This is a genomic window from Thalassospiraceae bacterium LMO-SO8 (assembly GCA_031655335.1).
Lineage (GTDB): Bacteria > Pseudomonadota > Alphaproteobacteria > Rhodospirillales > Casp-alpha2 > UBA1479.
The window spans coordinates 967343-1024444 of record CP134226.1; the positions used below are offsets into that span (position 1 = coordinate 967343).

Here is a 57102-nt window from a genome sequence, read left to right on the forward strand (position 1 = left end):
TTATCAGCAATGCCTTGTCCCCAAACAGCGTGCATTTCATTTGAGTCGCTTGACCCTAAACCAAGCACATCCCAATTACTCTCCACTGGCATCGACCTGTATAGGAGAGCGCTGTGAGCAATCCAAAACGCCCGAAAGGGTCCGGATTAACCTCTGAGGAGGCGAAGTACCTGGACCTCGTTGAGAAGGATATGAGGGACCATCCCGAACGGGTGCGGCCGGCAGATGACCTCCTTGCCGAAATGGAAGAAATCGTGGGTCATACCGAGGGCAAGCAATCCCAGGACAAGCGAAGCCCTGAGGCTTGAAAAGATTGAAAAATCAGCGCGGGAATAGTCAATTTAAGGTATGAGTTATCTAGCTTTGGACAAATTAAAGCATGTTTTTGGACAGCTTCAATTGGCGCAAATCAGGCTCATCACCCCCCATTTTGGACATTTAAAAAAGTTTCCGACATATGTCGGAAACATCTTAGTTTGTCCAATCACAGCTTAGATTGTCCAAATTACAATTTAACTTGTCCGCTTCCGCATCAAAATTCCTTCATATAGAACACGATAGAAATCGCCGGAGATGTCCGGATTTTCCGTCGAGTTTTTTTGTCTTCCGACCGATGCCCGGAAATTTAGAAACCGAGCAATGCTAAATCCGTTCCGGATTTGTACGCGCTTGAAATCGGGCGCCGCATCCAGTATCTAAGGCGCAAGCGACAACCATACCTCACATAGCCGCGGGCACCCGCGGACATCGAAGCGCGACAGCGAAGCTGGCCCGCGCTTTTCGTGTTTGTCGTTTGCTCTCAAAAACTCAAATCAATCGGGAGGCAGAAGTCATGCGTAATGACATTGCCAAAGTGATCGTCGAGCGCCCACGCCAGGGCGGTCACGGCGCGCGCAAAGGGCGCGCCTCGCGTGACCTTGAACTTGCGCGGCACGCGGTCGGCATGAAGCGTGCGGCGTCTGAGTCCGGCGACCGCAAGATGCTCAACGAAAATCTGGCACCGCTCCGGCGCTATTTCGGCCGCCAGATCGGGCGCCCCTGGAACAAGGTGTGGTCGGAGGTCTGCACTAACCTTCGTGTCACCTCGACCGTCCAGCAGCATGTCCGCGACCACATCGGCGACTTCGTCGCGTACGAAGGTGTCTCGCGGCGCGACGGCAAAGTGTACGTCCACTGGTACTGGGGCGGCACAAGACCACTGGAAAATTCCTTGTTTGAGTTCTGGGTCGACCCGGCAACCGGGATCCTTCGCCGTAACAAGAGACAGCAAACCTACCGCATGAAGCAGAAGGCGCGCCGAGCGGAATGGCTTGCGGAATTGCACAAACGAATGGTCGAACGCGACGCCTGGCATCAATTCCACCTTTTGGACGATGGAGCTTGGTGGGAAGTTTCACTGGAACAGGAACCGCCGAAACCGCCTATCGTCGACGTTGTCTTGAGCGCGGGATTGTCCGCCCTCTCGCCTGGGCGACTGTACGGCCGTTCAGGCGTCTACGCCGTCGGCAAACGGCAGCTTTCAAAGAAAGAGATCAAACGCCTGAAGCTACCTCGCTGGTCCAGAGCCTGAGGCGCGACAAGTCAGGCTTCAACAAGGTTCTGCATTTGGACGAATAGCGGACTAATGAACTTTGACCTGTCCCTGTCTGCAAATGACCCGTAGCGGACAAACTCAATCGCCGAAGCGTGCGGGTCATCACCAAGAGCGCCCGATCAAATTTGATTACCTTATGTACGTGGAAACGTGACACAAGCGCTCAAGCCACCTAGTGGAGACCGCGTAAGCAACAATGTACCACCAGTCACTTCCACCAGATCCGAGACGATGGAGAGACCGAGTCCCCATCCCGGCGCAATCTCATCGAAACGCTTGCCGCGTCTCGACGCTTCTGCCGCCTGCTCCTCAGACATGCCGGGACCATCGTCTTCGACCAGGAGTTTTACGTGTTCCGCTGTCTGCTCGGTTGAGAGCCGAACACGAGAAGATGCCCATTTGCAGGCGTTCTCCATCAGGTTTCCAAGAATCTCTTCCAGCTCCTCGCGGTGCCCCGGGAAAACGGCAGCGTCATCAATCTTGACTTCAATCGCTAGGTTCTTGTCCGCGAACACCTTAGCGAGAACGCCCGCGACATCACGCGCCGTCTCAGCGATCTTGGTCACAGCACCGATGCGTCCTCCAGCACTGGCAACCGCCGACGCCCGTCCAAGGTGATGTTCGATCAGACGCCGCATCACCTGAACCTGCTCGTGTAACACGCGCCTGTCCGGTTCTCCCTCCATCTCCGCTGAAATAACGGCGAGCGGCGTCTTCAGGCCGTGCGCCAGATTGCCGACATGCCTCCGAGCCCGCTCGATCAGTTCCGCGTCTTCATCGAGGACATCGTTCATCGCTTGCGCCAACGGCGCCACTTCTTTTGGATATTGATCGGCCAGTCGCGGATGTGCCCCCCGTCTGACCGCGTCGAGGTCTCCCACCAAGGCGCGTAACGGACGAAGGCCGAAACGGACCTGGATCATGACCGCCACAACGAGGCCAAGCCCCAACAAACCAAGGGCGATTGTGAGTAGTAGATTGAACCGGCGAACACCATCACTGACCTCGCGTAGGTCGCCGGCAACCATGACATGGACGAAACCATCGATGTCCGGAAATACTATGTCGCGCTCTGCGATTAAAAGCGGCTCGCCGTTCGGGCCTTGAGTCCTACTCAAATGCAGCTTTGTATCGCTGCCTGTGGCCTGAAGTGTGCTGTCCCACAACGAGCGAGAACGTAACAACCCGCCGGACGGTTCCGTGATCTGCCAATACCAGCCGGAATAGACCTGGTCGAAACGCGGGTCGCCGAGCGGGTGCGTCAATATTACGCCGCCCTCCGCGTTCGTCGCCATGGATGCGATCATGCCGTTCAGGACCGCATCGAGGCGACGGCCGAACTCGTTCTCGACCGTATCGCGGAAGGCCCAAGTCAGGACGCCGCCACCAAGGGCCAGGATCAGAACCAGCCAGACAGCTGCCCCCAATATCAATCGAGTTGAGAGAGCCGCCGCTGAACGCTTGCGGGTCTCGCGCACCGTCAAGCCTCCGGCTCCGTCAACTTGTATCCCTGACCACGAACCGTTTGTATATACGCAGCGCCAATCTTTTTGCGTATGCGGCCGACCAGGACCTCCAGCGAGTTGGAATCGAGATCGAAGTGACGGTCGTAGACATGCTCGGCGAGTTCCGTCCGACTGACGATCCGGTCCGCATGATGCATCAGGTACGACAGAATGCGGAACTCCTGCGCCGTTACCTGAACCGGTGCTCCGTCGACGCTGACCCGGCCTCCGTTGGTATCGAGCCTGAGCGCGCCGCAGGTCAGTTCCGGCTGCGCGTGACCGGATGCGCGCCGGATTAACGCCCGCAGCCGGTAGACGACTTCCTCCATCTCGAACGGTTTGACCAGATAGTCGTCGGCACCCGCGTTGAAGCCTGCCATCTTTTCGGACCAGCGGCTGCGCGCTGTCAGGATCAAAACCGGCATTGTGCGCCCAGCTTCGCGCCAACGGTTCAAAACCGTAACGCCGTCGATGCGAGGCAAGCCCAGATCAAGGACGACCGCGTCATACGGTTCAGTGTCGCCAAGGTGCCAGCCTTCTTCGCCGTCGTAAGCGACGTCGACGGTGAAACCGGCACCCTCCAACACTTGTTGCAGCCGAAAAGCCAGCGCAGGCTCGTCCTCGACGATCAGAACCCTCATTCGTGCCTGCCTCGCCCCTTCACCTTCAGTAACTCACCGGTGCGCGCATCGTAATACAGTTTATAGACGCGCCCCTCAGCCGAAATGATGACAAGTTCGTAGACCATGCCGCCGTGGTCGTCATCGAGTTCGGCCTCAATCAATTGCCCTGGGTATTCCTTGTTTGCCCGCTTGAGGATATCGGTCAGCGGAAGGATCTCTCCACGTTCCAGCGCGCGACGTGCGCGATCATGGTCATCGTCGCGTTTATAGCCGTCTCGATGTTCACCGCCTCCATCCGCCAGGGCGGGGACCGAAGCGGCACTCAGCAGAGCGGTCAGAACGAGAATCGTGAAGCGTCGCATGCGGCGAAAATAGCCGTTTTTGCATGAACCGTACATGAACGAGCCGCTCAGGCCTCGTTCAGATTGCTTCTGCTAGCGTCCCCTCAACGCAACACAGGAGCAATCACCATGCTTAAGAAAATGATCATTCACGGATTGATCGCCGCCGCCGTCATCGGTGGTGCTGCCGCAGTCTACGCCTCAGGCCCCGGCGACGGACACTCGGTTGATAACGCCGCCCAGGCCATGCGCGCCGAGGCTGGCAACGCTACCACTGGGAACAACGGTTATATCACCAACACATCGGGATACTCGGATCGTTACCGCAACTTCCGGCAAGAGCGAGAACATGAGCGCGATCATTACGGCGAAAGTTCTGAACACCGCCGCAAACACAGTAAGCGCGACGACGACTGACTCACTGACGGCGGATCAAGGAGCGGACGATGAAACCCAAGCACCAGCAGGCGCTTCTCCTCTTCTGGCACGCATGGCTCGGCGGCGCATATCTGGTTGCCTACCTGACGGCCGACGAGGATACCTACGGCATGCATTTGTTCGCAGGATACGCCGTACTCGCGGCCATCGTCGCCCGCCTCCTGGTCGGCCTGATGGCGCCGAACAGCAAACTTTTCAAGTTGCCTCGCCCTAAATTCGGCGACCTGCGAGATTGGTTTCGCAGCGGCAAAGGTCGCCACCCTTTCTTTGCCTGGTTTGCCTCGGTCCTTTTGATTGTCGTTGGCGCTTCTGCTGCGACTGGCGCCCTTTCGGACTCGCTGATGACCTGGCTGGAAGATCCGCACGAGGCGATCTCCGAAGCCTCCCTTTGGGTCATCTTTGGGCATATCGCGTTCGTCACGTTCATGTATGGCGGCAAAAAATTCATCAGAAGCGCCATCGTGAAACTCAACGAACGGTTGCCGTTCACTCACGCCTAGGAGTCAAACACATGCTACGCGCCTTCGTTCTGGCGTCGATGATCGCCGCCCCAACACTGGCCATGGCCGGTGACCCGGACCGCGATGCCATTGTCACCGAATATGCTGTACAGACCCGCGCTACCGATCCCGGATTTACCGCATTCTCCGCGAAGCGAGGCGAACAACTATTCCGTACTGTGTGGGCAGGCGGCGATCCGCGGACACCGTCTTGTACGGCCTGCCATACGGGCAACCCAAGGAATCCAGGCCGCAACGCTAAGACCGGGCGCCCAATTGATCCGGTTGCCGTCTCCGTGAATCCGAGCCGTTTCACCAATGCCGCCGACGTTGAAAAACAGTTCACGCGCGACTGCAAAAGCGTTCTCGGCCGCCTCTGTACGCCGCTCGAGAAGGGCGACTACATCACCTTCATGACGGGACAGTAGGTTATGCGCTATTCTCTGATTCTCGCGGCTCTATTGGCCTCGACAGCACAAGCCTCGGCCGACGATTGGGTCCCCCCAATCACGAACCAACTGGTTCAAAAAGAATGCGGCAGCTGCCACATGGCGTTTCAGCCGGCGTTTCTTCCGGCGCACTCCTGGGATCGCATCATGAATACACTCTCCGACCATTTCGGCGAGGATGCCTCGTTGCCTGACGCGCAGATTGTGGCGATCCGTGCCTACTTGACCAAGAACGCCGGCGATGTGAAACAGCTGGGGGTTGCCCAGAAATATATGCGATGGGTCGAGCCGGGCGGCGCTCCTCTAAAAATCACCGAGAACCCCGCGTTTCTGCGTGAGCACAACTTCCCCGACCGTGTGTGGAAAGACCCAAAGGTCGTCACCAAATCAAACTGCTTGGCGTGTCACGCGCAAGCAGATCGTGGCAATTATGACGATGACTGAACCCGATCAATTGCGCCACCTATCCTTTCATCCCGAAAGAGTCCGCTGATTGAGGCAGTGTCCGCTCCTGGCTAGAAGTGGACACTGCACCAAAACGGCTGCAATGGCTCTTATTCGAGGAAGCAGACGTCTGATTCTTCAGATAAGCCCGTTCTAAATTTCCCTTGCACACGAACCTTCGCATCACCAAATACCCGCCGCTTTAAATTGTCCTGACTTGGGCAAAGGCTGCCGCCCATGTTTGCGGCTTAACCACATTGGACGGCCCCTGGCCATTCCGACCGCGACCGGTCGATGATGAGACGTTCTCGTCTTGGTTCTCGCGCCTGGCTTGGGCCAACGGCTTGGAACCGGGAGAACTCTACCGTGTCGCCTTGCCCGGTGGACGAATGCATCGGGCCGACCTGGACAGGTTTGCTTGCGACGATTTGATCGCCGGATTGTCGACCCACACGGGCGTCCAACAAGACGACCTGCGGACACGAACGCTACGGCGTTGGGCTATCAATCTCTACGGAGATGACGACGGCCGATGCAAGCTGCTCTGGCTACCCGCCACCGGCGTGCATCAAAAGTCCAAGTCGTTCGGTCAGCAGGCCTGCGTCGCATGCCTACGCGCTGACGCTGTGCCGCACCTCCGTTCGGTGCACCGGCTGGCGTTTGTCACCAGCTGCCCCCGTCACAGCCGCCTGCTGATCGATCGGTGCCCAGAATGCACCGCACCAATTCAACCTCTGTACGGATCACCTCACCTAGGATCAGTTTGCCTTTGTTGGAATTGCGGTTTTGATCTTCGGCGCGCGGAGCCACCGGAGGCCCATACGCATCGCGCCCAAGAAGAACTGATCCGCATTGCCCAAGGCGATTGGGGAGAGCTGGGGAGTTTCGGTCCGGTTTATCCGCTCGCCTACCTCCGCATTCTCTGGGTCGTTTATCGGCTTTTGGCAACTGGTCGGTTTGCCTACCCACTACGCGAGTGGGCACGCCGAAACGTCGACGCGCCCGATGTTCCGCCATCTGCCATACCGCGCATCAAAGAGATCGAACGCTTACCGGTCCAAAGTCGCCATGTCCTTATTCAGTATGCCTACGCATTGCTCGACGATTGGCCGTCCCGGTTCGTCGCGGCTTGCAAGGGTGTCGGGATCACGTCGCGAGTGCTCCTGAAAGATCCTGCACAGATACCCTTCGCATTGTGGGCGCCAGCATCGAGCGAGCTTCACGATGGCGACTATCAACCGGCACCATCCGAAGTCGCGGCGGCGAGGGCATTCTTGCAAAGGCAAGACACGCTACCGACACGCGGCGCCTTGAGCCAAGTCCTCGGCTGCAAATCCAAGCACATCGATGAACTCGCCGTTCCCGCCGGCGACCACTGCGCCTACGGGACGAACCGCTATTGGAAACTGGACGGCGTCAGCCCAGATGTCCGCGCGGCGGCACGTGCCGCCGCAGTGCATGAAGGACACAACGTCGGGCCGTGGGTCGATCAGATCTTGCGCGAGGCACTCAAAAGGCGAGGTTTGATATGAAAGTACATGTTGGGGGTTGCGGCACGGAAAAATCACTACATATAGTATTTAGGAGGAGAGATGCCGGTTAGAAAAATTCCCATCAGTAGCCGGAGCCTGACGGGGCGCCACGCATACGGGCGCGGCAAAGGTGCTGTCGGATTTGAATCGTCTCTCGAGCGGGATTTCATCTCGCTGATGCGTTTCGATGCCAATGTCACGGACATCGAAGAGCAGCCCGTCCGGATTTCCTTCCAGGACACTGCCGGCAAACATCGGCACTACACGCCGGACTTCCTGGTTCATCGACGTTCTGGCGCCTCGATGCTCGCCGAGATCAAACCTGCCAAGTTCGTGACAGCCGACCTCGACGACAAATTCAATGCCGCCAGGAATTTCGCCCGCAGGCGTGGCTGGACATTCGAGGTTTGGACGGAACGTGAGATCCGCATTCCCCGGCTGGAGAACGCCAAATTCCTCCTCCCCTACCAGCAAGCGGAGCCGCCGACATGGGCGCGCGACCGCTTACTGATCGCACTCGGCGAAACAGGCCGGACGACTGTCACCCGCCTTCTCGAAGCAACCTGCCGCCAAGAAGATGACCGTGCGGAAGCGCTGTTTGCGCTGTGGCATTTGGTCGCGACAGGAACGGTCGCCGCGGGCATGGACGATCCCCTAACACCGGCAACCAACATTCATTTGAACGAAGGCGATCAACGATGAGTACGCCGCTTAGTTTCGATGTCGGCAGCGAAGTCCAGTTCCTTGGACGTGCCGCCGTCATTACCTCCCAACCCAGCTTCGATGAAGTCATGGTGCAGTTCGTCGATACGGGCGAAATCAAATCAGCGAATGTCGGACAGCTCAAAAGCAAAGAAGCGCCTAAAATCGACAAACCCCGGGTCCTGGACGCCATACCGGAGAGCGACCTGGACACGGCTCGAGAACGATACGAGGCGATCAAACCGCTGCTCGACGTTACCCATCGAAAAGGCGAAGCCTTCAAAGCCCGCGCCGAAGAGATCGACGTCAACGAGAAGACATTGCGCCGCTGGTGCTCCGACTATCAGGCTAGGGGCTTGCTCTCCGATCTCGCACCCAACCGACGAGGCAAACGTAAACGGCGTTTGCCGAGAAAGGTCGAAGCCATTATCCAGGACGTGATTGAGAGCGTCTATCTCACCAAACAGAAGGTGACGGCGAAGAAAGCCATCGACGAGGTCGTTCTCCGATGCAAGGCGGCCCGATTGAAACCGCCGCACCCGAACACCATTCGTGAGCGCATCAAAGCGGTCAAAGAAAGCGAGCGGGTCAAACGCCGCCAAGGCGCCAAGGCCGCCCGCGACCAATTCGCCGAAGTGAAGGGTGAATTTCCGGATGGGAACTTCCCGCTGGAGACCGTTCAGATCGACCATACGAAGTTGGATATCATCCTGGTCGACGACGACACACGGCTGCCGATCGGGCGTCCGTGGCTGACGGTCGCCATCGACGTCTTCAGCCGCATGATCACCGGATATTACATCTCTCTCGACGCGCCGAGTTCATTCTCCGTGGGCATGTGCATCCGTCATTCAGCGCTGCCCAAGGACGCCGAGCTTGAAAAGCTGGGCATCGACGGCAAGTGGCCGGTCTGGGGCCTGATGCGGACCCTCCATGCCGACAACGGCAAGGATTTTCACAGCAACCTTATCAAAAAATCCTGCGACGAATATGGGATCAACATCGCTTGGCGGCCGGTAAGGCAGCCGCACTTCGGCGGGCATGTCGAACGGCTCATGGGCACAATCGCCAAGGAAATCCACACCCTTCCAGGCACGACCTTCTCCAACATCCAGGACAAGGGTGAATACAACTCAGCGAAACAGGCATCGATGACGCTGGATGAACTGCAGGCCTGGTTCGTCACCTATGTGGTCGGTGTCTATCACCAGCGCGTCCACAAAGGCATCGGCATGAGCCCGATTGAAAAGTGGCGAGAAGGCGTCCTAGGAACCGGCCGACGGAAAGGCACCGGGCTCAACGCGCCGATCAGCGACCCGGAGCGGTTCGCCATCGACTTCCTCCCGCTCGAATCCCGCACGGTTCAACGCGAAGGAATTGCTTGGGACGGCGTCAATTACCGCGCCCCCAGCATCCTCGGATGGATCGGGGAGAAACAAGGGGGACGGAGCGTGAAGTTCACCATCAGGCGGGACCCCCGCGACATCAGCCGCATCTATTTTCTCGATCCCGAACTCAAGGAGTATCTCGAGGTTCCCTACCGGGACCAGACGCACCCCTCGATCTCCCTTTGGGAGCTTCGGGCGGCGAAAAAATATCTGAGAGACCGAAACGCGGAGATCATCGACGAAGACGCCATCTTCGCCGCCATCGAGGAGATGGGACGCATCGCGGAGACCGCCACGACCGAAACCAAGAAAGCCCGACGGGCGAAACAGAGGAAGAAAGTCCATGCACGAGAAACATCAGACCAACGGCCGGGCATTTCGCTCGTCGTCGATAATTCAAAGGCCACAGATGAAGACGAAGGCGAATTCGACATCGGCGATGCCGAGCTTGAAGGCCGTTGGGAGGATTGGTCATGACTGAGCCCGCAAGAAGCGAACTGACATCATTCGAGCTGTTCGGCCCGGAGCCGCGAGAGAGATTGCATCGGATCTGGTCGTCCTGCTGGATCGACTACCCGGTCGCCTTGCAGGCATTGAAACGCCTTGAGTGGCTGCTCAACCACCCCCGCGTCACGCGGCCACCCTGCTGCCTGATCGTCGGTGAAACCAATCACGGCAAGACGACGATCGCTCGGAAGTTCGAACGGATGCACCAACCGGACCCCGGTGCCTCCGACGAGGCGAAATCCATGCCCGTCGTCTACGTGCAAGCGCCGCCCATGGCGGATGTAGCCGGCTTCTACGGCAACATTTTGAACGCCGTCGGCGCGCCTTTCATGCCGACCTGGTCCACGTCCCGGAAGCAGGATCTAGTCCTAAAGACTCTGACCAATCTGGGAACCAGGATGCTGATCGTCGACGAACTCCACAGCATCCTGCAAGGGAAGATAGATCAACGAGGTGTCTTCCTGAACGTCTTGAAGCACCTGACCAACGAACTGCAGATCCCGATCGTGGGCTTAGGCACCAGGGAAATTCTGCGTGTCGTGCAAACAGATCAGCAGTTCGGCAATCGCTTCGAGCCGTTCACCCTGCCGAAGTGGGAACTCGGCCCCGGATACGCGACGTTCCTGGCTCATATATGTCGCCGCACGGGCATGAAGGACGTTTCGTTCATGAAGGACAAAGCCTTGGTCCGCCGCATCCACACCATGAGCGAAGGTCTTACCGGAGAGTCCTGGAAAGTCGTGTGCTTTGCCCTCGAACGGATGGAGGAGGCCGGTCGAACGGCGTTGGAACCGAAGATCCTGGATGAGATCGATTGGACGGCGCCGAAGGATCGGAGGCGTTCAGCGTAAAGAGATTAAGGAGCATGACTGGCTCCCCACCAAGCAATACACATCAATGACTAAGCTCAAATTTTCATCTCGATCCACAGATGGAAAAGCGAAATATCCGAAGCTACGGTCGATCTAACATGTGAAGGATGCGCGCTCTAAAAGTAGGAAATTGCGCCCCAAACAGCATGCATTTCAGATGGGCCACTTGACCCTAAACCGCGCGCATCCCAATTACTGTCCACAGCCTTCGCCCTGGACAGGAGAGCATCATGAGCAGCCCAAAACGCCCGAAAAGGTCAGGCCTAATCACTGAGGATGCGAAGTGCCTGGATCTCATTGAGAAGGATATGAGGGACCATCCCGAACGGGTGCGGCCGGCAGATGACCTCCTTGCCGAAATGGAAGAGCTCGTGGGTCAGACCAAGGGCAACCAATCTCAGGACACGCGAAACTCTAAGGATTGAAATCATTGGGCATTTGGCGCGGGAACAGTCAATTTAAGATATAAATTTTCCAGCTTTGGATAAATCAACGGGAGTATAAAGTTGACACCCGTAAGGCATTTTGGTATCCTTTCATCATCGAAAGGAGATCGAAATGACCGGCCCCACCATCCAGGATTTCTTCAAGCAGTTCCCTAACGACGACGCTTGCCTTGACTACCTGATGGCGAAGCGCCACGGCACAACGCTGGATTGCCCCAAGTGCGGAAAGCACGGGAAGTTCCACCGCGTGAAGCGCCACCCGGCCTATGAGTGCGCCTGGTGCGGGTTTGAGATCTTCCCGATGGCCGGCACCATGTTCCATCGCTCCCACACGCCGTTGCAGAAGTGGTTTTACGCTCTCTACCTGTTCACCACTTCCCGTCACGGTGTTCCGGCCAAGGAATTGCAGCGCCAGTTGGGCGTCAGCTACCCCACGGCGCTTCGTATGTCCCACGAAATCCGCAAGTACATGGGTGAGGTTGATGGGGAGCCGCCGTTGACGGGTCACGTTGAGGTTGATGAAACCTACGTCGGCGGCAAGCGCCCCGGTAAGCGTGGCCGTGGAGCAGGCGGGAAGTCCGTTGTGTTCGGCATCATGGAACGTGGCGGGGAACTGTTTACCAAGGTTGTCCCCGACGCCAAGCGCAAGACCCTGTTTGCGGAAATCACCCGTCAGGTTCCCGAGGGAACGCGGATCAGCAGCGATGAATTTGTCGTCTACCACACGCTTTCCAGCCTCGGGTATGACCACGATACGATTGACCACGGGGCCAAGGAATGGGCGCGGGGAGATACTCATGTGAACAGCCTTGAAGGCTTCTGGGCGCAGTTGAAACGGTCGATCCGGGGCACCCATATCTCTGTCAGTGCTAAGCATCTTCCGAAGTATCTGGGCGAGTTTGAGTACCGCTACAATCGGCGGAAGAATCCCGGGGCGATGTTTGGGGAACTACTGGCGAACCTGTAACCACAGCCTCCAGCAGGGGCCAGAACCGCTCATCCGCTTGGGATGGGTTCTCCTTCGCAAACTGCTCAAGACGATCCATTTTGCGGGCCTCCTCCAAACTGAGGTATTTGCCTCGACTCATCGCCATCCTCCTTTGCCAATATGCCCTGCAAGCGCTCAATCAAAATTGCAACCTCAGTGAGCTTCCCATTCTCAAACTCAGAAGCTCGCCTAAACCACCTTTTAGTAAAAAAACCTATGGTTGCCCATCTATCCGCAACCACCTCATCATATTCGCTACGCAAGTACTCCCAAACCGTGGCCGCCCACGCGCCATATGCAGTGGTTATCGCATCTTGAAACTCGTCCCCCGATGCGGCTGTTTTCAGCGTCTTATAGGCGATTATTCCGTCTTTAATTAAACCATTCAGATGGCGGCGGCGCTTGGCTCGCCTCCCCCAAACGGTCTTGGACGGCGCGAGAGATAAGATGAACCATATCGTTAGCGCGGCGGCAAACATGACAAAGGATAGCGTTACCTTTGTTGCGAGCGGCAAGCCTTCGACAATAGCGATCATGAGAACACCAACGCCAGCGACCGCGCCCCATACCCAAACGCACCATACGTAGGTGTCGTGAATATCTTCGATCCACCCAAAAAATTTAAAGATCGCTCTAACCATACCCATAACCTTGCTCCCACCCGCCCGGATGAGTCGAGTCGAACCGTGCGAGGCGCGGGATTATGGGAGGATGTGTGTACGGGTGTCAACTTAACACACCCGTAAATCAAAGCATGATTCTGGACCGCCTCAACTGTCACAAATCAGGCCCTTTGAACCCGATTTTGGACAATTCAAAATGTTTCCGACAGCTTAGCACGGTTTTCAGAAACATCTTATTTTGGCCAATCACGGCTTAGATTGTCCTCGCCACAAGTTAGAATGACGGCATTCGACCTTCCTGAAAATGCCGCCGCCGCGTTGCCGCGAGGCGACACTGCAACTGAGCATACGCAAAAGATCCAAGGCCGTTAGCGATGCTCGGCTTCGGCGATCGCCGCCAGGAACCGGCCAACCCCATCATTCAACTCCCTGGCCTGTCCTTCCAGATCCGCGCCTTTGTAGGCAATGGACCAGGACAGAGTCCCTTTGGAAACGACCGCGATAAGGCAAATCGATTGGCTGACGCTACTCCGTCGTTGCGCCCCCTGAGATGGGTCCAAAACGTTGTGAACATCAATGACAGGGAGCGTCGCGTTCTTACGGAAGGTATCGTCTATGTTTCCTCGGTATTGGAAATAGATACCAGGCTGCTGGAGGCCCTCCATCTCGATCCGTGCGGGGTCCGACTTGGGCCTGGAATGTAACAGCCCATAGCCAATGCCCGCATTGGGCACCGTCAGCAGTGACTGTCGTGCAGCTTCGTAATCTGCGAGTGGTCCGTTTTCGGGGTGTGTCGTGACACGCACGGGAAACTGCGAGACAAACCACCCAACGGCGCGCTGCGGATCGGTCCCCACGAAGGGATGGCGGCCGTTGCTTTCAACGAGAACCAGCGGTGAGGAGGTATCACGGGAATCCGTCACCGCCCTCGAAAGTGCCGCGAGAAACAGCGCCTGCCGCTCCATCGGTGAGGGGAATTTCTCCAGTAGAATGCGGTTCTGTACTGCCGTGGGCCTTCCCCCCGGCAGCACCCGGTGTATGTCGCCATTTCCCCCCGAAAGGTCCGCGATTGCATCCGTCGCCGGGCCACAAACTTGCTTCCAATAGTCTAATTCGTCGCTGACGTTTTCCGATTTTCCATGGCGCTCCAGTGCGGCAAGCCAAGGGCCGAAAAGCGCCTTTGACGGTTTTTGGAATAGCACCAGGTTCGCCTTGGCCCTGGCGTAGGTTTCCTGCAGCTGCGTTGCCCAAATCGAAAGGGAAAGCGCATCGACGACCAAGTGATGAAAGGCGACGATCAGCAGGCCCTGCTCCCCCGGCCCGCGGTCCAGCAGCCTTGCTGAGACGAGCGGGCCATCTGTGATCGATATCGAAGACTTAAGTTCCGCGATGACCCCGTCACGCAAAGAGGAAACATCCAGACCTTCTCCGGATCGGACCTCGATGCGCCGAAACCCTGAACCCGCAGGGGGCGCCTCGTATCGGCAGGTCCATGCATCGTCGCGCTTTTCGAAGCGCAATGAGAACGCGTCGTGAAGGTCGTTCAGCGCACTGACCGCCGCCTCCAATGCCGCCGCATCCAATCCCTTGGGCGTGCGAAAGTACATGATTTCAAGAAACCCGTCGGCGTCCTTCGTTTCGTCCTCCAGGAACGCGCGCTGCATGGGCGTCACGGCGAAAGGCCCCTTCATGGCCTCCCCGGTCCCGATATCCGCCCCCGATGGCTCCAGGCCGCCCCCCACCGGGGCGAGGCTGCGGATCAGACCTTCCAACGTCTCCAGAGTCACACGCCGTTCGGCCCAATCAGCGGGCAAGGAGACGCCGAGATCCTGTTCGATCAGCAACCCCAGTTCGACGTGTTTCAATGAATCCAGACCCAATAACGCGAGCTCCGCATCGCCGGTGACGAACGCCTCGGGCGTCGAGGTCAATTCAACCACCCGCCAGTTCAGATATTCGGACAGCCGCGCCATCTTTTCGTCCCTGTCGGCCAATAGAAAAGTGGGGCCGCTAGATGTCGTACATCCGACCAAGGAGGCAGCGTTGTCCGATTCCCGCGCGATCACCGCCCAGTCGTTGTTGGAATAGGCGGTCCGGCAGGCGGTGCGGCGGACCTTGCCGCTGGTCGTCCGCGGCAAGGCTCCCGGCATCAACAGAACGATATCCGAAGGTGCCACGCCGGACTGTTCCGTCACCTTGTGGCGGATGGCGACAAAGACCTCGGTCCAATCAGTGTCACGGCGGTATTCACGCCGGATCTCGCAGACGACGACAAGAACCTCGTCCTGCCCCGTGTCCAAAGAAAATGCTGCCGCGCCATGGGGCGAGACCGCCGGATGGCTGGTCGCCGCCGCATCCTCGATGTCGTTCGGGAAGTGATTCCGGCCATTGAAGATCATCATGTCTTTGATGCGGCCCGTAACGAAAAGTCCACCTTCGTGCCAGAAACCAAGATCTCCGGTTAGAAACGGCGTCTGTCCGGGCCCCGCGGTTGATGTAAGGCCCACTTCAGCCGCATCGCTGTTACCGCCGTGATAGCCCCTAAAGACACCGGGCCCGGAAATACGGATTTCACCGATGATCCCGTCTTCCAGCGGGTCGCCGGTCGCCGGTTCGACGATCTCGACGGCCGTATCCACGCAGGGGGTGCCGCAGGACACCAACATGCGCAGGTCATCCTGGTTTCCCGCCCCGTCATCCGCCGCTATCGCCCGCCCCTGTTCAAGCCCAGAGATCCGAAATGGCACGGCAACCGGCCGTGCCGCGCCCGGATCAGGACCCGTCGCCATCAGCGTGGCTTCGGCAAGCCCGTAACAGGGATAGAAGGCTTCGTGCCGAAATCCAAAGGGGGCGAAAGCATCGGCAAAGCGGTCGATGGATGCGGCACGTACCGGCTCGGCCCCGCTATAGGCAAGCCGCCAGCGGGACAAATCAAATGCCGGGCCATCGGCCCTGGCCAGGGCGTTGACGCAAAGGTCATAGGCGAAATTGGCGCCGCCGCTGACATCCGCCTTGAAGTGGTCGATCGCCCGCAGCCACCGCAACGGCCGGGCGACAAAATGTTTGGGATCCATCAGGACGACGTGATAGCCGGTCCAGATGGCTTCCAGTATGCCGCCGACCAGCCCCATGTCGTGGTACGGCGGCAACCAGTTGACGACCACGCTATCGCGCGTCAGTTCGAACTTTCCGGCGATCGCGGCAAGGTTGGCCGCAAGGTTTCCATGATCAATCAGCACACCTTTCGGATCGCCGGTCGAGCCGGAGGTATACTGGATGAGCGCCAAAGTATCGGACGTAATCTCGACACCAGGCGGCGGCCCTTCCCTGATTTCGCAGGCGTCGGTGGAGATACAGACCCGTTCGTTGGGCCCGCCTTCCAGCGTCATCGCGCGGGCCAACCGCGGCAGATGCGTGGAATGGGTCAGCACGATTTCCGGCGCCGCATCCTGGACCAGCCTTTGAAACCGCTGCGCGGACGTGCGCTCGACCCGTGCCGTGGGCAGCGGTGTCGGGATCGCCGCAATACCAGCGATGAAGCACGCGCACAGGCTGACGGCGTAATCCAACCCGGGCGCCTGAAGAACGATGGCGCGCCCGGCCCCGGGCCGACGCTCATTGATCTGCCGTGCGACGGCGCAGGCCCGCTGGTAAAGCTCGCCGAAACCAAGGCTCACAGTCTCCTGCTCGCCATCAACCAGATAGGTAATCGCCGTTTTCCCAGGATGTTCAGCGGCATGCGCCGCCAAGGCCCCGGCGAGGGTCGCCGCGGCATCCAGTCGTCGGTCGGGATCGGCGGCACGCACGATTATCTCTACTCGGCGCGCGCCGTGGCGAGGGTACGAAGCATCCGGTCGAACCGTTCGCCGGCAATGGACACGTTATCCAGCAACCGCTCGTCCAACTCGTCTTCCATCACATCATCGCTGTGCAGGCTGCCAACCTGCCCATATCCGAATCGCCGGACCGTACCGCGCAGGCGGTCTGCAAGAAAGAAACACAGCGCCTTGTACAGCCGCTTGCCGAATGCCGGATCATCCTCCATCCGGGACTCCAGCGCGGCATGAGACAGTTCCAAAACGCTGCATTCACCATCCGCGATAACGCTGGCCGATGGCGGCGCGTCATCGACGAACGACATTTCCCCTACGATTTCGCCTGTTCCCAAGGTCGCGATGGTGCCGATCTTCGAATCCTCGATTCGAAGATTTCCTTCGAGAAGAATGAACAGGCTGTCGCCTCTAACACCTTCTTCGATGATCGTATCACCGCCGCCGAACGCCCTTTTAATCCCCGTACGGGCCATCCATTCGACGTCAGGATCCTGCAACTGCCCCAATATCACCAGCACTTTGCGCATGATGGACTCCCTTGTCTGTCTGCCTAAACCAATTGCCGCCGCGCCATTTCGGCGAACGGTCCGTCGGACGATATCAATTCGTCATATGATCCTTCCTGAACGACACGGCCTTGATCCAATACGATGATCCGGTCCGCTGCGCGAACGGTCGAAAGCCGGTGCGCGATGACCAACCTTGTCGCATTAAGGTATGCGATGGATTCCATGACAGTCGCCTGGGTGCTGTTGTCCAACGCACTGGTCGGCTCATCGAGCAACAGAATGCGCGGCCGTTGGACGAGTGCCCGCGCGATCATCAGGCGCTGGCGCTGGCCGCCGGATAGGGTATTTACGCCTTCCATCAGGACCGTGTGCATGCCCATCGGCATGGCTTCGATGTCGGCCGCCAATCCGGCCTGCCGTGCGGCGGACCAAGCATCGTCCTGGGAATGCGCCGAAGCCCCGAGGATGTTCGACAGAATGCTTCCCGTCGCCAGTTGACCGTTCTGCATGACCACGCGCACCTGCTGACGCAGTGAGGTCAGATCGAGGCTGCTGATCGGGGTCTGATCGAAGTAGATATCGCCGGCGGAGCAGGTCTCGAACCCGAGAAGCAGCCGGACGAGAGTCGATTTACCGCTGCCGGACGCCCCGACGATCGCGACGAATTCGTTTTCGTTGATGGATAGCGACAGATCGTCCAGCACCAACGGACCCGCCGGGTCATAGCGGAAAGACACGTGGCTGAGCTCAATGTTCCCGCGAAGGGTTTCAGCGATCTTGTCTTCGTCCGACACCTCGGGCGCGGCCTCGACGACCGGTCTCAGGCGTTCGAACAGGGGAATGATCGTCAGGCTTCTGGTCAGCGCCGTTGCCAGTCCGGTCATCGCCGCCAGGAACTGGCCGAATGCGGTATTGAAAGCGACGAAATCTCCCGTCGACATGGGCGGGCGGGCGGTATCCCCGCCCGCCTTGACCAGGGCTTCCAATTGAAGATCGGTCGCCTCCATCTTGAGCAGCATTGACGCGGCAACGAAGATCATCCCCGTCGCCAAGGCCGGATAGGCCGTATGAAAGATGTCCTGCCAGTTCGCATAGGATTGGGACGCCACGAAACGCTGTTTCTGCTTCGTGAAGTATCCGGCCCACTTCGCATAGGCCCGGCCTTCGGCGGCGGAGATGCGCAGTTTCGCAAGACCAGTGAGAAACTGCAGGACGAATCCTTCGGCCTCGCCCTGATGTGCGATCCGGTGGCGTTCTTCGCGAAGCTGCCAGCGCCCGAGAAGAACCGTGACCAGGATCGCGCAAGCCACCAGCGACAAAGCGACGATCGACAGCCGCCAATTGAAATAGACGAGCAGCGCCAGGCTGAAGCTGGCGAAGGTCACCCCCAGCAGACTTTGTATCGTCGTCCCGCTGAGGGTCTGGCGGATAGTCTGGATGCCGAGCACACGGTCGGTCAGATCCCCCGCCGTGAACCGCCGGCAGAACCCGGCCGGCAGACGCAGCAGACGGTCGAATATAGAGGCTTGCAGGTGCAGGTCCGCGCGCCCTTCGACCCGCAGCAGCGCGAAGGCTTTCACGACTTCGAAGCTGGCGCCGCCGAAGGCCGCCGCCACAAGACCGAGAATGATATGGATATGCTGCTCCACGTCGGCACGCGGCAGAACCTGTTCGATCATCACCGAAGACATCATCGGCGTGAACGCGGCAAGCAGGCCGCCGGCAAGCCCCATCTGGGCAACACGCGAGAGATCTTTGCGCAGCCCGGGAAGGATGTATCCGACCAGACCCTTCAACGTTCTCAGACTGCCGGGGAGCGGCCGGTAAAGCATGACCGCCTCATGCTTCAGCGTCTCCGACACCTCGCGCGTGCATGCCCGGGGAATGCCGTCATTGGGATCGATTATGGCGAATGCGCCGGCTCCGGTCGGGACGACCGCGACGGGAGCGCCGCCCTCTTCAAGGAAGGCCAACAACGGCCCGACCTCGCGGCGCCACCAGTCCCCCCTGAGCATAACTTTCCGGGTTCGAATCCTGTAAACCTGCGCCAAGTCCTCAACGGATGGCGCCTTTCCCTGCAACCGCGGCCGCTTCTCTTCCGTCGTCGCGGCCTCGATCCCCATTGCCTGCGCCACCATGAGAAATGCCGCATGCAATGGCTCGATATCTGCGATCAACGGGGCGCGCCCGTCGTCGGTCGGGCGCACCGTCTGCACCATCCCGCTGATGGCCTTGGCGAGCACATTTTTCTCTGCCGATTGCCGGGCCTGTTGGCGCCGCGCGGCATCGCTTTCGACGGCCGCCAGGCGTTCCGTCATGCAATCTCCGAAGACACGGACAAAAGCAGCCAGGGCCCTCCGCCAGTCATTGGATTGAACAAGCTCCGCCGACGACTGAGCCGTCACCGACGTCGTGTCCGGCGCCACAAGCCAGAGAGTGGACGATATCGGCAGCACGGAGGACGGCAACCCCGGATCTCCGAAACAATGCAATTCGGCGCTGTCTGCGGCACTCACCCAGGTCGGCTGCCGGCCGGCCCCGAACACCGGCATGCTGCGGTAAATTTCAGGCCGGGAAGTGCGGTCAAGAATGATCGCCTCACCGGTCGGCCGCTCGGGGGCAAGGCCCTTCGACATGCCGATGACGAACCGGTCCAAGATCGCCCCAAGATGGTCCGGTGCGAACCGGTCCGCCAGCGATCCGTCGGTGCTTAGTACGACACGCGTACCGTCGACTCCGACGGCGAGATACCTGTGGGCCGCATCCAGATCAGGGCCGAAGATCATTTCTCCAGCCGCCGCGCGGTAAAGCGAATGGCGGTGGCCGCTGTTTCCATCCGCATCGGGCCGAACCGCGAATACATCGACAAATCCCGTCAGCACCAGAATGGACATTTCCGGGCGGTCCAGCAGAATAGGTTTGTTGGCGGCGACGGATTGCGCCTGCCCGCGAAGGGAGTCGACGTCGACCTTTGTCAGAAGCGCTTCAAGGGTGCGACGCTGCATCTTGCCCCCCTTCCGTTCCGATCAACCGCGGATACTCCTGGCCGTGCGCCATCAAATGCTCATGCGTCCCCCGTTCGGCAATCTTCCCCTTTCTCAGGACGATGATCTCGTCACAGTCGCGGATCGTCGAAAGCCGGTGCGCGATGATGATGCAGGTACAGCCCCGGCGCCGCAGGTTGTCGTCGATGTTCTTTTCCGTCACCGGATCCAACGCCGCCGTTGCTTCGTCCAACACCAACACCCGGGGCTGGCCGACGAGGGCACGCGCAAGCTCAAGCCGTTGACGCTGCCCTCCCGAGAAATTGATCCCCCCCTCCTCAACCAGGCTTTCAGTTCGCCCGGGACGGGCCATCACATCATCATGGATCGCCGCGTCCTTAAGAGCCTGGGTCAGGACATGGTCCGGGATCTGGTTGTCCCACAAGGTCAGGTTTTCATGGATGGTTCCGGAGAACAGAAAAATGTCCTGATCGACGTAGGCTACGGTATCGGCGAAAACCTGCCGAGGGACCTTGCCGAGGGGGTGATCGTCAATCAGCACGTCCCCGTTCCATGGTTTCAGCACGCCCGCGATCAGCCGGCCAAGCGTGGACTTTCCGCTGCCCGACGCCCCGACGATGGCGACCCGTGATCCGGTTTCGACCGAAATCGAGATGCCGTCGATCAACGGCGGGTCCAGCGGACTGAAACCGAAACACAGGTTCCGCGCTTCGATGCGGCCGCTGAGAACGGGTGGGCCGGCCCAGGTTTCTTCCGCCCCGTCGATCCGCGTGTCGTCCGGTTGCGCCGAGCGAATATCGTCCAATCGAGTCAGGTCGCCCTTGATGCGTTGCAGTTTCCCGCCGAGATCGACCAGCCCGGCGATCGGCGCCGTCAGGTTCGACATGAGCGATTGGATCGCGACGATGGCGCCGACGGAAAGCACGCCTTCCATCACGCGAAACCCGCCGACGCCCAGGATCGCCGCCGCGGTCAGGGATGACATCAACGACGGAAACGCCGTCAGGACCGCGGTCGAAAAACCCAGGTTACGCTGCTGTTCCAGCATTTTCGCCTGGTAGCCCGCCCATTTGGCGAAGGTGTCGTCTTCCATTCCCGACGATTTCAGGGTTTCTATCGACCGAATGGCGGCAACGGTTGTCGCGGCCAGCTTGCCGCCGTCGGCCAACAGGGCGCGGCTGTTGTCCTCACGGCTGCGGTTGACGGCACGAAGCGCAAAAACATTCATCAGGGCCAGGCCAAAGGCAATGACCGCCAGCATGCCGTCGAACACGGCAATCGCGGCGCCGTAAAAAACGACAGACGAAAGGTTCAACGAATTGGTGGCAAGGTCACCGGACAGCAGCCTGGCCACACGGTCGTTCGCCGCCATCCTGTCGCTCAGATCGCCGACATGGCGCTGCTGGAAGAACGACATGGGTAACCGGATCATGTGCCACAGGAACGTCGAAGCCATCGTTAGCGACAGGCGCGTTTCCATTCGCAACAGGTACTTCTGTTGAAGCCAAGTCATGCCCCCACGCAACAGTGCTGCCGTCAGCACCCCAAGGACCAGCGGCACCAGCCAGTCCTCTTTTTCCGCGACGAGAATTTCATCGACGAAGATGCGCGAAAACCCCGCGATGGCGATTCCCGGCACGACCAGCAGCAAGCTGACGGCAAGGACATAGAACAGGGCTGCTCTCGAGTTTTCGAGGCGGTTGCGCATCGACGCCAGGATCGACGGCGCGCGGCCTCTGCGCTGAAGGGCGGATGACGGCTCGAACGCCAGAACGACACCCGTATAGCACTGGTCCAATTCCTCCAGCGACACCACCCGCGGCCCGCTGCCGGGATCGTTCAAATACGCCTTGCCGCCTTTGAACCCTTCGAAGACCACATAGTGATTGAAATTCCAATGAATGATCGACGGAGTCGGCAGGCTGGTCAGGTCTTCTGGTTCCTTCTTGAACCCTTTCGCGGAAAACCCATACGACCGCGCGGCCTTCAGAACATTGCTTGCCTTGCTGCCGTCACGCGTAACGCCGCACGCAATGCGCAATTCCTCCATCGGCACCCAGAGGCCATGAGACGCCATGACCATCGCCAGCGACGCGGCACCGCATTCAACCGCTTCCATCTGCAGAATGGTCGGTGTGCGCTTCGGCCTTGCGAAACAATCGATGTAACGAATGAGCGACCGCATTCAGCGCGCCGGCGTCGAAGGCCAGAACCCAATTCCCGTATGCTTCCGCACGAAGGGAATGATGAGGTTAACCGGCGGGTCTTCTTTGACTGTGACTTCGGCCTCGATGGTGGTTCCGGTCGTGACATGGGCATTCGGCCCGGCGCCCGAGGTCCATTTGAACCCGCTGATCGTCGCGGTATCGCGAACAAGGTCGACACGTGCCTCATACGGCGCCCCTTCGTTCGTGTAGTCGTTGACCAGTTGTTCGTTCTGCAAGACGGTGAGCATGCCCTGCTTCGAAGCCGGGAACTCCGACACCTTCGTCACCGTGCCAATGATGGTGCCGTGCTCTTCCTTCTTCACGAAGGATGGCGCGACGCGGACGGTCATGCCGGGCTGGATACGCTTGCCGTCCTTGGTCGGGATATAGACGACGGCCTGAAGGTTGCTGCCCGCCGTGACGATGCTGATAACCGGCGCGCCTGTCTGAACGAATCCGCCCTCGAAGACCTTGAGTTCCGTCACCCGCCCGGAGGCGGGCGCCAGGACCGCGCCGTTGAGGCTGAGTTTGGCGTCGAGTTCCCTGATTTCCCGTTCCGCGTCGGCGATGCGCTGATCGATCTTGGTTATTTCCTTGGCATGATCCGATTTGAGCGTCAGCGTGTCGGATTCAAGTTCCAGAATCTTGTTGTTCGCGGCACTGATGTCCTGCAAGGCCTTGTTGTAATCGGTCCTGAGTTCCTCGATCTTGTCCCGGGGCAAGAGCCCCTTGTCGGCAAGCGGCATGCGGGCGGCCATGGTTTTTTTCAAGTAGCCCGCGCGCTGTTCGGCGGCTTTGATGATCTGGTTCTGTGCCGCCGCCTGTTCAGCGAAATTCTTGCGCTTGAGGTCGAATTCGCGCTCGAAATCACTGATGATCTGTGCCTTTTCCTTTTGCCTTTCACCCAGCGTTTCGATCGCGCTCTGACGTTCCTGGCGCAGCGCGGCCTGCTCGATCACGGCGACCTTCTGGCCCTTTTCGACCAAAGAGTTCTGATCCACGAAAAGCGTGGAAACAATGCCGTCCGACGGCGACATGGCGTCGAGGATCCGGCCGCCGGCGCTGACCAGAATGCCTTTCCCTTCGACCTGATCGGGAATCTTTCCGGCGAACCCCCAGGTGATGACCGCCACGATCAGAACGGCGATGGTACCCAGGGCCAGCCACCCGATTGAATCGGTAACGATGGCAAGGCGATCCAGTTGTTCTGGAGACGACAGGCGGTCCAATGCCGCCTGACGGAAGATCTGGCGCTTCGGAGCTTGAGACACTTTCTGACGGCCCCCACGGTGCGGCATGCATGCGCAATTGCTGGCCGAGTGTACGTGGACTGCTCCCGGCGGAACTTGTCATTGCGTTCCAAAACGATTGTCCCAACGTTCAATCCCACCTAGGCTCGTCACCAATAAGGTGTACAGGGTGCCTCGCTTGCGAATTAATTGTGCTTCCGAATGCCTTTCGTGGAGGAACCTGCGGTTTACGGCTTGATCCGCGCCACTCGTGCGCTGCGTCGGAACGATCGAAGCATTGTCGGGGAGACCGGTGAATGGCGACCAGGAAAGCGCCGCCGCGCGTAGAAATCGCGCATTTCGATACGGATTTTTTCGATTCCGGAGACCGTTTCGACGCCTGGAATCAGAACATGGGCGTCCTGTTCGATCTGCTGGCGCCGGACGGCAGCGTCCCGAAGCACGACATGAGCGCGCGGATCGACGTTTGTAACCTGGGCGACGCCGTGTTCGGCGTCACGCGGGCGCAATCGCAATTGTTCAGCCGCAACGACCGCCGCGTCGCCCGCGACGACCTGGATCACATCCTGGTCCAGGTCTTTCTCGAAGGCGGCGGCCTGGCCAGCAGCGATCACCGAATACAGGCCGGCGACATGCTGATCATCGATCTGGATCAGCCGCACGAGATGCTGAACACCGATTTCGCCAACCTGACGATGGTCCTGCCGCGCGAACTACACCCGGCTTTGTCGGACCTGCTGTCCGTGTTCCACGGCCGGCGGCTCGGCCAGGACAACCCGATGGTGCCCTTTGTCGCGGAACATCTGCGCTCGCTATGGAACCACGTGCCCGAAATGGACATGGGACATGCGGGCGTCGCCCTGAAAGGAACGCTCGGCCTGTTGGAAACCTGGCTGACCCACGAAGCGGAGGTCACCGGCGATACCGCCCCCGAGGTCTCCCTCGCCGTCGGCAAGGCGATCTTCCGCTACATCGACCAGAACCTGGCCGAACAGCTGCCCCCCGAAACGCTGGCCAAGACCTTCCGCATTTCCCGCTCCCAGCTCTACCGTATCTTCGCACCCCACGACGGCGTTGCGCGTTATATCCTGGAACGGCGCCTGCGGCGCAGCCTGCACATGCTGTCGAACCCGGCGAACGGCAACCTGAACATCGGCGCCATCGGGTACACCTGCGGGTTTTCCAGCGAGTCGCAGTTCAGCAAATCGTTCAAGAACCGCTACGGGATGTCGCCCAGCGAGGCCCGCGCCATGGGTCAAGCCGTCGCAGCAACCGCCGCCGATCCCACGGCCGCGGGCGGCGAGACGCCGGAATTCACCGCCTGGATCAGAAGCCTGGGCCGGTAATACGCCAGACTTTCATAAAGAAAGCGCCCGCCCTCGGTCGAGGACGGGCGTTTCCTTCAGACAAAATCGGCGCGGCGTTTAGACAGCGCCGTCGATGCACGTCATTCCGGAAGGCGGGTGGTACATGGTCGCGCCAGCGGAGACCATCTCGAGTTCGAACTCGGTCAGTTCGTCGTCGTTGGCGGCGAGCACGCGGAGTTCCCCAAATTTCTCGCAGGCCTCCTTGACGTCGTCCTCCTGCAAGGTGATGCCTACTTCGGCGGCTTTATCGACGGCGATCGTATAAAATTCTTCCGCCGTTTTTCCCTCAGAGAGCGCTTCGATCAGACCTTTGTCGGTCCGCACCTTTTTGTAAAATTCAATGACATTCGCATTCATTTTTGAACCTCCGTTCTGAAGCACTGTCCTAAACAGCAACCCTGCAACGCGGGCAGCCGCGAGAGCACGCGGCCCACCCTGACCGGGTCACGCGCAAACCTTAACGGCGAACTTTCCCGAGGAGCCAGCCCATAAGCACCCCCGGGAACGCACCGACAATTAATTTGGAACGTAGGGAAAACTGGCCGCGCCCCTGCCGGACCTTAAAATGAAAACGCCTGCACTCGGCTCAGTGCAGGCGCATCCATCAAGTCAAAACGGCGAAGCTTTTAGACCTGGCCCCCGATTCCGGTCAACCCGGACGGCCCGTAATAATTGCCACTTTCGTAGCCATTGAAAAAGCCACCCGCGGAGATCATCTCGAGTTCAAACTCGGTCAGCTCGTCGTCATTGGCGGCAAGCTTGCAAAGCTCCGCGAAATTGCCGCAGGCGGCGACAATGTCGTCCTGCTGCAAGGTGATGCCCATTTCGGCGGCCTTGTCGACGGCGGTCTTGATGAACTCTTCCGTCGTTTTTCCCTCAGAGAGCGCTTCGATCAGATTTTGGTCCGTGCGGACCTTTTTATAAAATTCGACAACATTCGTGTTCATGTTTGAATCTCCGTTCTGAAGCACTGTCCTAAATCAGAAATCAGCCTGCGGGCGAACACGAGAGCACGCGTTCCGCCTTCGGCTGAATCACGCCTCCACATAACCGCGCTTCACTGCATAAACCTAATGCTTTCGGAGATTCTGGACGCCGCGACCAGTGGTTTTGGACGTGAGGCACAGGAAAAGTAAATACGGGATGCCGGAGCCAGCGATTGATTTCTTGAAGGAGGGGAAGCCTCTCGTGGGCCGGATTGACGCCGCATGTCACCGCTTAAAAGCATTGGACGGCCACCGGCCATTCCGACCGCGACCGGTCGATGATGGACATTCGCGTCTTGGTGCCCGCGCCTGGCTTGGGCCAATAGCTTGGAACCCGGTGAATTCATTAAAGGATAGATGCCTGAAAAATCGCCTGGCATGCATTGACCCTTAAAATCTCGAGTCGTTTCCTACAAAACCGCCGAAAGCAGATTGTCGGACATTGGCAACGTCATCCCGGGATGATTGCCAATCTGGCCTGTCCCCTTAATCGGATACACATCGATAGCCAGAGACGCTGTCCGCCTGAATTCCAGAGATAAGGGGAAAGGAGCACGGCACGGCCGCGATCAGGCGGCCGTCATCCAAAAATGCTTCCGTAAAATCAGGCCCGGCGCGGCGTCGAACACGTCACGAATCAGGCCGGGCGCGACCGTATCGGCGACGGCGATTCCTCGACAGGCTCTCTAGGGCCGGAAGTCCGGCGGCAGTTCCAGCCATGCCACGGCCTCGGCCACGTCTTCAAAAATCTTGCGCTTCATGGCGGCCTTTCCGTCACGGGCATAGATCGCGTCACATACTCGCGCGGTGATCGCGAAGCGGTCGGCGGCGACGGTGTTGCCCCGTCGGTAAACGAAGGCCGCGGTCGCTGGATGGTCGAACATCTTGGCGATCTGGTAGCCCAGCACGTCGACGAAAGCACCCTGGGTGGAATCAAGCCCGGGGGCGGCCGTCAGGCCGTCGTCACAGACATAAAGCCGGCGCATGCCGGGGCTGAAGTCCGGTGCCTCGGCCAAATCACGCAGCGCATCCACCGTCTCCAACAGACTCGACTGCCCGAAGAGGGAAAAGCTGACAAGATTTTCGGCCTTATGAATTTTCCACGAAATGCCCATAGCGGCCTGTGTTCATAAGGGTCAGTAATGTCCTTGCACCTAGCCCCTCGAAACAAGTCCTCGTTCGCGGGCGATCACGGCCGCCTGCGAACGGTTCTGCACGCCGATTTTCTTGAAGATGCTGCGTGCGTGCAGTTTCACCGTGACTTCGTGGATTTCCAGGTCACGGGCGATCTGCTTATTCGGTTTTCCGTCGGCGATGCCTTCAAGCACCTCCATCTCGCGGGGCGTCAAGCCTTCCGCATTGACCTTGCGGTCCGCCGCCTCGGCGGCCATTGCCTGCATGGTTTCCACGGGCACGTAAGTGCCACCCTCGGCGATCACGCGAAGGGCCCCCGCATAGGCGGACCCGGTTAAGGTTTTCGGAAGATAGCCATGGGCGCCGAGATCCAGAACGGTCTTCACATCCCGTGTCTTGGCGACGCCGGAAGTCACGGCAATGGCCAAATCCGGATAGGCGGCGCGAAGCCGCTTGACCCCTTCCGTGCCGTCCATCCCGGGCATGGAAAAGTCCAGGACCACAAGGTCGTACTTCCCCTTGCCCGAAAGCCTGGCCGTCACTTCGTCGAGGTTGGATGCCGCCTGAATTTCAACATCGGGGAAGGCGCGGTTGAGATGCTCACGCACCGCGTCGAGAAACATCGGATGGTCATCGGCGAACAGCAATCGCATTCTGCCTGCTTCTTTTGTCTTGCGGCCACGTTGCTTCGCGGCCGGATGTTCTCCACCCCATACCTAAGTATGCCCGAAACACATACTTAGGTCGATACCGAACAAACAATCGGAATCCGGCCCCCGAAGCGCCGCTTTCCGCCCCGGCATAACCGATGAGGCGAAAAACAAATCCCGACCGGCGCCGCGGCGCCGATCGGGGTTCCGGAGAACGGAGGAGGAAGGGTTTGTCTTGGCCGCTTCCTTAAGCAGCCCGCACATCATGCAGGAAGGTCTGCACGATCTGCTGTAGGGAGGACGACTTCTGCGCCAGTTCGTCGGACGCGTGCAGAACCTCGGAGGCCGAACCGTCGGTGTCGTTGGCGGCGACCTGCACGCTTGAGATCGAGCTGGAAACCTCCTGCGTCGCGGCCGCGCCTGTTCGCAGTTGCGGCTGATCTCCTGGGTCGCGGCCGCCTGTTCCTCGACCGCGGCGGCCACGGCGGCCGTCATCTCGTTGACCTCGGAGATGGTCGCCTTGATCAGGTTGATGGCGTTCGCCGCCTCGCCCGTCGTCGACTGGATCTTGGCGACATGGGCCGCCACTTCCTCCGTCGACCGTTTGGTCTGGGCCGCCAGGTTCTTGACCTCCGACGCGACCACGCGAAGCCCTTGCCGGCCTCGCCGGCGCGCGCCGCCTCGATGGTGGCGTTGAGCGACAGCAGGTTGGTCTTCTCGGCGATCTCGTTGATCAGCTCGACCACCTGGCCGATCGCCTGGGCCGCCTCGACAAGGCCGTCGACCTTGCCCTGGACCTGATCGGCCTCGGTCACCGCCTGGCCGGCCTTTTGCGAGGACCGCGCCATCTGCTGGGTGATCTCGCGGACCGACGCGGTCAGTTCTTCCGTCGCCGTCGCCACCGTCTGCACGTTGGCCGCCGTCTGTTCGCAGGCCGCCGCCACCGACGAGGACTGGCGGGTCGTCGTTTCCGCCGTGCCGCGCATGCTGGTCGCCGTCGCCTGAAGTTCCGTCGAGGCCGACGACACCACGCCGAGCACCTCGCTCACCGTCGCGTCGAAGGCCGTCGTCAGCGCCGCAAGCTTCTGCGCGCGTTCCAACTGAGCCTGCTGATCCTTCAACTGCTGAGCCTGAAGGTCGCGGTTCTCGATCAGGCGCTGGCGGAAGAATTCCACCGAACGCGCCATGTTGCCGATCTCGTCCTTGCGCGCCTGGCCCTCGGTTTCCGTGTCGTAGTCCCCTTCGGCCATGTCTTCCATGAACCGGGCCATGGCGTCGATCGGACGCGCGATGCCGCGCGACAACGTCAGCCAGGCCAGAACGGCGAACACCAGGGCGATGACCGTGCCGAGAAGCAGGCTGATCAGCGTCACCTTGAATTCGCCGGCCACGGCATCACGGTTCTTGTCCATCAGGCCGACCGCAAGTTGCTTCAGGGCGTCGAAGCTTTCGAACGCCTTGGCGATCCCCTGCTCGCCGTAACCGTTGGCTTCGAGAACCCGGGCTTCATCCACGGTGAAGCGTTGACGCATCAACGTGATCTGCCGATCGACGATCGTGTCCTGCCATTTGCGGACATGGGTGTCGGCGGCCAGCAAGTACTGCTTCGCCGCGGGCACGGTCAACCGGGCCTGTAGCTTTCCGATCTTGTCCAGATAACCGGCCTTGGCCGTGTTGTAAGACGTGATGTAATCCCGGTTGCCACTGATCAGCAGACCGCGGATGGAAGCCTGCTGTGCCGCGACAAGGGCGCGGACCTCTTCGAGTTCCAGGACGATGGTGTTGATGCGCGCCGTATCGTCGACCTGGTTCTGGGCCTTATTGGTATTGACCGCGGTCACCCCGGCCAGCGCGCGCCGATGATGACGACCAGGGTCAGAAAGGCGGCAATCAGCTTCTTTGAGATTGTGATATTGTTGATCGCGTTCATGGTTTCATCCTCAAGCGCTATATCTTGCCGGCGGCCTGGCGGCGCCGGAGTTCGGTCAGGTTGACCTCGACGGTCACGGTCCCGACCGCTTCGACACCGTCGGTAATGGACATGTTGACCTGCACGTTTTCGGTTCCGCTCTCGCCATTGACCTCCGGCTTGTCGATGAAGACGGCCGCCGGGCCCATGGGAAAGGTTTTCTGGAACTTGGCTTCATCACCCTGCCAATAGTCGCTGGTGATGGAACTCTGGCCGGCGTTCAGACCCGTTGTCCATGACGAAAATTTCCGTGTAGAGACCGAGGGACGACGCCTGGATCGCCGTCAGATAGCTTGATAGCGGGCTGGCCAGAACGGCGGTGATCAACGGCTGGTCATCGGTCTTGCGTTCGGCGCGCCACTGCTTGTCGAGCGTCAGGATGCTTTCTTCCGTGAGCCCGGTATGCCGCTTGTTGCTGGCCTCAAGGGTCAGCAGAACCACGGGCGAGGCCGCCCACGAACGAATCTGATCGAGCAGCTTGCCCGGAACGACCTGCTCGTCGGCGGCGGCGTCGGTCGCGATGCCGCAAAGCAACGCAAAAACAATCCCCCGCACAGCATAAAGACATGAACGCATTTCTAATCTCTCCTCTTCGAGAACTAGAAAAAGCATACCTTATTATTCATCCATTAGAACACTATGCAAAAGTAATATAGAGGCGCCAATTGGTATGCTGAAATTCGGGCTTTGGTATTATTATTTTCCTATACTTAGGTATGGGATCTATGGATGAAATATTCGAAATACATCCAATAGCCAATAAAAGGGCGGCGCCGCAGCGCCGCCCAAGTCTTTAGGAGGGAGGGAGTTTATCCTGGCCGCTTTCTTAAGCAGCCCGCACATCATGCAGGAAGGTCTGCACGATCTGCTGTAGGGAGGACGACTTCTGCGCCAGTTCGTCGGACGCGTGCAGAACCTCGGAGGCCGAACCATCGGTGTCGTTGGCGGCGACCTGCACGCTTGAGATCGAGCTGGAAACCTCCTGCGTCGCGGCCGCGGCCTGTTCGCAGTTGCGGCTGATCTCCTGGGTCGCGGCCGCCTGTTCCTCGACCGCGGCGGCCACGGCGGCCGTCATCTCGTTGACCTCGGAGATGGTCGCCTTGATCAGGTTGATGGCGTTCGCCGCCTCGCCCGTCGTCGACTGGATCTTGGCGACATGGGCCGCCACTTCCTCCGTCGACCGTTTGGTCTGGGCCGCCAGGTTCTTGACCTCCGACGCGACCACCGCGAAGCCCTTGCCGGCCTCGCCGGCGCGCGCCGCCCGATGGTGGCGTTGAGCGACAGCAGGTTGGTCTTCTCGGCGATCTCGTTGATCAGTTCCACCACCTGGCCGATCGCCTGGGCCGCCTCGACAAGGCCGTCGACCTTGCCCTGGACCTGATCGGCCTCGGTCACCGCCTGGCCGGCCTTTTGCGAGGACCGCGCCATCTGCTGGGTGATCTCGCGGACCGACGCGGTCAGTTCTTCCGTCGCCGTCGCCACCGTCTGCACGTTGGTCGCCGTCTGCTCGCAGGCCGCCGCCACCGACGAGGACTGGCGGGTCGTCGTTTCCGCCGTGCCGCGCATGCTGGTCGCCGTCGCCTGAAGTTCCGTCGAGGCCGACGACACCACGCCGAGCACCTCGCTCACCGTCGCGTCGAAGGCCGTCGTCAGCGCCGCAAGCTTCTGCGCACGTTCGACCTGCCGTTCTTGCGCCTTGCGTTGCTCTTCTTCCAGTTCCTTGGCGCGGATCAGGTTTTCCTTGAACACCTGAAGGGCCCGCGCGACGGCGCCGATCTCGTCCTTGTTCTCAAGGGCTGGGATTTGAACGGTCCAATCGCCTTCGGCCAGGGTTTCCGTGGCTTCGGTGACCGCCTTCACCGGACGGGTGATGCTCATCGCGACGGCGGCGCCGACGGCGACGAACACGGCGAAGATCACCACGGATCCGATCAACATCAGCCGGCCCATGGATGTCTGCGTTTCGTGCATGGTGACAAGCGCCTGCTTGGCGCCCTGCTCACCGAACGCGACCAATTCCTCGACGGCCGGGGTCACGATCTTATAGATGGTGCTGAGTTCGCTGATGGCGGCCTCGTTTTCGACGCTCAGTTTGGCGAAGGCATCGAACGCGGTCACATAGTCGTCCAGAAGCTTGGTGATCTCGGCCTTGGCACCATCAGGCAGCGGCGTCTCGGGCAGCATGGCCAGAAATTCGGCCCGGCGCTTGGCCACGCTGTCGATATATTTTTCGGCGCCGCGCAGCATGAAATCCTTCTCGTGCCGGCGCATCATCAACATCTTGACCGTCAGGCCGTCCAGCTTGGCTTCGTTCAGCTTCGTTTCCACGGCATGGACGGCGCTGCGCAGCTTGCCCTGAAGACCCGCCTTTTCATCCAGACCCAGTTCCTGGATCTGCGCGACGACCGTGGCGAACTGTTTCTCATGGGCTTTGACGGCGCCCTCCAAGCGAGACAGCGTTTCCGCCTTGGCGTCGGCCACATGCTCCTTGCGGACCGCGTCCAGAACGGATGTCAATTTCGCGACATTGCCTTGGTAGGCTTCCGCGTACTTCATCTCGCGGCGCAGCAGGAAATCCTTTTCCGCTCGGCGCATTTGCAGGGACTGGGATTGGATTTCCTGACTTTCCTGCGCCAGGGCGTTGTAGTCGGTATTCGACTTGACGGCCTTGGCGGTCATCGACTGGCCATAGACCTGAATGCCGCCGAACACGGCCATCGCCACGACGCCCAGAATGACGATGGCGCTCACGCGCTGTGCGATCTTGAAGTTGCCGAACAGGGTCTTGGCCGCGATCGCGCCGTTCCCGCCCGTGTCATTCTGCGAATTTACCTGTGACATTTCCTCTAAACCTCCTGTTGATGTCCGCCTTTCGGCGCCCTGCGCTGGGCGCTCGTGTGAGACAAGGCCGGACGATGACGGACCGTACCGATGTGACGGCTCCGTGACTGCTGACCAGAGGGATCGTTAGGTCGGAAAATTAGTATGTGACGATATACCCGTGATATCCGTCACACCATACTTTCGTATGGCGCCGGGCCATGGGCGTTCAATCGCCCAATAGATCGGCGAGCACGCGTCCCAGGCGCGAGGCGGACACCGGCTTCTGGAAGAAGGCATCCGCCCCGCCGGCCCGCGCCGTTTCTTCCGTCAGCGTGTCGCTGTATCCGGTACACAGGATGCAGGGGACGTCGGCCCGAACTTCCTTGATCCGCCGGATCAGTTCCATTCCGCGCATGTCGGGCATGATCTGGTCCGAAATCACGGCCCGCCACAGGTCGGGCGTGTCGGCGAACACCTCGATCGCCTCGCCGCCGCCGGAACAGACCCCGGCTTCATAGCCCAGCCGTTCCAGGCCGATCGAGACCATGTCCGCGACCTCGCTTTCGTCATCGACGATCAGGATCATGCCTCGGCCCGTCACCTTTTCGGCGATTTCGTCCGCCGCCGCACGGTCGGAACCGGGCGCCGCGCAGGGCAGAAACACCTCGAACCGCGTGCCCTTGCCCAGGCGCGTGTGAACACGTATCGCGCCGTGGTGGGCGGTGACGATGCCGTGCACCACGGGAAGGCCAAGCCCCGTGCCCTTGCCTGCCTCCTTGGTGGTGAAGAACGGCTCGAAAAGACGCCGGAGAACAGGTTCCGCGATGCCCGGCCCCGTGTCCTCCACGTATATCATGACATGGTCGGCCCCGGCATCGATCGCCCCCGCCACCACCTGCCAGGCGCCGTCCTCCATCTCCCGGATTTCCATGAAGTCCTCGGGCGTGGTCTTGACCGGGCCTTCGTGGGCGGACAACAGCTTCGAGCCCGCGGGTATGCGTTCCAACCCGATGTTGATGATTCCGTCCACCCCCGAGAAGGCGTCGTTGGCGTTGACGCCCAGGTTCATCAGCACCTGGGACATCTGGCCGGCATTTGTCATCGCGGTGACTTCCGCGTCGGAAGGATGAAACACCACGCGGGTCGTTACCGGCAGGGTGCCGGACAACAGCGTCGCCGCCTCCTCGCCGATCGCGTTCAGATCGACAACACTCTGTTCGCCGTGCGATGCCCGCGAAAACGCCAGAATCTGGCTGACCAGTTGCTTGGCCCGGTCACCGGCGCGGGCGACGCGCTGGGCGAAATTGTGCTGCGGCGTGCCTTCCGGAAGGTCTTCGATCAGAAATTCGTTGAACCCCATCATGGCGCCCAAAAGGTTGTTGAAATCATGGGCGATGCCGCCGGCCAGACGACCGATGGCCTCCATTTTCTGGGCCTGTTGCAGCTGCGCCTCGATCTCACGGATTTCGGACACGTCGACATAGAAGGAACACACACCCGTGACCAACCCGTCCGGCGTCAGCATGGGAGCCTTGATGTTGGTCGTGATCAGATTACGTCCGTCCGCGCACTTGATGACGGCCTCTTTCATGAAGGGCTGGCGCCCGGCGATGACCTTGGCGTCTTCCTCCTCGGTACGCCGGCCGATCTCGGGGCCGAACAAATCGGCCGCACGGCGGCCCACGACATCCACCAGATCCCACCCCTTCCAATCCAGAAAGGTCCTGTTCATGGCAAGGTACCGCCCGGTTGTCGTCTTGATGATAATCCCCGCCGGCGCGTTTTCGAACAGGCCACGGAACCGGGCCTCGCTTTCCTTCAAGGCCAGGTCGGCGCGCTTGCGGTCGGTGACGTCCATGATCGCCGTGCCGACGCCGAACACCGCGCCCTTGTCGTCGCGCACGGGGAACTTGATGTACTGCATCATCCGCTCGCCGTCGCCCTGCGCCGACATCGCCTGTGCCTCGAACTCGGCGGGTTCTCCGGTCGCCAACACCTTGGCTTCCTGTTCCAGGATGGTGTCCAGGGTTCTGTTCGAAAAACCTCCGTGACCGTCTTGCCGATGATCTCATCGACGGGCTTGCCCACCCACTGGGCATAGACGTCGTTGACGAACTGATACCGCCCCTCCATGTCCTTGAGGTTAAGCAGCATGGGCGCGTTCTGCGTGATCGCCTGCAGCTTGGCCTCGCTTTCGCGAATGGCGTTCTCCGCTTTCTTCTGGTCGGTCAGATCGACGCTGACCGACACCACACCGGCGACTTCGCCGGTCTCATCGCGGAACGGATACTTGGTGATCAACAGGTTGTGGACCGTGTTGTCGGCAAACGGCCGCTCGGTCTCCCGCGACAGGGTTTCCCCGGTGATCCGCGCCCGGGTTTCCTGGTCCCTGACAATCTCACCGTCGGCATTCATGCGTTTGGCAAGGTTCAACATGTCATTGCCGATCACGTCGTCCTGGGCCAACCCATACCAGTCGCAGGGTCTGGTTGACGAGGTTATAGTACTCGTTGCTGTCGGTCATCGTGATGCCGACGGGCAGGTTGTCGATCAGCGAGCGCAGAAGACGTTCGTGGCGTTCGAGCGCCCGGCGGGCCTCGACCTCCTGGGTCATGTCGATGCTGACGGAACCGACCCGGATTGCCTTACCCTGGTCATCAAAGATCGGAAATTTGGTGATCTTCAAAGAATGATCCCGTCCATCCGCGAAACGGTGCGTGGCCTCGCGTGTGCGAATTTCACCTGTTTTCAGAACCTCCCGCTCTTGTGCCTGGCGATAATGGATATCTTCTTCATCCGCTTGTACGCCGCCGACAAGAATTTCACTCTCCCCGATCTTGGATGCGAAATCGATGCCGTACCACTGACGATAAACCGGATTCGTCCTTTCCAGACGCAATTCGGAATCCTTGATCAAGACCGCCACGGGCAGATGGTCGAAGATCGAATTCAACAGGCTTTCGCTCGCCTGTAGTTCGCGGGTCGCGCGCGACCGTCTGTTCCAGCGTTTCCGCCTGACGGGCCAGGGTTTCCTCGGCCTCTTTACGGGCGGTGATGTCGTAATGCCAAACCAGGGCCGCGCTCTCACCCTCGAATTCGACGAGACGCGAATCCATCAACAGCCATACCAGGCGTCCATCCAGGCGCCGCCGGCGCACCTCGACCGCATCAAGGGCGCCTTCTTCGTCGAACCGTGCGCCCAACCGTTCCAGGTCTTCCGGATCCACATAGGTTTCCGACATGGGCACCGAATTGAGCGCCTCCTCGGTCTGGGCGCCGAACATGTCGAGAAGGCTGTGGTTGACGAACAGCCGGCGGCGGGGCTCACGGGCGACGACGGCGACCCCGACAGGGCTTTTTCCAGGATCGCCCTCAGGTTCGTCTCGGATCGGCGGAGGTCCGCCTCGGCCCGCCGGCGCTCGGCGATTTCCTGGGTTAGCTCCACGGTGCGGTCGGCGACCATGTCCTCGAGTTTTTCAAGGTGGGCCTGCAGCGCCTTTTCCGCCCGACGTTCGTCGGTGATGTCGAGAATCGCCGTGCCGATGCCGGTGATCGTGCCGGCACTGTCGCGGATCGGGAATTTGAACTGCCGCAGGGTAACCGGCGCGCCGTCCTTCGTGTGGCCGAATACGGTGTCGGTTTCGAACACCTGGACTTCGCCCGTCTTGATGACCTCCCGGTCGATTTTCTCGACGGCCGCGCGCGCTCGGGCGGCAACAGATCCCGCGACGTCTTGCCGATGATCTGTTCGGGCGCGGCCCCATGCCATTCCGCGAACTTGAGGTTGCAGTGCTGATAGGCGCCGTTCTTGTCCTTGAGCGACAGCATGATCGGCACGTTGTCGGTAATCCCGACAAGCCGCGCCTGGGTCTCTTCCAAGGCACGCTGGGCAAGCTTCTGCTCGGTGATATCCGTCATCGCCGTGCCGACGGCCATGATGTCGCCGTCGGCATCGTAGACCGGGAACTTGATCATGCGGAAGATCGTCGACTTGCCGTCGGGCCGGCGTTGCAGTTCGGAAACCGTTTCCTCGACGACGACCTCGCCGGTTTCGATGACCCGTTGGTCCAGCGCTTCGACGACCTTGGCCCGGCCGGGATTCACAAGGTCGCTCGACCGCAGGCCGGAAATCGCGCGCACATCGATGCCGTGCCACCGGGCAAAACCCGCGTTGCCCTCCATAAAATAACCGTCCAGATCTTTCAAACAGAGCATGATGGGCACGTTGTCGGTGATCGCGCGAAGACGCGCCCGGGCGTCTTCAAGGTCTTCTGCACCGCCTTTTGATCGGAAATGTCCGTCCATAAGGTGGCGATCAGCTCGACGTTGCCGTCCTTGTCATGGACCGGAAACTTCGACACCAGCGCCGAGCGTTCGACACCATCGCGGCCGATGCGGGTCGTCTCGCTGGTAAACGACCGCCCCTGTTCAAGAACCGCCCTGTCTTCGGCAGCGATGGCGGCCAGGATCTCGGGCGAATTCAGGCCCAGTTCGTCGATCCTCTTGCCGTAGGCTTCCTCGGCGCGGACCCCGTAGTTCCGTTCATAGACCTTGTTGACGAACACATAGCGATAGTCCCTGTCCTTGAGCGACAGGGAACTGGGCAGGGCGTTGACGACACCGCTGAACCGCTGCTCGATGGACTGCCGGGCGCGTTCGATTCCTGCTGTTCCTGGCGGGCCATGATCAGCGACGTCAAGGCCGCAAGCGACCGCGCCAGAGACTGTTCTTCGAGTGTCCATTCCCTCGGATCGCCCACATGCTCCAGGCACAAGACACCCTTCAATTCGTCGCCGACATGGATCACCGCGTCGAGCATGGAGGTGATGCCGTGCCCGTCCAGATATTTCCCGGTGAATTCGGCGGTCCGAGGGTCCGACCGGGCATCATGGGCATCGATCACTTCGACCTGTTGCAAGGCCTTGAAATATTGTGGGAAATAATCGTGCTCAAGAATCATTCCGCTGCTGTGGGCCGCCGCCGTGGCCTGATATAGATCCAGGCATTCGATCTGGCTCATATCCGGGCGGGCACGCCACACGCTGACCCGTTCCACGCCCAGGGTTTCCGCCGCGACCTGGGTCAACAGGGAAAAGGCGTCCCCGGCATTGGGCGACGCCATCGCATCGCTGGCGACAATGCGGTCGAGCGCCTTGTGATAGCCTTTCAGAACACGTTCCCGGTCCAGGGCGTCGCGCTCCCACTTATCGCGCTCGGTGATATCGACGCCGAGCGCGCCGACCCCGATCAACCGGCCGCCGTCGTCGGAAATGGGGAACTTGACGATCTCCAGGCGATGATGCGATCCGTCGGCGAATTGGCGATCCTGCTCGCGGGTAGTGATCTTGCCGCTGTCGGCGACATCCTTTTCCTGGGCCCGCGACGCCGCCCAGGCCTGTTCCCAGGCGGGGAAGCGTTCTTCGTTGGAACTGCCCAGAATTTCATCGCCGCCAACCCCGTAGCGGCGCGTGAATTCCTTGTTGATCAGCATGTAGCGTCCATCGGGGTCCTTCACGGTCAGGCCGTGGGGAAGGTGATCGACGATCGCCGATAACAGAACGTCCCGGCGCCGCAGTTCCTCTTCGGCCAGCGCGCGATCCAGTTCGCGGCAACCCTGCCCGCGAAGAATTCGAATGCCAGTTTGTGCAGGTCTTCCAAAACCATCGGCTGACGGGACATCGCCACCATCAGGCCCAGGCAGTGCCCGCTGGCGCCATATAACGGCACGCCGATGTAGCCCTCGATGCCTTCATCCACAAGGAAGCGGTCTTTGGGGAATTTTCCGCGGTGCCCCGCGGATAGACACAGAGCGACGCGTTGCGCGTCACCGTCTCGCAGGGGCCGCCGACGATAGGATAACTGATGTTATCGACCCGCTTGCCGTCGACGATCGCAATCACGCTTTCCGCCGTCTTGCCGTCGCCGGACAGGCGGGAAATGTAGATTTGATCGACCCCAAGTTCCCGCCACAGGGCCTGGGCGACCTGCTCCAGAAAATCCTGGCCAACGGCCCTGGACGTGGCGCCGACAACGTTGCGGATCAGCTTTTCGATCACTTCGCCCTGGGAGGCCCGGCGTCCCGTTCCGCGATATCCCAGGAACTTGCCGCCGTCGAACACCGGCAGGCCGCTGACGGCGATGGGGAAAGTCGTCCCATCGATGCCGGCCATGATAAAAGTGAAATCGTGAAAGGGTTCATGCGCGTCGATGATCTTGCGATAGGCTGCCCATGCCGTGTCCTGGGTAACCGATCCATGCAGTTCCTCGCGCGACTTTCCAATGCAGTCCTCGGGCCGTATCCCAACCGAAGAGATCACCTGATCGGAAATGAAGGTGAACCGGTCGTCGGCATCCGTTTCCCAAAACCAGTCGGCGCTGACGCGGGCGAAGTCCATAACGCGCGCATCCGCGCCCGCGCCGTCGTCCCCGGGTCCGCCGGTCTGGCGTGTTTTCATCGACTCGTCCGATGGTGACCGTGGCATTCAGCCCCTCCCGGCAAGGCTCCCGTATCCCCGGATTACGCTGTCCAACGTGTTCCTGGAAAATGAACGTGCTTCGATCTTTTCATCCGACGCGCGCCTCGGCAAGCCGGAAGGCCTTCTCCGGCGGCAGTGGATGGCTGTACAGAAACCCTTGCACCGTCGTCACCCCGAGATCCGCGAGAAATCGAGCCTGGGCACCGTTCTCCACACCGCGGCGACGACCGTCAGGTCAAGGGCTTTGGCGGCGCGGACAATCGCGGTGACGACTTCGCAGGCACCAGAGTCGGACGGCAACTCATCGACGAAGGATCGATCGATCTTGAGAATGTTCACCGGCAATCGCACCAGGCGCGACAGGGACGAGTATCCGGTGCCGAAATCCCCGACCGAAATCTTCACGCCGGCCGCGCGCAGACCGGACATCATGGCGATGCCACGGCTAAGTTCGCCGGCCGACATGGCATCCGTCAGTTCGAACTCGATCAACGACGGCGGAATGTCATAGGCGTTGATGATCTTGATGAAATCCTTCAGTTCCCGGTGCATCAACTGGCTGGGGGACACGTTGATCGAAATCGGCAGGGGCGACCGCCCCGCGTCGCGCTCAGCCTTCAGCAGCCGGCAGACCTCGTGCAAAACCCAATCCGTGAGCGGCACGATCAGGCCGCATTCCTCGGCCATGGGAATGAATTGCGTCGGCGGGATCAGTCCCCGTTCCGGATGGTGCCAACGGATCAGTGCCTCAAATCCGCGGCACCGCCCGTCGGCCATGTCGATCTTGGACTGAAGGTCGAGCCTGAATCCGTCGTATTCAAAGGCATCGCGAAGGTCACGTTCCAATCGCAGCTTGGCGTTGGCCGCCTCGACCATCTGCATCGTGCATTCGCGCGCGGGGACACCCGACCTGCGGGCATCATCCAGGGCCAGTTCGGCGCATCGAAAGCAATGCCCGATGTTGACCGGCCCCGTGCCGACACCGGCGGTGCCCACGTTGACGCCGACGTAGAAGTCCATGCCGTCCATCTCGAAGGGATGGTCAAAGCTGCTGACGATGGCGCCGGCGGCCATGTCGGGAAGCACCGGACCGATGCTTTGGGCATTGATCACGACGAAGGCATTTTCCGAATATCGGGCGACAAGGCCGCGCGGACCGACCACCGCCTGGAGACGCTTGGCCGCCTTCGCCGTTAGGCGCGACCATATGTGCCCGGCCACCGGCCCCTCAACATTGCGCGGCTTGTTCAAACCGACAAGCATGATCGCGAAGCCATCGCCGATAACCGCGCCATCATCCACCAGGCCGGCGGCCTGCCGGAAAGCCTCTGCCCGCGACGGCAGACCATCGACGAGCGGCGCCGACCGCGAGACATTCACGGGTGCCGTGCCCGGAAACTGGCATTCGTCCAGGGTGCAGACCATCCGGCCCGGGGCGATCCCCATCATGCAGCACAGCCCAATGTTCAGCATTCGGCCTTCGCGGTCGCGCATGACGATGCGGCGCGCCACTCCCTCTTCACTGCCTGTCAGGGTATCCCGAAGCAGAGACGCGATGACCGGCCCCGCCTCCATGCCAAGCAGGTCGTGGAGACGCATCAACTGGTTGCCCGAAACGCCGGCGAAGGGCAGCTGTTCCAGCATCGCATCGGTCATCAGGAATCTCCCGTCACGGTCGACGGTGAACAGAATGCCGGATTGGTTGACCTGCGCTGGATGAATGTTGTTGCTGACGTTCACGGGACGTTTCCTCTAATCGTTTAATTGTCTGTCCCGCCCGTGACATCCAACGGGATCAGGCGGCTCCCCGGAGGGACGTCCCGACGGTGCGCCGGTGGTCCGCGCGCAGCGCGACTGCCAGTTATCCGCGATCTCGCCCAACCGCCGGGCGGCACGATGAAGGCCTCCCGTCCGGATGCCTGAAATCCTGAACCGATAATCCTCCATGGAACCGGCCAAATTCTCGATGCCGCCGCGCAGGGTGTCGATCACGCCTTGGAATTCACCGACTTCGGCCCGCAGGGTCTGGGTTTCCCGTTCCAAGGCGTCCACCGCGGCGCGCATCCGAGCCAGGGGGCCGTCCTGGCGGCGGACGGGCCGGACGATACTGACGGCGTTGCCTTCGAACTTACGCGGCATCGCGCAGCACCTCTTTCAGTGCCGTTTCCAGATCCTTGGCGCCGAACGGCTTGTGCAGGACCTTGGCTTTCGCAAGAACCTGGAACAGGTTCTCGTAAGGACGGATCACGCCCTTGTACCCGCCGGTCATGCCGAGCACGGGAATCCGGGAGCCCAGCTTCTTCAACTCGGTCACCAGTTCGATTCCGTCAGCGCCGGGCATGAAAATGTCGGTGATAATGGCGTCAACGCTCTGATCGCGCAGCATGCCGAGGCAACGCTGGCCGTTCTCCGCGGCGATCACGACATGGCCCAGTCGCTCAAGAAGTTGCACGACAAAGGCCCGGTGATCGATGTCATCATCGACGACGAGAATTTTTGCCATTTCGGCTTCCTTTATTCTTGCGCGCCATCCTTTCCGCGCTCGGACGCGGGGATGTTTCCCATTTGTGACAACTGGGACAGTACCTCGACCGGCCCGCGATTTCTGCTGACCTGGAGACGAGGGCGCCGACACAAAAGTATGGGGTAGGTAATACCTATCCGCGCAGCGTCCGCGGGCCCCTCAGGGGCCGCCTTGGCCGGCTTGACGAATTCGGATGGGATTTTGGGGCCGTCCGGCGCCATGGCGCCGGACGCCGCGGTTACGAGCCGTATTTGACGCTACAGCCGTAGGGCCGGGTGCCCTGCGGATTGACCGGCTGGCCGGCCTTCATCTGAGCAAGCGCGTTCAGAACATAGTTCTGCGCCTTGGGAATGTCGGTGACATCCGCCGACTTGATGCTGTCGATGGCGCCGTGATAGGTGAGCAACCCCTTGGCATCGATGATGAACATGTGCGGCGTGGTGCGCGCGTTGTACAGGCGGCCGATCTCGCCCGACGGATCGAGCAGCACCGCCGACGGGCCGGCGTTGCGCGATTGGGTCAAGGTATCGGCCTGCGGACCGCTGACGTTGCCCTGTTCCCCCGGGGCCGAGGAAATCACCGACAGCCAGACGACGCCGTCCTGGGTCGCCTTCTTCTGGGTCATCTGCATGTTGCCGGATGAATAATGCTTCACCACGAAAGGACAGTCGTGGTTGGTCCATTCCAGAATCACGGTCTTGCCCCGGTAATCGGCGAGATTGACCGTCCGGCCCTTGGTATCCACCCCGGTGAAGGCCGGGGCCGGACTGCCGACGACGGGTTCGGCCACGGCCGGGGACGGCGCGGCAAGGGTGGCCGCGGCCAGAACGGAGAAGACCGAAAGAGCCGCAAAGCGGCGGCGGGTAAGGGGTTTCATGACACGAACTCCCTGCAATCTATGGGGTTACGATTGCCGGAATTCTACATAAACCGCGATTTTTCCGCGAGTGACATCTTCGTGTGCGGTGCGGTGCCACGTCCGTCTGCGGGCGATCAGGCGACCCGGTTCAACAGGCGCGCGCGGATGGTTCCGGAAAGATCACGGATTTCCGCCAGGATCGCGTCGGCGTCGGGGACCGCCCCCTCGGCCTCCAGAACGACGTAGCCGATTTCGCCGTCGGTCTGATAGGTCTGGGCGGCGATGTTGACGTTGTTGCGGGCGAACACCTCGTTCAGGCGTTGCAGTTCGCCCGGCAGGTTGCGTTGAACCTGGATGAAGCGGGTGCCGCCCTGACGCGGCGACAACTGGGCCTGCGGGAAGTTGACCGAGCCTTCGGTCGAGCCGATGTCGGAATATTCGACCAGCTTGCGCGCGACTTCTTCACCGATGCGTTCCTGGGCTTCTTCCGTGGACCCGCCGACATGCGGCGTCAGAATCACGTTGTCCAGGCCTTGCAGGGGCGAGACGAAGGGCTCGGCATTGGATGACGGCTCCTTGGGAAACACGTCGACCGCCGCACCGCCCAGGTGGCCGTCCTTCAGCGCGGCCGCCAGGGCCGGAATATCGACCACCGTGCCCCGCGAATTGTTGATCAGGAAGGCGCCCTTCTTCATGGCGCGCAATTCCTTTTCACCGATCATGTCCTTGGTGTCCGGCGTTTCCGGAACATGCAGGGTAACCACGTCCGACTGTTTCAACAGGTCTTCCAGGTTGCGCGACGGCATGACGTTGCCGTGACGCAGCTTGTCCGTGCGGTCGTGGTAGATGACGCGGAGCCCCATGGATTCGGCGATCACGGCCAACTGACTGCCGATGTTGCCGTAGCCGATGATGCCCAGCGTCTTGCCGCGCACCTCGCGCGACCCGGCGGCGGACTTGTCCCAATCGCCGGCATGGGCCGCCATGGACCGCGGGAACGTCCGGCGGAACAGCATGACGATCTCGGCGATGGTCAATTCGGCCACGGAACGGGTGTTGGAAAAAGGCGCGTTGAACACGGGAATCCCGTTGTTCCGCGCGGCGTCCAGGTCGATCTGGTTGGTGCCCACGGAAAAGCAGCCGACGGCCATCAGGGACGGCGCCGCGTCGATGACGTCCTTGGTCAGCTGCGTGCGCGAGCGGATGCCCAGGATGCGCACGTCCTTCAATTTTTCCTTGAGCGCGTCACCGTCCAGGGCCGTCTTCAGACGCTCGCCGTTGGAATAGCCCGCATCCTTGAAGACGGCGGAGGCCGTGGGCGAGATGCCTTCGAGCAGAAGGACCTTGATTTTTTCCTTGGGCAGGGACGGATTCTGGATTTTCGACATGGGATCTGGGAGTGGTTTTTCGGCGGGGATGAACATGTTGCGGCGCAAAATGCCGGAGCCGGGCCGCCATGGCAAGCGATATCCCGCATGCCGGCCGCGTCACGAACGTTTCATTAAAAAATTGATCTTCATCAAGACAACGGACACGCGCCGCATCTATTGTTACAATCAATTAACGCGTCGGCGGCGCGCCGGGTTGTCGCCGTTCGCGCGCAAACCTCTGTCTGAGGAAGGAGGAAGGCAATGGCGCCTTCGGAGACCGATACCCGCAAGCAAGAACTCCGCGCCTTCCTGTTCCTGACCGTGTTCCTGGCCCCCATCGTGTCCGTCGCCCTGGTCGGCGGGTTGGGCTTTTCCATCTGGATATATCAAATGTTCGCAGGACCGCCCGGGTCCTGACCCGGCCTCATCACAGCGGTTCCAACCACCGGCGGGAGGAATTCATGCTCGAAGGCAAGCAATCCATCATTTCACGCAGCCGTCGCGCGTTCATTCGCGGACGCACGACCCATGTCGCCAGCCTGCTGGTCCAGGCCTGGCCCGACGGCATCGCCGCGACCGAGGCCGCGTTGAACGCGATCCCCGGCGTCGAAAGTCACGGGACCGGCGGCCCCGGAAAACTGATCATCACCGTCGATGTCGATGACGATACCGGCCTGGTCGAGACCGTGGCACGCATCGAGGCCGCTCCGGGCGTGATCATCGCGTCTCTGGTCTACCACCAGATGGATGAGGGAGACGCGTCATGAGCGGGCCTAAGCTGACCCGGCGCGAATACATCAAGGCCCAGGCCGTGGCCGCCGCGATGGCGGCGGCAGGGCTGCCGGTTTCCGCCCTGGCATCCAACCTGCCGACCGCCGCCCAGGCAACCGAACTGCGCTGGTCCAAGGCCGCCTGCCGGTTCTGCGGCACGGGCTGCTCGGTCATGGTCGGGGTCAAGGACGGCCGCGTGGTGGCGACCCACGGCGACGCCAAATCCGAGGTCAACCGGGGCCTCAACTGCGTGAAGGGCTATTTCCTGTCGAAGATCATGTACGGCGAGGACCGCCTGACGCGGCCCCTTCTGCGCATGAAGGACGGCAAGTTCGACAAGAACGGCGACTTCACGCCGATCACCTGGGACCAGGCCTTCGATATCATGGCCGAGAAATGGAAGGCCGCCATCGCCAAGACCAGGGACACGGACCAGATGCCGCCGGTCGGCATGTTCGGGTCCGGCCAGTGGACCGTGTGGGAAGGCTATGCCGCGTCGAAGCTGATGAAGGCCGGGTTCCGGTCCAACCACATCGACCCCAACGCCCGCCACTGCATGGCGTCGGCGGTCGGCGGGTTCATGCGTACCTTCGGCATGGACGAGCCCATGGGCTGCTACGACGACATGGAGAACGCCGACGCGATCGTGCTGTGGGGCTCCAACATGGCGGAAATGCACCCCATCCTATGGACCCGGGTGACCGACCGCCGGCTCAGCGCGCCGCACGTCAAGGTCGCCGTGCTGTCGACCTTCGAGCACCGCTGCTTCGACCTGGCCGACATCCCCATGGTGTTCACGCCGCAAACGGACTTGGCGATCCTCAACTTCATCGCCAACCACATCATCCAGACCGGGCGGGTGAACAAGGAGTTCACCGGCAAGCACGTGAACTTCCGCCTGGGGAACCCCGACATCGGCTACGGCCTCCGGCCCGAACACCCGTTGGAGAAAAACGCCAAGAACGCCAAGGATGCCAACGGATCGAAGGCCATGTCGTTCGACGACTACGCCAAGTTCGTCGCCGACTACGACGTCGACAGCGTTTCCAAGCTGTCGGGCGTGCCCAAGGACAAGCTGATCGAACTGGCCGAACTTTACGCCGACCCGAAAACCAAGGTCACCTCGTTCTGGACCATGGGCTTCAACCAGCATACCCGCGGCGTGTGGGCCAACAATCTGGTCTACAACATCCACCTTCTGACCGGAAAAATCTCCGAGCCCGGCAACAGCCCGTTTTCCCTGACCGGGCAGCCGTCGGCCTGCGGCACGGCGCGCGAGGTCGGCACGTTCTCGCACCGCCTGCCCGCCGATCTGGTGGTCGCCAAAAAGGCGCACCGCGACTTCGCGGAAAAGATCTGGAAGCTGCCGGAGGGCACGATCCCCGGCAAGAACGGCTTCCATGCCGTGTTGCAGAACCGCATGCTCAAGGACGGCAAGCTCAACTGCTACTGGGTCCAGTGCAACAACAACATGCAGGCGGCGGCCAACATCAACGAAGAAGGCCTGCCCGGCTACCGCAACCCGGACAACTTCATCGTCGTGTCCGACGCCTATCCGACGGTGACCGCCCAGGCCGCCGACCTGATCCTGCCGACCGCCATGTGGGTGGAAAAGGAGGGGGCCTACGGCAACGCCGAACGGCGTACCCAGTTCTGGTACCAGCAGGTCAAGGCGCCGGGCGAGGCGCGATCCGACCTGTGGCAACTGGTCGAATTCTCGAAACGGTTCAAGGTCGAGGACGTCTGGCCCGCGAGCCTGATCGCCAAGAAGCCGGACATGAAGGGCAAGACGCTTTATGACGTGCTGTTCAGGAACGGCAACGTCGATAAATTCCCGCTGAGCCACGCCAGCCTGGAATTCGACAACGACGAATCCAAGCATTTCGGCTTCTATCTGCAAAAAGGCCTGTTCGAGGAATACGCCACTTTCGGGCGCGGCCACGGCCACGACCTGGCACCCTTCGACATCTACCATCAGGTGCGCGGCCTGCGCTGGCCCGTGGTCGACGGCAAGGAAACCAAGTGGCGCTACCGTGAAGGCACGGACCCCTACGTGAAGGCCGGCAAGGGCGTGGAATTCTACGGAAAACCCGATGGACGGGCCTGGATATTCGCCCTGCCCTACGAGCCCGCGGCGGAAAGCCCGGACAAGGAATACGACCTGTGGCTGGCCACCGGCCGCGTGCTGGAACACTGGCATTCCGGGTCGATGACCCAGCGCGTGCCGGAACTGTACAAGGCGGTGCCCGACGCCAAGGTGTTCATGCACCCGGACGACGCCAAGGCCCGCGGCCTGCGCCGCGGCGACGACGTGCGGGTGATTTCGCGCCGCGGCGAAATCAGGACCCGGGTGGAAACCCGGGGACGCAACAAGCCGCCCATGGGTCTGGTCTTCGTGCCCTGGTTCGACGCCAGCCAGTTGATCAACAAGGTCACGCTGGACGCCACGGATCCCATCTCCAAACAGACGGATTACAAAAAATGCGCCATCAAGATCGTCAAGGCCTGAGCGCCCGCGCCGTTCTGCTGGCCTGTGCCGCCGTCCTGGCGACGGCCCTTGCCGCCGGCTCCGTGATCGCCGCCGACACCACGGCAACCCTGCGCAAGGACGACATCGCCGGCCAGAAAGCGCCGCCGCCGTTGGCCCGGGTGGAGAACCATGACCTCAAGCGGGCACGGAACTACCCGGAACAGCCGCCGACCATCCCGCATCAGATCCGCGACTATCAGATCGACCGCAACGTCAACAAATGCCTGACCTGCCATTCGCGCACGGCGGTCGAACAGTCCCAGGCGCCGATGGTCAGCGTCACCCATTTCATGGACCGCGACGGACAGGTGCGGGGGGCCGTGTCGCCGCGCCGCTATTTCTGCCTGCAATGCCATGTGCCCCAGACCGACGCCAAGCCCCTGGTCGGCAATACCTTCCAGGATGTCGATGCGGTCATCCAGGAGGCCGTCCCGGGCCGCAAGGAGAACTAAGCCGTGGCCCTTCGCGACAGCGTCATCACCCTGTGGAAGACCCTGACGGGTCCGGCCAGGCATTTTTCCCTGGGCTTCCTGACCTTCGGCGGGTTCATCGCCGGGATCGTTTTCTGGGGCGGGTTCAACACCGCGCTGGAACTGACGAACACGGAAACCTTCTGCATTTCCTGCCACGAAATGCGCGACAACGTGTATGCGGAGCTGAAAACGACCATCCACTACACCAATCGGTCCGGCGTCCGCGCAACCTGCCCGGATTGCCACGTGCCGCACCAATGGACGGACAAGATCGCGCGCAAGATGCAGGCCTCGAAAGAAGTCTGGGGCAAGATTTTCGGCACCATCTCGACCCGCGACAAGTTCCTGGAAAAACGCCTGGAACTGGCGGGCCATGAGTGGGAGCGGCTGAAGGCCAACGATTCCCTGGAATGCCGCAACTGCCACAACTTCGAATTCATGGACTTCACGGCGCAGAGCAAGCGGGCCGCCGACCACCACGCACGGTTCCTCACCAACAAGGAAAAGACCTGCATCGACTGCCACAAGGGCATCGCGCATCGATTGCCGGACATGGCCGGAGTCGCAAAGTGACGACGCCGGGCCGAAATTAAGGCGCGGCCCGCCGCCGCGACCTTTTCCCCGCCACGGTTCCAGCGCAGAATGGCGCCTCCGCAAACGAAACGGAGGACCCGCCATGTCCGCGTCGCCATCCCCGGAAGATCGCCTGTCAGACATCCTGTCTCCCGAACGGGGCGCCGTCGTCACGGGCGCGGCCAGCGGTATCGGCCTTGCCGCCGCCAAACGTTTCGCGGCGCTCGGCATGCATGTCTGCCTTGCCGACACGGACGAAGACGCCCTCGACCGGGCCCATGAAGAAGTCCGCGCCGCCGCCCAGGCCGGACGCGTCATGTCCATGGCCGTGGACGTCGCCGACCCGGACGCCGTGACGGCGCTGAAGGACCGGGTTCTGGATACCTTCGGCGGCGTCGCGCTGCTGATGAACAACGCGGTCGCCCGCCATTCGGGCGGCTGCCTGGATGAGCCGGACAACTGGCGGCGGACCATCGACGTCGGCCTGTTCGGCGTCATCAACGGCTGTCAGGCCTTCGCCCCCGCCATGATCGCGGCGGGGGAACCGGCGATGATCGTCAACGTCGGCTCCAAGCAGGGCATCACCAACCCGCCCGGCCGCCCCCACTACAACGTCGCCAAGGCGGCGGTGAAGGCCTATACGGAATTGCTGCAGCATGAACTGCGGGGCGGCAACGGTGGCGGCGGCGACGTCACCGCCCATCTTCTGATCCCCGGCATGACCACGACCGGCGGGCGCGACCACAGACCGGGGGCCTGGTGGCCGGACCAGGTCGTCGACTTCATGCAGGACGCCTTGCGGCGGGGCGATTTCTACATCCTCTGCCCCGACGGCGAGGTGACGCCGGAAATGGACGCCAAACGGATCCTCTGGGCGGCCCACGACATCACCGAGAACCGTCCGCCCCTGACCCGCTGGCATCCGGATTTCAAGGCCGCCTTCGACACCTTCGAACCCTGACCGCCGCCGCCCGGTCCTTCGTCATAAAATGGCCATGGTGCGGCGTTGGATTAGCCTCCCCGCGCGCCGGAACCGGCCGGGGCGCGACCGAACGGGAGAGTTACCATGCGCAAAATCCACCCCCTCGCCCTCGCCCTGTCCTGCGCCGCCGCGCTGTTTACAGCCGATGCCGCCCAAGCCGCCACGGTGACCGTCACCATGCACAAGGCCACGACCGGCGGCCCCGGCAAGGACCTCGGCACGATCGCCTTCGAGGATACCTCTCAAGGCATGGCGATCACGCCCAGATTGATGGGATTGCAGGAAGGCCTGCACGGCTTCCATGTGGATGAGTTTCCAAACTGCGCCGCCAAGAAAAAGAACAGCATAGCCGTGCCCGCCCTGGCCGCCGGAAACCCGCTGGGCGCGGATCAGCCCGGCAAGGGCCATCCGGGCGACTTGCCGGGGCTGTACGTCCATTACGACGGCGCCGCCTATACCCCGACCGTGGCCCCCGCCATGAAGACGGCGGATTTGATCGGTCATGCCATCGTCATCGACGCCCTTGGCCCCGCGTATCGGGACGCCCCCAAGCCTGTGGGCGGCGCCATTCTGCGCGTCGCCTGCGGCGTGGTGACGCACTGACTACCCGGGCCCGGCATCCCGGCGAATTCCGTTGAAAAAAGCCCAGATCGGCCCCACATCAAGGGCAGCCCGGCACGATGACCGGGCCTTTTTTCAAGCGGGAGGCAAACCATGAAGACATACCTTGCGGCCGCCGCGGCCGTCCTGATGATTTCCGGCGCGGCTCAGGCCGCGACGGTCACCGTGACCATGCACCAGACCTCGGCCAACGGCGTCGGGCCCATCATGGGCACGATCGAATTCCAGGACACGGCGCGCGGCCTGCGCATCCTGCCCAACCTGTCGGGCCTGAGCGAGGGCCAGCACGGTTTCCACGTCCATGAACATCCCAGCTGCGAGCACAAGGAAAAGGACGGCAAGCACGTGCCGGGCCTAGCCGCGGGCGGGCATTTCGATCCCGCGAACACGGGCAAGCACCTGGGCCCCAACGGCGACGGGCACCTGGGCGACCTGCCCGTGCTGTACGTCGCGGCAGACGGAACGGCGACCCGCGACAGCTATGCCTCACGCCTGAAGACCTCGGACCTGGAGGGCCGCTCGATCATGATCCATGCCGGTGGCGACACCTATTCCGACACCCCGGCGCCCTTGGGCGGCGGCGGGGCGCGGGCCGCCTGCGGCGTGGTTGTCTACTAGCAGCCCGGCGTCAGGCTAGCCGCGTCCGATCCAGGGCATCTTGGTCGCCTGGATGGTGAGGAACTGCACCGTCGTGTCCATGGGCAGGTTGGCCATGAACACGACGGCCTCGCCGACATGTTCGGCCGGCATGCGCGGCTCCACCTTCAGGCTGCCGTCGGACTGCTTCACCCCATGGCCCTGGGCCATGCGTTCGGTCATCGGCGACACGGCGTTGCCGATGTCGATCTGGCTGACCGCGATGTCGTATTTGCGCCCGTCCAACGCCGCCGTCTTGGTCAGCCCCGTCACCGCATGCTTGGTCGCCGTATAGGGAATGGAATCGGGCCGGGGCGCATGGGCCGAGATCGAACCGTTGTTGATGATGCGCCCCCCCATGGGCGACTGCGCCTTCATCACCCGGAAGGCTTCCTGAATGCACAGGAACACCCCGGTCAGATTGACGTCGACGACGCGCTTCCAATCCGCGACTTCCAGGTCCTCCAACAGAATTCCCGGCGCATTGGCGCCGGCGTTGTTGAAGATCACGTCGACCCGGCCATGGGCGTCCGTGGTCGCCTTGAACATGGCCTTGATCGCGTCCGGATCGGTCACGTCCGTGGGCTGAACCAGGGCCCGGCCGCCGGCGTCGCCCGCAAGGGCCTTGGTTTCCTCCAGCATGTCGCCGCGGCGGCCGGCCAGGGTCACCGAATAGCCGTCGGCGAGCAGCGCCAGGGCGGCGGCTCGGCCGACGCCGGTGCCGGCCCCCGTGACGATGGCGATCTTGGATGCGGGAGTATGGGATTGCGGGCTCATGGAACGTCTCCTGGATGCAGATCTTGATGCAGATCATTTTTTGGGATGTGATAGGTTTATAGACTACCGCCCACCGACGAACAGAGAGATTCGATACCATGACCTACTCACTCGATGCCTTCGCCAAGGATCTGAAACAGGTTCTGACCCAGGGGCAGAGCCCCGCCCAGCTTGAGGAAAGCCGCAAGCTTGTGGAAAAGGCGCTGAAGGATCCCGGGTTCGTCAAAGCCAACCTGGGCGATGACGCCGAAGGCGAGCGCAAGATCGTTTATGAAGACCCGGACCTGGGATTCTGCATCCTGACCCATGTGTACAAGGGCGCCAAAACCGGCAACCCACACGACCATGGCCCGTCCTGGGCCATCTACGGCCAGGCCTTCGGCGAGACCAAGATGACGGAATACGACATTGTCGAGCCGCCCCAGGGCGACAAGCCCGGCAAGGTCAAGGAGCGCGAAAGCTACAAGATGGTCCCGGGCGATGCCCGCGTGTATCAGGTCGGCGACGTGCACTGCCCGGAACGCCACAGCGAAACCCGCCTGATCCGCATTGAGGGCATGAACATGAACGGCGTCAAGCGCACGCCCCTGGTGCCCGCCTGATTGAGGCCAAGCGGGCGGCCTAACGGTCGCTCGACTGGATGCCCTGCAATTTTTCCAGGCTGTCCGACGTCAACTGTAGCGATACGTTGCCGACGGCGGAACGAATGATCAGATCGACGAACCATACGCCGGGCGTCAGTTCCTGCGGCGTGCCGATGTCGATACCGACCACGTCTTCGATGTCGATGGACAGGTTCTTGTTGTCGTGAAACGAGATGGCGGCGACGGTTTTTTTCGTTTCGGCGCTTGTCATGGGCAGGTCCTCGGGTCACTTGTGTGTACGGTCGGCGAGCCGATAGGAGCAGCCGACAGGGGTCGGACAGCGGACAGCTTGCCTGCGCCGCGCCGCCGCCGCAACCCGTCATTGGCCTAAAAATTACGGTATCCGCCGCGTCAAACCCGGCGGGATCAGCCGAGAACGGCCTGGGCCAGCACCCCGGCCAGCAGCGATCCGGCCAGCCCGAGCACGATGTACCACAGGAAGGTTGGCCGCTTGACCAGGGCCCAGACGGCCATGGCGGCGGGAATGGAGGTGACCCCGCCCGCGATCATGAAGGCCATGGCCGGACCCGGCGCCATGCCCAGGTCCATCAGTCCGTCAATGGTGGGGATCGCCGCGAAGCCGTTGAGGTAGGCCGGCACCCCGACCGCCACGGCGGCCGGAATGGTCCACCATTCGCCACCGCCGAGCCAGCGCCCGACCTGATCGGCGGGGATATAGGCGACCATCAGGCTTTCGATCAGGAAGGCCAGGGTCAGCCACTTGAACAGGAACCAGCCGGTTGTCCAGCTTTCGTCCCGGAACAAGGTCATCCGTTCGGGCTGACGCCAGAACCCCCATTCCACGGGTGCGCCGGCCAATGCCTTCTTGCGCGCGCCGCAGCATGACGTGACCGCCCCCTTCAGAGGATCGGCAAAGGCGCCCCGGGCGACCAGGACGTGCGTGCCGTAACCCGCGCCCAGGCCCATGACCACCGCGGCGGCGGCCTTGAACAGGGTGAACGGCAGGCCGAACACGGCCGCCATCAGGATGAAGATCTGCGGGTCCATCAGCGGCGAAGCGATCCAGAACGCCATGACCGGCGCCAACGGCACCCCGGCCGCCAGCAGCCCGGCGATGATCGGCACGACCCCACAGGAACAGAAGGGGGAAAAGGCGCCGACAAGAGCCGCCAGGAAGATCGCCGTCATGGGCCGGCTGGTGAACGCGCGGGCGATCTGGCGGTCCAGGCCGGTGGCCTTGGTCCAGGCGGCGGCCAACACCGACATCAGAAAGAAGGGGGCGATGAACCCGTAGGCATCGGCGACGAACAGGATGCTGGCGGCGGCCTGATCCCGGTTGAGGACGGCAAGCAGCGCAAGTCCGGCCAGGATGACCAGTAGCACGCGGTCGGCCCGCTTCAGTCGATCCAGAACGCCGGGCCGGGCCGAAGGGGCGGGCTGTTCGGTGGGGGATTGCAACGGGGGGGTGAGGATGGTTTCGCTCATCGCGGGTCTCTTGTCGTCAGGGGGTGGCGGTTTTGGCGGACGGCGCGGTGCAGGTCGTCGTGACGCCCGTGCAGCATTCGTCGGCGAGAAAGCCGATCAGGCCGTGCATGGCGGCGAAGTTGGCGCGGCAGCGCAGGGTACGGCCCTCCCGCGACTGATCGACCAGTCCCGCCCAGACCAGGCGGGATACGTGGTGCGACAAGGTCGAGCCGGGAATCTGCAAATGTTCCTGAATATCGCCGACGGCGAGGCCGTCCTCCCCCGCCTTGACCAGCAGGCGGAAGGCGAGAAGGCGGTGCGGGTTGCCCAGTTCGGCAAGCTGTCTGGCGGCGAGTTCCGTATCCATGGCGTGCAGTTTAAGGCGATCATCCGCCTTTTGCAACGACATTTCTAGAATTATCGAAATGATATGAAAGCCCCCGAATATCCATCAATTCCGGGCCATACATCCATGACTTGCGATCAGGTAGACCTAGGCCTTTCGGCTAATGTAAACAGTGACGAATTCATGACATCATACAAAGGTAAGCCCGGCGGATCGCCGCAATTTGACCGGGCAGAGAAGGCGCATTCATGGGGTCCACCGTCACCATAAAATCCACGTTTCTTGAAGCCGGAAGCAATCTTCCGTCCTTTCATCGTGCCGTGCTGGATTATTGGCAGAGCCTCCGCGGCGACAGGGCCGCCCCCCCGTTGTCCGAATTCGACCTGGCGAAGTTGGATCCGGAAACCGTCCGTTTCATGAATATTACCGACATCACCCCTGAACCGTTGGCATCCGTTTACAGGTTCTGGGGATCGGGCCTGACCGCGGCCTTCGGCGCGGATTATTTGGGCCGCTCGCCCATAGAGGTGCCGCCCAAGGCCATCGGCCTGAGCGCGCGCGGCGGCTGCGGCCGGCTGGCCTACGAGATGACCCCCCATTGCGAAGTCAAACAGTTCGAGACCCTTGCCGGATACCGGGGCCGCGCGGTGATCCTGCGCCTGCCCTGTTCCAACGACGGCGTTACGGTCGCCAACGGCATCGGCGTGTTCAAGTTCGAGCACGTCAACCCGGACGCCGACCTGAGCGCCTTCTTCGACGAAGTCTTCGGCCCGCTCGACGCCGTCTCGATCCCCTAACCGCCCCCGCGCCAATCGGTCTTCGGATCAGGCCGCCGTCGCCCGGCCCTTCAGGAACGGCCGGTCGCCGCCCGCCGTGGTACGGTGCATCCGCCGGGGCATGTTTTCGTCGTAATCGCGCACGGCGTAATGCATGGTCGCGCGGTTGTCCCACATCACCAGATCGCCTTCCTGCCAGCGGTGGCGGTAGATATTTTCCGGCCGCGTCGCATGGGCCATCAGGAAGTCCAGCAACGGCCGGCTTTCCTCCATGGTCATGTCCACGAAGTTCGTGGTGAAGAAGGTATTGACGTAGAGCGCGTCGCGCCCCGTTTCCGGATGGGTGCGCACCACCGGATGGCGGAACGAGGCTAGGTTCGCCGGAATCTGCGGTGAATCCGTGTCCGGTTCGGCCAGATTACGCCGCCGGATGGCGTCCGGCGAATGCATGGCGTCGAGCCCGCGCAGCATGTCCTGCATGGCCGGCGACAAGGTTTCCAGCGCCCGGTACATGTTGCAGAACAGGGTATCGCCCCGGCCTTCGGGCACGATGCGCGCATGCAGCAGCGACAGCGCCGGCGGCTGTTCCGAGGCCGAGATGTCGGAATGCCAAAAATCGTTGCGGGCCCCCCGGCGGCCCGGCTTGGTTTCCAGCACGATGACCTCGGGGTTCTCGTTGTTGACGCCGGCGCGGGAACCGTAGGGATGGGGCTCCGCCGGCCCGAACCGCTGGGAAAACCGGCTTTGTTCCGCGGGCGTCAGGTCCTGGCCGGGAAACACCAGCACCAGATACTCATTCAGAGCGTCGGAAACGGCGGCAAAAGTTGCGGCGTCGAGATCCTGTGACAGGTTGACGCCGGAAATCCGGGCGCCCATGGCGCCGGTCAGGGGTTGCACTTGGAACGGATAGTCGCGGCTCATCTTGTGGCCTCCCATGCTTGAACCGATACGGCCCATTTATTTGTTTTTATGGAAGGGCCGGTTAGTTTCCGCCCGGCGCAACATCCGGGCGACGGCATCATTCTTACCCCTCATCAGCGCGTAGTCCAGCGCCCTGCGTCCCCAGCGGTCCGTGACCAGGGGGTCCGCCCCGGCCAGAATCAGATATTCGGCAATCGCGGGATAATTGCCGTGGGCCGCCAGGATCAGGGGCGTGACCTTGTCCGCGTCCCGCCAGCCGACCCGCGCCCCGGCGCGGACCAGTACGGCCACCATGTCGAACCGCCCCAGCAGCACCGCGTGGTGAAGAGGTGCCCGCCAGTCCGTGCCGACCACGTTGGGGTCGGCCCCCGCCTGTAACAGTTGGGTCAGCCGGTCCACATCGCCCGCGGCGGCGGCGCGCACCAGATCGAGGGTCGTCACGGTCCCCGGCAGGTCCGCCGCCCGGGCCGATCGCGGCACATCCACCGCCCCTAAGGCGGCAACGAGACATGTGAGGATGATCGATCTGCGCATGACGCCTCTTCTTCAATTGCGCGGGCCGAGGACCCCGGATAGGCTTCACCCATGGTCACGCTCCACGATTTTCTGCCTTCGGGCAATGGCTACAAGTGCCGGCTGATGCTGCGCTTCCTCGGCCGTCCCTTCACCCTGGTCGAGTACGACATCACCAAGGGAGAAACCCGCACGCCCGATTTCCTGGGAAAATTCAACGCCAACGGCCGCATTCCGGTGCTGGAGATGGAAGACGGCCGCTGCCTGTCGGAATCGGGAGCGATCCTGAATTTCCTGGCCCAAGGCACGCCGTTCCTGCCCGACGATCCCTGGGACCGCGCCAAGGTTCTGCAATGGATGTTCTTCGAACAATACACGCTGGAACCCTCCATCGCCGTGCGCCGGTTCTGGCTGACCGAACAGGACACGCCGCTGACCGAGATACAACAGGCGCAATTGCCGGCCAAGCTGGATCAGGGCCATGCGGCGCTGGGCGTCCTGGAACAAGGCCTCGCGAACGGCCCCTGGCTGGTCGGGGATCGCCCGACCATCGCCGACATAGCACTCTACGGCTACACCCACGTGGCGCCCGAGGGCGGCTATGACCTGGACGCCTATCCCAACGTCACGGCCTGGATCGGCCGGTTCCGCGACCTTCCCGGATACGTGCCCATCACACAACGCGATTTCGCCTGACCGACCCCTGCGCCTTGCCGCGTATCTGATCCGTCTAATTTACGCTATACTGGGCGGAAACCGCCCCGGCCAACGGCCGGGCGAGCAGACGGGAGACGCATCCATGAACGTGAAACACATCCTCGAACGCAAGGGCAGCGCCGTCACCACCATCCCCACCGGCGCCACCATCGGCGAAGCCGCGCGCACCTTGGCGCAGGCGCGGATCGGCGCCATCGTCGTGTCCGACGACGGCAGCACCATCAAGGGCATCCTGTCGGAACGCGACATCGTGCGCATGATCGGCACGGACGGCCCCGGCGCCCTCGACCGTCCGGTGACCGAGGCCATGACCGCCAACGTCATCACCTGCAAACCGGACGACCGCATCAACGTTCTGATGAGCATGATGACCCAGCGCCGCATCCGCCACCTGCCGGTGGCCGAAAACGGCAAGATGACGGGCCTGATTTCCATCGGCGACGTGGTCAAGGAACGCATGGACGAAATCGAATCCGACGCCGC

General features: G+C 61.4%; 61 protein-coding genes (1 of these 61 running past the window's edge). 23 read left to right on the plus strand and 38 right to left on the minus strand.

All coding sequences use genetic code 11. The annotated features are described in order from the left end of the window. Positions 1–832: 832 nt before the first annotated feature. Complete coding sequence (locus RJ527_04710) at positions 833–1570, plus strand: hypothetical protein (protein WND77050.1); 738 nt, start codon at positions 833–835, stop codon at positions 1568–1570. Between the two features lie 158 nt (positions 1571–1728). Here the strand turns inward: RJ527_04710 and RJ527_04715 are convergent, their stop codons facing one another. The 3 genes from RJ527_04715 to RJ527_04725 are packed head-to-tail and all read right to left on the minus strand — an operon-like array spanning position 1729 to position 4120. Further along, a complete protein-coding gene (locus RJ527_04715; protein ID WND78015.1) occupies positions 1729–3072 on the minus strand; it encodes a sensor histidine kinase in 1344 nt (447 codons plus the stop codon). 2 nt (positions 3073–3074) lie between these two features. After that, on the minus strand, positions 3075–3740 hold the full coding sequence (locus tag RJ527_04720; GenBank protein ID WND77051.1) for a response regulator transcription factor: 666 nt from the start codon (positions 3738–3740) through the stop codon (positions 3075–3077). Continuing rightward, positions 3737–4120 carry a PepSY domain-containing protein gene (locus tag RJ527_04725; GenBank protein ID WND77052.1) on the minus strand — a complete coding sequence of 128 codons (384 nt, stop codon included), beginning with the start codon at positions 4118–4120 and terminating at the stop codon, positions 3737–3739. Before RJ527_04725 ends, RJ527_04720 begins: the two co-directional genes overlap by 4 nt. Before the next feature lie 72 nt (positions 4121–4192). Between RJ527_04725 and RJ527_04730 the strand changes: the two genes are divergently transcribed. The 9 genes from RJ527_04730 (at position 4193) to RJ527_04770 (ending at position 12308) form a co-directional block, all read left to right on the plus strand. After that, on the plus strand, positions 4193–4480 hold the full coding sequence (locus RJ527_04730; protein WND77053.1) for a hypothetical protein: 288 nt from the start codon (positions 4193–4195) through the stop codon (positions 4478–4480). A 29-nt stretch (positions 4481–4509) separates the two neighbouring features. After that, positions 4510–5001, plus strand: coding sequence for a cytochrome b/b6 domain-containing protein (locus RJ527_04735; protein ID WND77054.1), 492 nt, complete (start codon positions 4510–4512; stop codon positions 4999–5001). Between the two features lie 11 nt (positions 5002–5012). Continuing rightward, positions 5013–5429 carry a DUF1924 domain-containing protein gene (locus RJ527_04740; protein WND77055.1) on the plus strand — a complete coding sequence of 139 codons (417 nt, stop codon included), beginning with the start codon at positions 5013–5015 and terminating at the stop codon, positions 5427–5429. Positions 5430–5432: 3 nt separating this feature from the next. Further along, positions 5433–5894: a diheme cytochrome c gene (locus RJ527_04745; protein WND77056.1), complete on the plus strand. Its 462-nt coding sequence runs from the start codon at positions 5433–5435 to the stop codon at positions 5892–5894. Positions 5895–6151: 257 nt separating this feature from the next. Beyond that, a complete protein-coding gene (locus tag RJ527_04750; protein WND77057.1) occupies positions 6152–7426 on the plus strand; it encodes a TniQ family protein in 1275 nt (424 codons plus the stop codon). 60 nt (positions 7427–7486) lie between these two features. Next, positions 7487–8128, plus strand: a complete 642-nt coding sequence (locus tag RJ527_04755; GenBank protein WND77058.1) for a TnsA endonuclease N-terminal domain-containing protein — start codon at positions 7487–7489, stop codon at positions 8126–8128. Further along, complete coding sequence (locus RJ527_04760) at positions 8125–9993, plus strand: Mu transposase C-terminal domain-containing protein (protein WND77059.1); 1869 nt, start codon at positions 8125–8127, stop codon at positions 9991–9993. Before RJ527_04755 ends, RJ527_04760 begins: the two co-directional genes overlap by 4 nt. Beyond that, entirely contained in the window at positions 9990–10874 is an 885-nt protein-coding gene (locus tag RJ527_04765) for a TniB family NTP-binding protein (GenBank protein WND77060.1), read from the plus strand. The genes RJ527_04760 and RJ527_04765 overlap by 4 nt, the downstream gene beginning before the upstream one ends. A gap of 579 nt (positions 10875–11453) precedes the next feature. After that, positions 11454–12308, plus strand: a complete 855-nt coding sequence (locus RJ527_04770; GenBank protein ID WND77061.1) for an IS1595 family transposase — start codon at positions 11454–11456, stop codon at positions 12306–12308. A gap of 65 nt (positions 12309–12373) precedes the next feature. On the opposite strand, the gene RJ527_04775 is transcribed toward RJ527_04770, so the two are convergent. The 6 genes from RJ527_04775 to RJ527_04800 all read right to left on the minus strand — a co-directional run bounded on the left by RJ527_04775 (position 12374) and on the right by RJ527_04800 (position 23777). After that, positions 12374–12976: a hypothetical protein gene (locus RJ527_04775; protein ID WND77062.1), complete on the minus strand. Its 603-nt coding sequence runs from the start codon at positions 12974–12976 to the stop codon at positions 12374–12376. Between the two features lie 344 nt (positions 12977–13320). Continuing rightward, on the minus strand, positions 13321–16758 hold the full coding sequence (locus RJ527_04780; GenBank protein ID WND77063.1) for an AMP-binding protein: 3438 nt from the start codon (positions 16756–16758) through the stop codon (positions 13321–13323). 8 nt (positions 16759–16766) lie between these two features. Further along, positions 16767–17312 carry a cyclic nucleotide-binding domain-containing protein gene (locus RJ527_04785; GenBank protein WND77064.1) on the minus strand — a complete coding sequence of 182 codons (546 nt, stop codon included), beginning with the start codon at positions 17310–17312 and terminating at the stop codon, positions 16767–16769. 23 nt (positions 17313–17335) lie between these two features. Next, positions 17336–20299: an NHLP bacteriocin export ABC transporter permease/ATPase subunit gene (locus RJ527_04790; GenBank protein ID WND77065.1), complete on the minus strand. Its 2964-nt coding sequence runs from the start codon at positions 20297–20299 to the stop codon at positions 17336–17338. Next, entirely contained in the window at positions 20280–22484 is a 2205-nt protein-coding gene (locus RJ527_04795) for an NHLP family bacteriocin export ABC transporter peptidase/permease/ATPase subunit (protein WND77066.1), read from the minus strand. Before RJ527_04795 ends, RJ527_04790 begins: the two co-directional genes overlap by 20 nt. Continuing rightward, a complete protein-coding gene (locus RJ527_04800; protein WND77067.1) occupies positions 22485–23777 on the minus strand; it encodes an NHLP bacteriocin system secretion protein in 1293 nt (430 codons plus the stop codon). Between the two features lie 275 nt (positions 23778–24052). On the opposite strand from RJ527_04800, the gene RJ527_04805 reads away from it, so the two are divergent. After that, positions 24053–25102: a helix-turn-helix domain-containing protein gene (locus tag RJ527_04805; GenBank protein ID WND77068.1), complete on the plus strand. Its 1050-nt coding sequence runs from the start codon at positions 24053–24055 to the stop codon at positions 25100–25102. 78 nt (positions 25103–25180) lie between these two features. Here RJ527_04805 and RJ527_04810 read toward each other — a convergent pair whose 3' ends face one another. The 23 genes from RJ527_04810 to serA all read right to left on the minus strand — a co-directional run bounded on the left by RJ527_04810 (position 25181) and on the right by serA (position 43932). Then, the gene (locus RJ527_04810) at positions 25181–25480 is read right to left on the minus strand and encodes a hypothetical protein (GenBank protein WND77069.1); all 300 of its coding nucleotides are present in this window, start codon (positions 25478–25480) and stop codon (positions 25181–25183) included. Positions 25481–25749: 269 nt separating this feature from the next. Next, on the minus strand, positions 25750–26070 hold the full coding sequence (locus RJ527_04815; protein WND77070.1) for a hypothetical protein: 321 nt from the start codon (positions 26068–26070) through the stop codon (positions 25750–25752). 725 nt (positions 26071–26795) lie between these two features. Next, positions 26796–27152, minus strand: coding sequence for a hypothetical protein (locus tag RJ527_04820; protein ID WND77071.1), 357 nt, complete (start codon positions 27150–27152; stop codon positions 26796–26798). A gap of 111 nt (positions 27153–27263) precedes the next feature. Beyond that, on the minus strand, positions 27264–27896 hold the full coding sequence (locus tag RJ527_04825) for a response regulator transcription factor (GenBank protein WND77072.1): 633 nt from the start codon (positions 27894–27896) through the stop codon (positions 27264–27266). A 244-nt stretch (positions 27897–28140) separates the two neighbouring features. Continuing rightward, a complete protein-coding gene (locus RJ527_04830; GenBank protein ID WND77073.1) occupies positions 28141–28272 on the minus strand; it encodes a hypothetical protein in 132 nt (43 codons plus the stop codon). 145 nt (positions 28273–28417) lie between these two features. Beyond that, on the minus strand, positions 28418–29734 hold the full coding sequence (locus tag RJ527_04835) for a methyl-accepting chemotaxis protein (protein WND77074.1): 1317 nt from the start codon (positions 29732–29734) through the stop codon (positions 28418–28420). A gap of 106 nt (positions 29735–29840) precedes the next feature. Continuing rightward, the gene (locus RJ527_04840) at positions 29841–30011 is read right to left on the minus strand and encodes a hypothetical protein (protein ID WND77075.1); all 171 of its coding nucleotides are present in this window, start codon (positions 30009–30011) and stop codon (positions 29841–29843) included. 28 nt (positions 30012–30039) lie between these two features. Further along, positions 30040–30396, minus strand: coding sequence for a hypothetical protein (locus RJ527_04845; protein ID WND77076.1), 357 nt, complete (start codon positions 30394–30396; stop codon positions 30040–30042). 292 nt (positions 30397–30688) lie between these two features. Then, a complete protein-coding gene (locus tag RJ527_04850; GenBank protein WND78016.1) occupies positions 30689–31063 on the minus strand; it encodes a hypothetical protein in 375 nt (124 codons plus the stop codon). Further along, positions 30967–32703 (minus strand): methyl-accepting chemotaxis protein, encoded by a 1737-nt coding sequence (locus RJ527_04855; GenBank protein WND77077.1) that lies wholly within the window; start codon positions 32701–32703, stop codon positions 30967–30969. The genes RJ527_04850 and RJ527_04855 overlap by 97 nt, the downstream gene beginning before the upstream one ends. 208 nt (positions 32704–32911) lie before the next feature. Continuing rightward, the gene (locus tag RJ527_04860) at positions 32912–34678 is read right to left on the minus strand and encodes a PAS domain-containing protein (GenBank protein ID WND77078.1); all 1767 of its coding nucleotides are present in this window, start codon (positions 34676–34678) and stop codon (positions 32912–32914) included. Continuing rightward, complete coding sequence (locus RJ527_04865) at positions 34609–35151, minus strand: PAS domain-containing protein (protein ID WND77079.1); 543 nt, start codon at positions 35149–35151, stop codon at positions 34609–34611. Before RJ527_04865 ends, RJ527_04860 begins: the two co-directional genes overlap by 70 nt. After that, on the minus strand, positions 35123–35611 hold the full coding sequence (locus RJ527_04870) for a PAS domain-containing protein (GenBank protein ID WND78017.1): 489 nt from the start codon (positions 35609–35611) through the stop codon (positions 35123–35125). Before RJ527_04870 ends, RJ527_04865 begins: the two co-directional genes overlap by 29 nt. Continuing rightward, positions 35508–35969 (minus strand): PAS domain S-box protein, encoded by a 462-nt coding sequence (locus RJ527_04875; GenBank protein WND77080.1) that lies wholly within the window; start codon positions 35967–35969, stop codon positions 35508–35510. The genes RJ527_04870 and RJ527_04875 overlap by 104 nt, the downstream gene beginning before the upstream one ends. A 151-nt stretch (positions 35970–36120) precedes the next feature. Next, positions 36121–36990 carry a PAS domain-containing protein gene (locus tag RJ527_04880; protein ID WND77081.1) on the minus strand — a complete coding sequence of 290 codons (870 nt, stop codon included), beginning with the start codon at positions 36988–36990 and terminating at the stop codon, positions 36121–36123. Continuing rightward, positions 36888–37280 (minus strand): PAS domain-containing protein, encoded by a 393-nt coding sequence (locus RJ527_04885; GenBank protein WND78018.1) that lies wholly within the window; start codon positions 37278–37280, stop codon positions 36888–36890. Before RJ527_04885 ends, RJ527_04880 begins: the two co-directional genes overlap by 103 nt. Next, positions 37166–38200: a PAS domain-containing protein gene (locus RJ527_04890; GenBank protein ID WND77082.1), complete on the minus strand. Its 1035-nt coding sequence runs from the start codon at positions 38198–38200 to the stop codon at positions 37166–37168. The genes RJ527_04885 and RJ527_04890 overlap by 115 nt, the downstream gene beginning before the upstream one ends. A 172-nt stretch (positions 38201–38372) precedes the next feature. Further along, the gene (locus tag RJ527_04895; GenBank protein ID WND77083.1) at positions 38373–39140 is read right to left on the minus strand and encodes a PAS domain-containing protein; all 768 of its coding nucleotides are present in this window, start codon (positions 39138–39140) and stop codon (positions 38373–38375) included. Between the two features lie 189 nt (positions 39141–39329). Beyond that, positions 39330–40901, minus strand: coding sequence for a GGDEF domain-containing phosphodiesterase (locus RJ527_04900; protein WND77084.1), 1572 nt, complete (start codon positions 40899–40901; stop codon positions 39330–39332). A 12-nt stretch (positions 40902–40913) separates the two neighbouring features. Next, positions 40914–41300 carry a hypothetical protein gene (locus RJ527_04905; GenBank protein WND77085.1) on the minus strand — a complete coding sequence of 129 codons (387 nt, stop codon included), beginning with the start codon at positions 41298–41300 and terminating at the stop codon, positions 40914–40916. Further along, positions 41290–41664, minus strand: coding sequence for a response regulator (locus tag RJ527_04910; GenBank protein WND77086.1), 375 nt, complete (start codon positions 41662–41664; stop codon positions 41290–41292). The genes RJ527_04905 and RJ527_04910 overlap by 11 nt, the downstream gene beginning before the upstream one ends. A 259-nt stretch (positions 41665–41923) precedes the next feature. Then, positions 41924–42562 carry a redoxin domain-containing protein gene (locus tag RJ527_04915; protein ID WND77087.1) on the minus strand — a complete coding sequence of 213 codons (639 nt, stop codon included), beginning with the start codon at positions 42560–42562 and terminating at the stop codon, positions 41924–41926. A 116-nt stretch (positions 42563–42678) separates the two neighbouring features. Beyond that, positions 42679–43932: a phosphoglycerate dehydrogenase gene (serA, locus tag RJ527_04920; GenBank protein WND77088.1), complete on the minus strand. Its 1254-nt coding sequence runs from the start codon at positions 43930–43932 to the stop codon at positions 42679–42681. 243 nt (positions 43933–44175) lie between these two features. Here serA and napE point away from each other — a divergent pair, with 243 nt between their 5' ends. From napE to sodC, 8 genes are all read left to right on the plus strand, one after another. Continuing rightward, a complete protein-coding gene (gene napE / locus RJ527_04925; protein ID WND77089.1) occupies positions 44176–44331 on the plus strand; it encodes a periplasmic nitrate reductase, NapE protein in 156 nt (51 codons plus the stop codon). A gap of 44 nt (positions 44332–44375) precedes the next feature. Beyond that, entirely contained in the window at positions 44376–44681 is a 306-nt protein-coding gene (locus tag RJ527_04930) for a chaperone NapD (protein WND77090.1), read from the plus strand. Beyond that, positions 44678–47194, plus strand: a complete 2517-nt coding sequence (gene napA, locus RJ527_04935) for a periplasmic nitrate reductase subunit alpha (GenBank protein WND77091.1) — start codon at positions 44678–44680, stop codon at positions 47192–47194. Before RJ527_04930 ends, napA begins: the two co-directional genes overlap by 4 nt. Further along, positions 47167–47667, plus strand: a complete 501-nt coding sequence (locus RJ527_04940; protein WND77092.1) for a nitrate reductase cytochrome c-type subunit — start codon at positions 47167–47169, stop codon at positions 47665–47667. Before napA ends, RJ527_04940 begins: the two co-directional genes overlap by 28 nt. 3 nt (positions 47668–47670) lie before the next feature. Beyond that, complete coding sequence (locus tag RJ527_04945) at positions 47671–48261, plus strand: cytochrome c3 family protein (GenBank protein ID WND77093.1); 591 nt, start codon at positions 47671–47673, stop codon at positions 48259–48261. Positions 48262–48364: 103 nt separating this feature from the next. Next, a complete protein-coding gene (locus RJ527_04950) occupies positions 48365–49222 on the plus strand; it encodes an SDR family NAD(P)-dependent oxidoreductase (protein ID WND77094.1) in 858 nt (285 codons plus the stop codon). 105 nt (positions 49223–49327) lie between these two features. After that, a complete protein-coding gene (locus RJ527_04955; GenBank protein WND77095.1) occupies positions 49328–49846 on the plus strand; it encodes a superoxide dismutase family protein in 519 nt (172 codons plus the stop codon). Between the two features lie 111 nt (positions 49847–49957). Continuing rightward, the gene (gene sodC, locus RJ527_04960; GenBank protein WND77096.1) at positions 49958–50482 is read left to right on the plus strand and encodes a superoxide dismutase [Cu-Zn] SodC; all 525 of its coding nucleotides are present in this window, start codon (positions 49958–49960) and stop codon (positions 50480–50482) included. Between the two features lie 15 nt (positions 50483–50497). Here the strand turns inward: sodC and RJ527_04965 are convergent, their stop codons facing one another. After that, positions 50498–51277 carry an SDR family oxidoreductase gene (locus RJ527_04965; GenBank protein WND77097.1) on the minus strand — a complete coding sequence of 260 codons (780 nt, stop codon included), beginning with the start codon at positions 51275–51277 and terminating at the stop codon, positions 50498–50500. A 98-nt stretch (positions 51278–51375) separates the two neighbouring features. On the opposite strand from RJ527_04965, the gene RJ527_04970 reads away from it, so the two are divergent. Beyond that, positions 51376–51879, plus strand: a complete 504-nt coding sequence (locus tag RJ527_04970) for a hypothetical protein (protein ID WND77098.1) — start codon at positions 51376–51378, stop codon at positions 51877–51879. A 19-nt stretch (positions 51880–51898) separates the two neighbouring features. Here RJ527_04970 and RJ527_04975 read toward each other — a convergent pair whose 3' ends face one another. The 3 genes from RJ527_04975 to RJ527_04985 all read right to left on the minus strand — a co-directional run bounded on the left by RJ527_04975 (position 51899) and on the right by RJ527_04985 (position 53755). Beyond that, positions 51899–52132, minus strand: coding sequence for a hypothetical protein (locus RJ527_04975; protein WND77099.1), 234 nt, complete (start codon positions 52130–52132; stop codon positions 51899–51901). 155 nt (positions 52133–52287) lie between these two features. Further along, positions 52288–53367, minus strand: a complete 1080-nt coding sequence (locus RJ527_04980) for a permease (protein WND77100.1) — start codon at positions 53365–53367, stop codon at positions 52288–52290. Positions 53368–53383: 16 nt separating this feature from the next. Next, positions 53384–53755 carry a helix-turn-helix domain-containing protein gene (locus RJ527_04985; protein ID WND77101.1) on the minus strand — a complete coding sequence of 124 codons (372 nt, stop codon included), beginning with the start codon at positions 53753–53755 and terminating at the stop codon, positions 53384–53386. 353 nt (positions 53756–54108) lie between these two features. Between RJ527_04985 and RJ527_04990 the strand changes: the two genes are divergently transcribed. Then, positions 54109–54489 (plus strand): hypothetical protein, encoded by a 381-nt coding sequence (locus RJ527_04990; protein ID WND77102.1) that lies wholly within the window; start codon positions 54109–54111, stop codon positions 54487–54489. A 27-nt stretch (positions 54490–54516) separates the two neighbouring features. Here the strand turns inward: RJ527_04990 and RJ527_04995 are convergent, their stop codons facing one another. After that, entirely contained in the window at positions 54517–55389 is an 873-nt protein-coding gene (locus RJ527_04995; GenBank protein ID WND77103.1) for a TauD/TfdA family dioxygenase, read from the minus strand. Positions 55390–55425: 36 nt separating this feature from the next. Further along, on the minus strand, positions 55426–55923 hold the full coding sequence (locus RJ527_05000) for an ankyrin repeat domain-containing protein (protein WND77104.1): 498 nt from the start codon (positions 55921–55923) through the stop codon (positions 55426–55428). Positions 55924–55974: 51 nt separating this feature from the next. On the opposite strand from RJ527_05000, the gene RJ527_05005 reads away from it, so the two are divergent. Together RJ527_05005 and RJ527_05010 are read left to right on the plus strand one after the other, a co-directional pair. Further along, the gene (locus RJ527_05005; GenBank protein ID WND77105.1) at positions 55975–56598 is read left to right on the plus strand and encodes a glutathione S-transferase family protein; all 624 of its coding nucleotides are present in this window, start codon (positions 55975–55977) and stop codon (positions 56596–56598) included. Between the two features lie 103 nt (positions 56599–56701). After that, on the plus strand, positions 56702–57102 hold the 5' portion of the coding sequence (locus RJ527_05010) for a CBS domain-containing protein (protein WND77106.1). It continues 37 nt past the right edge of the window; the window shows 401 of its 438 coding nt (coding positions 1–401); its start codon is at positions 56702–56704; its stop codon lies beyond the right edge, outside the window.

Bases quoted from the DNA above. Each gene is read 5' to 3' on its own strand.
- RJ527_04725 (WND77052.1), bottom strand. From the start codon at position 4,120: ATGTACGGTTCATGCAAAAACGGCTATTTTCGCCGCATGCGACGCTTC.
- RJ527_04950 (WND77094.1), top strand. From the start codon at position 48,365: ATGTCCGCGTCGCCATCCCCGGAAGATCGCCTGTCAGACATCCTGTCT.
- RJ527_04825 (WND77072.1), bottom strand. From the start codon at position 27,896: ATGCGATTGCTGTTCGCCGATGACCATCCGATGTTTCTCGACGCGGTG.
- RJ527_04990 (WND77102.1), top strand. From the start codon at position 54,109: ATGAATATTACCGACATCACCCCTGAACCGTTGGCATCCGTTTACAGG.
- RJ527_04985 (WND77101.1), bottom strand. From the start codon at position 53,755: ATGTCGTTGCAAAAGGCGGATGATCGCCTTAAACTGCACGCCATGGAT.
- RJ527_04795 (WND77066.1), bottom strand. From the start codon at position 22,484: ATGCGGTCGCTCATTCGTTACATCGATTGTTTCGCAAGGCCGAAGCGC.
- RJ527_04730 (WND77053.1), top strand. From the start codon at position 4,193: ATGCTTAAGAAAATGATCATTCACGGATTGATCGCCGCCGCCGTCATC.
- RJ527_04805 (WND77068.1), top strand. From the start codon at position 24,053: ATGGCGACCAGGAAAGCGCCGCCGCGCGTAGAAATCGCGCATTTCGAT.
- RJ527_04940 (WND77092.1), top strand. From the start codon at position 47,167: ATGCGCCATCAAGATCGTCAAGGCCTGAGCGCCCGCGCCGTTCTGCTG.
- napE (WND77089.1), top strand. From the start codon at position 44,176: ATGGCGCCTTCGGAGACCGATACCCGCAAGCAAGAACTCCGCGCCTTC.
- RJ527_04720 (WND77051.1), bottom strand. From the start codon at position 3,740: ATGAGGGTTCTGATCGTCGAGGACGAGCCTGCGCTGGCTTTTCGGCTG.
- napA (WND77091.1), top strand. From the start codon at position 44,678: ATGAGCGGGCCTAAGCTGACCCGGCGCGAATACATCAAGGCCCAGGCC.
- RJ527_04880 (WND77081.1), bottom strand. From the start codon at position 36,990: ATGGACGGACATTTCCGATCAAAAGGCGGTGCAGAAGACCTTGAAGAC.
- RJ527_04930 (WND77090.1), top strand. From the start codon at position 44,376: ATGCTCGAAGGCAAGCAATCCATCATTTCACGCAGCCGTCGCGCGTTC.
- RJ527_04810 (WND77069.1), bottom strand. From the start codon at position 25,480: ATGAATGCGAATGTCATTGAATTTTACAAAAAGGTGCGGACCGACAAA.
- RJ527_04765 (WND77060.1), top strand. From the start codon at position 9,990: ATGACTGAGCCCGCAAGAAGCGAACTGACATCATTCGAGCTGTTCGGC.
- RJ527_04875 (WND77080.1), bottom strand. From the start codon at position 35,969: ATGTTCGGCGCCCAGACCGAGGAGGCGCTCAATTCGGTGCCCATGTCG.
- RJ527_04970 (WND77098.1), top strand. From the start codon at position 51,376: ATGACCTACTCACTCGATGCCTTCGCCAAGGATCTGAAACAGGTTCTG.
- RJ527_04995 (WND77103.1), bottom strand. From the start codon at position 55,389: ATGAGCCGCGACTATCCGTTCCAAGTGCAACCCCTGACCGGCGCCATG.
- RJ527_04710 (WND77050.1), top strand. From the start codon at position 833: ATGCGTAATGACATTGCCAAAGTGATCGTCGAGCGCCCACGCCAGGGC.
- sodC (WND77096.1), top strand. From the start codon at position 49,958: ATGAAGACATACCTTGCGGCCGCCGCGGCCGTCCTGATGATTTCCGGC.
- RJ527_05000 (WND77104.1), bottom strand. From the start codon at position 55,923: ATGCGCAGATCGATCATCCTCACATGTCTCGTTGCCGCCTTAGGGGCG.
- RJ527_04755 (WND77058.1), top strand. From the start codon at position 7,487: ATGCCGGTTAGAAAAATTCCCATCAGTAGCCGGAGCCTGACGGGGCGC.
- RJ527_04840 (WND77075.1), bottom strand. From the start codon at position 30,011: ATGGGCCCGGCGGCCGTCTTCATCGACAAGCCGGAGGTCAATGGCGAG.
- RJ527_04815 (WND77070.1), bottom strand. From the start codon at position 26,070: ATGAACACGAATGTTGTCGAATTTTATAAAAAGGTCCGCACGGACCAA.
- RJ527_04915 (WND77087.1), bottom strand. From the start codon at position 42,562: ATGAAACCCCTTACCCGCCGCCGCTTTGCGGCTCTTTCGGTCTTCTCC.
- RJ527_04955 (WND77095.1), top strand. From the start codon at position 49,328: ATGCGCAAAATCCACCCCCTCGCCCTCGCCCTGTCCTGCGCCGCCGCG.
- RJ527_04965 (WND77097.1), bottom strand. From the start codon at position 51,277: ATGAGCCCGCAATCCCATACTCCCGCATCCAAGATCGCCATCGTCACG.
- RJ527_04770 (WND77061.1), top strand. From the start codon at position 11,454: ATGACCGGCCCCACCATCCAGGATTTCTTCAAGCAGTTCCCTAACGAC.
- RJ527_04775 (WND77062.1), bottom strand. From the start codon at position 12,976: ATGGGTATGGTTAGAGCGATCTTTAAATTTTTTGGGTGGATCGAAGAT.
- RJ527_04745 (WND77056.1), top strand. From the start codon at position 5,433: ATGCGCTATTCTCTGATTCTCGCGGCTCTATTGGCCTCGACAGCACAA.
- RJ527_04790 (WND77065.1), bottom strand. From the start codon at position 20,299: ATGCAGCGTCGCACCCTTGAAGCGCTTCTGACAAAGGTCGACGTCGAC.
- RJ527_04785 (WND77064.1), bottom strand. From the start codon at position 17,312: ATGCGCAAAGTGCTGGTGATATTGGGGCAGTTGCAGGATCCTGACGTC.
- RJ527_04975 (WND77099.1), bottom strand. From the start codon at position 52,132: ATGACAAGCGCCGAAACGAAAAAAACCGTCGCCGCCATCTCGTTTCAC.
- RJ527_04735 (WND77054.1), top strand. From the start codon at position 4,510: ATGAAACCCAAGCACCAGCAGGCGCTTCTCCTCTTCTGGCACGCATGG.
- RJ527_04980 (WND77100.1), bottom strand. From the start codon at position 53,367: ATGAGCGAAACCATCCTCACCCCCCCGTTGCAATCCCCCACCGAACAG.
- RJ527_04760 (WND77059.1), top strand. From the start codon at position 8,125: ATGAGTACGCCGCTTAGTTTCGATGTCGGCAGCGAAGTCCAGTTCCTT.
- RJ527_04895 (WND77083.1), bottom strand. From the start codon at position 39,140: ATGAAAACACGCCAGACCGGCGGACCCGGGGACGACGGCGCGGGCGCG.
- serA (WND77088.1), bottom strand. From the start codon at position 43,932: ATGTCGAAAATCCAGAATCCGTCCCTGCCCAAGGAAAAAATCAAGGTC.
- RJ527_05005 (WND77105.1), top strand. From the start codon at position 55,975: ATGGTCACGCTCCACGATTTTCTGCCTTCGGGCAATGGCTACAAGTGC.
- RJ527_04855 (WND77077.1), bottom strand. From the start codon at position 32,703: ATGTCACAGGTAAATTCGCAGAATGACACGGGCGGGAACGGCGCGATC.
- RJ527_04910 (WND77086.1), bottom strand. From the start codon at position 41,664: ATGGCAAAAATTCTCGTCGTCGATGATGACATCGATCACCGGGCCTTT.
- RJ527_04740 (WND77055.1), top strand. From the start codon at position 5,013: ATGCTACGCGCCTTCGTTCTGGCGTCGATGATCGCCGCCCCAACACTG.
- RJ527_04905 (WND77085.1), bottom strand. From the start codon at position 41,300: ATGCCGCGTAAGTTCGAAGGCAACGCCGTCAGTATCGTCCGGCCCGTC.